Origin of the sequence: Sphingomonas sp. Leaf5 (genome assembly GCF_001421155.1) — a bacterium.
GTDB lineage: Bacteria > Pseudomonadota > Alphaproteobacteria > Sphingomonadales > Sphingomonadaceae > Sphingomonas.
This window is the reverse complement of sequence record NZ_LMJZ01000022.1, coordinates 109,837-165,245: the sequence shown is the minus strand read 5'-3', so window position 1 is coordinate 165,245 and position 55,409 is coordinate 109,837. Positions and strand designations below refer to the sequence as shown.

54 protein-coding genes and 1 pseudogene (2 of these 55 only partly in view) are annotated in these 55,409 nt (G+C 67.7%); 26 read left to right on the top strand and 29 right to left on the bottom strand.

Features of this window, described 5'->3' with window-relative positions:
• A protein-coding gene (gene ligD / locus ASE50_RS15325; RefSeq protein WP_056402424.1) for a DNA ligase D crosses the window boundary here: on the top strand, window positions 1-1,827 show its 3' portion. Its footprint begins 603 nt before the window's first position; only the last 1,827 of its 2,430 coding nucleotides appear in the window; the start codon falls outside the window, past its left edge; its stop codon occupies window positions 1,825-1,827.
• A gap of 99 nt (window positions 1,828-1,926) precedes the next feature.
• Here ligD and galE read toward each other — a convergent pair whose 3' ends face one another.
• Entirely contained in the window at window positions 1,927-2,928 is a 1,002-nt protein-coding gene (gene galE / locus ASE50_RS15320; protein ID WP_056402421.1) for a UDP-glucose 4-epimerase GalE, read from the bottom strand.
• A gap of 65 nt (window positions 2,929-2,993) precedes the next feature.
• Here galE and msrA point away from each other — a divergent pair, with 65 nt between their 5' ends.
• Together msrA and ASE50_RS15310 are read left to right on the top strand one after the other, a co-directional pair.
• Window positions 2,994-3,536 carry a peptide-methionine (S)-S-oxide reductase MsrA gene (gene msrA / locus ASE50_RS15315; protein WP_056402418.1) on the top strand — a complete coding sequence of 181 codons (543 nt, stop codon included), beginning with the start codon at window positions 2,994-2,996 and terminating at the stop codon, window positions 3,534-3,536.
• A 145-nt stretch (window positions 3,537-3,681) separates the two neighbouring features.
• Window positions 3,682-5,661, top strand: a complete 1,980-nt coding sequence (locus tag ASE50_RS15310) for a GAF domain-containing protein (protein WP_056402415.1) — start codon at window positions 3,682-3,684, stop codon at window positions 5,659-5,661.
• A gap of 139 nt (window positions 5,662-5,800) precedes the next feature.
• Here the strand turns inward: ASE50_RS15310 and ASE50_RS15305 are convergent, their stop codons facing one another.
• From ASE50_RS15305 to ASE50_RS19290, 3 genes are all read right to left on the bottom strand, one after another.
• A complete protein-coding gene (locus ASE50_RS15305) occupies window positions 5,801-6,052 on the bottom strand; it encodes a GlsB/YeaQ/YmgE family stress response membrane protein (RefSeq protein ID WP_055999105.1) in 252 nt (83 codons plus the stop codon).
• A gap of 110 nt (window positions 6,053-6,162) precedes the next feature.
• Window positions 6,163-6,465, bottom strand: coding sequence for a DUF1153 domain-containing protein (locus tag ASE50_RS15300; protein WP_055999108.1), 303 nt, complete (start codon window positions 6,463-6,465; stop codon window positions 6,163-6,165).
• A gap of 100 nt (window positions 6,466-6,565) precedes the next feature.
• Window positions 6,566-6,769 carry a hypothetical protein gene (locus ASE50_RS19290; RefSeq protein WP_200909560.1) on the bottom strand — a complete coding sequence of 68 codons (204 nt, stop codon included), beginning with the start codon at window positions 6,767-6,769 and terminating at the stop codon, window positions 6,566-6,568.
• Between the two features lie 178 nt (window positions 6,770-6,947).
• Between ASE50_RS19290 and mnmA the strand changes: the two genes are divergently transcribed.
• The 4 genes from mnmA (at window position 6,948) to nhaA (ending at window position 11,039) form a co-directional block, all read left to right on the top strand.
• Entirely contained in the window at window positions 6,948-8,042 is a 1,095-nt protein-coding gene (gene mnmA, locus ASE50_RS15290; protein ID WP_056402412.1) for a tRNA 2-thiouridine(34) synthase MnmA, read from the top strand.
• Between the two features lie 171 nt (window positions 8,043-8,213).
• Window positions 8,214-8,876, top strand: a complete 663-nt coding sequence (locus ASE50_RS15285) for a pyrimidine 5'-nucleotidase (protein WP_056402409.1) — start codon at window positions 8,214-8,216, stop codon at window positions 8,874-8,876.
• Window positions 8,873-9,691 (top strand): 2,3,4,5-tetrahydropyridine-2,6-dicarboxylate N-succinyltransferase, encoded by an 819-nt coding sequence (dapD, locus tag ASE50_RS15280; RefSeq protein ID WP_056402406.1) that lies wholly within the window; start codon window positions 8,873-8,875, stop codon window positions 9,689-9,691. The genes ASE50_RS15285 and dapD overlap by 4 nt, the downstream gene beginning before the upstream one ends.
• 157 nt (window positions 9,692-9,848) lie before the next feature.
• Window positions 9,849-11,039 (top strand): Na+/H+ antiporter NhaA, encoded by a 1,191-nt coding sequence (gene nhaA / locus ASE50_RS15275; protein WP_056402403.1) that lies wholly within the window; start codon window positions 9,849-9,851, stop codon window positions 11,037-11,039.
• Here nhaA and ASE50_RS15270 read toward each other — a convergent pair.
• Window positions 11,026-12,255 (bottom strand): dipeptidase, encoded by a 1,230-nt coding sequence (locus tag ASE50_RS15270; RefSeq protein ID WP_056402401.1) that lies wholly within the window; start codon window positions 12,253-12,255, stop codon window positions 11,026-11,028. The two genes, nhaA and ASE50_RS15270, sit on opposite strands and share 14 nt — an antisense overlap.
• Window positions 12,256-12,349: 94 nt before the next feature.
• Between ASE50_RS15270 and ASE50_RS15265 the strand changes: the two genes are divergently transcribed.
• Window positions 12,350-12,874, top strand: coding sequence for a hypothetical protein (locus ASE50_RS15265; RefSeq protein ID WP_056402398.1), 525 nt, complete (start codon window positions 12,350-12,352; stop codon window positions 12,872-12,874).
• A gap of 362 nt (window positions 12,875-13,236) precedes the next feature.
• On the opposite strand, the gene ASE50_RS15260 is transcribed toward ASE50_RS15265, so the two are convergent.
• The 4 genes from ASE50_RS15260 to ASE50_RS19540 all read right to left on the bottom strand — a co-directional run bounded on the left by ASE50_RS15260 (window position 13,237) and on the right by ASE50_RS19540 (window position 16,712).
• A complete protein-coding gene (locus tag ASE50_RS15260) occupies window positions 13,237-14,166 on the bottom strand; it encodes an electron transfer flavoprotein subunit alpha/FixB family protein (protein ID WP_056402395.1) in 930 nt (309 codons plus the stop codon).
• Complete coding sequence (locus tag ASE50_RS15255) at window positions 14,163-14,912, bottom strand: electron transfer flavoprotein subunit beta/FixA family protein (protein WP_056402390.1); 750 nt, start codon at window positions 14,910-14,912, stop codon at window positions 14,163-14,165. The genes ASE50_RS15260 and ASE50_RS15255 overlap by 4 nt, the downstream gene beginning before the upstream one ends.
• A gap of 307 nt (window positions 14,913-15,219) precedes the next feature.
• Window positions 15,220-16,419 (bottom strand): ADP-forming succinate--CoA ligase subunit beta, encoded by a 1,200-nt coding sequence (gene sucC, locus ASE50_RS15250; protein ID WP_055999141.1) that lies wholly within the window; start codon window positions 16,417-16,419, stop codon window positions 15,220-15,222.
• 122 nt (window positions 16,420-16,541) lie between these two features.
• Entirely contained in the window at window positions 16,542-16,712 is a 171-nt protein-coding gene (locus ASE50_RS19540; protein WP_235512384.1) for a hypothetical protein, read from the bottom strand.
• Between the two features lie 96 nt (window positions 16,713-16,808).
• Here ASE50_RS19540 and ASE50_RS15245 point away from each other — a divergent pair, with 96 nt between their 5' ends.
• The 3 genes from ASE50_RS15245 to ASE50_RS15235 are packed head-to-tail and all read left to right on the top strand — an operon-like array spanning window position 16,809 to window position 18,140.
• Entirely contained in the window at window positions 16,809-17,003 is a 195-nt protein-coding gene (locus ASE50_RS15245; RefSeq protein ID WP_056402387.1) for a hypothetical protein, read from the top strand.
• Window positions 17,000-17,389, top strand: a complete 390-nt coding sequence (locus ASE50_RS15240; RefSeq protein ID WP_056402384.1) for a hypothetical protein — start codon at window positions 17,000-17,002, stop codon at window positions 17,387-17,389. Before ASE50_RS15245 ends, ASE50_RS15240 begins: the two co-directional genes overlap by 4 nt.
• A gap of 4 nt (window positions 17,390-17,393) precedes the next feature.
• A complete protein-coding gene (locus ASE50_RS15235; protein WP_056402381.1) occupies window positions 17,394-18,140 on the top strand; it encodes a sulfite exporter TauE/SafE family protein in 747 nt (248 codons plus the stop codon).
• A gap of 149 nt (window positions 18,141-18,289) precedes the next feature.
• Here the strand turns inward: ASE50_RS15235 and ASE50_RS15230 are convergent, their stop codons facing one another.
• On the bottom strand, window positions 18,290-18,781 hold the full coding sequence (locus ASE50_RS15230) for a DUF6622 family protein (protein WP_056402378.1): 492 nt from the start codon (window positions 18,779-18,781) through the stop codon (window positions 18,290-18,292).
• An 84-nt stretch (window positions 18,782-18,865) separates the two neighbouring features.
• Window positions 18,866-19,801 (bottom strand): ribose-phosphate pyrophosphokinase, encoded by a 936-nt coding sequence (locus ASE50_RS15225; RefSeq protein WP_055999154.1) that lies wholly within the window; start codon window positions 19,799-19,801, stop codon window positions 18,866-18,868.
• A gap of 86 nt (window positions 19,802-19,887) precedes the next feature.
• Between ASE50_RS15225 and ASE50_RS15220 the strand changes: the two genes are divergently transcribed.
• The 8 genes and pseudogenes from ASE50_RS15220 to ribH form a co-directional block, all read left to right on the top strand.
• On the top strand, window positions 19,888-20,415 hold the full coding sequence (locus ASE50_RS15220) for a YcxB family protein (RefSeq protein ID WP_056402375.1): 528 nt from the start codon (window positions 19,888-19,890) through the stop codon (window positions 20,413-20,415).
• 40 nt (window positions 20,416-20,455) lie between these two features.
• Window positions 20,456-21,775 carry a glutamate--tRNA ligase gene (gene gltX / locus ASE50_RS15215; protein WP_056402372.1) on the top strand — a complete coding sequence of 440 codons (1,320 nt, stop codon included), beginning with the start codon at window positions 20,456-20,458 and terminating at the stop codon, window positions 21,773-21,775.
• A gap of 90 nt (window positions 21,776-21,865) precedes the next feature.
• Window positions 21,866-22,537, top strand: a complete 672-nt coding sequence (locus ASE50_RS15210; protein WP_056402368.1) for a TonB family protein — start codon at window positions 21,866-21,868, stop codon at window positions 22,535-22,537.
• 270 nt (window positions 22,538-22,807) lie between these two features.
• Window positions 22,808-23,155, top strand: coding sequence for a hypothetical protein (locus ASE50_RS15205; protein ID WP_055999162.1), 348 nt, complete (start codon window positions 22,808-22,810; stop codon window positions 23,153-23,155).
• A 26-nt stretch (window positions 23,156-23,181) separates the two neighbouring features.
• A complete protein-coding gene (gene ribD, locus ASE50_RS15200; protein WP_056402365.1) occupies window positions 23,182-24,135 on the top strand; it encodes a bifunctional diaminohydroxyphosphoribosylaminopyrimidine deaminase/5-amino-6-(5-phosphoribosylamino)uracil reductase RibD in 954 nt (317 codons plus the stop codon).
• A 146-nt stretch (window positions 24,136-24,281) separates the two neighbouring features.
• Complete coding sequence (locus ASE50_RS15195) at window positions 24,282-24,887, top strand: riboflavin synthase (protein WP_056402550.1); 606 nt, start codon at window positions 24,282-24,284, stop codon at window positions 24,885-24,887.
• Window positions 24,874-26,004, top strand: a complete 1,131-nt coding sequence (gene ribB, locus ASE50_RS15190; protein WP_056402361.1) for a 3,4-dihydroxy-2-butanone-4-phosphate synthase — start codon at window positions 24,874-24,876, stop codon at window positions 26,002-26,004. The genes ASE50_RS15195 and ribB overlap by 14 nt, the downstream gene beginning before the upstream one ends.
• A 1-nt stretch (window position 26,005) precedes the next feature.
• Window positions 26,006-26,389, top strand: a pseudogene (gene ribH / locus ASE50_RS18365) (6,7-dimethyl-8-ribityllumazine synthase); the annotation flags it as partial.
• 120 nt (window positions 26,390-26,509) lie between these two features.
• On the opposite strand, the gene ASE50_RS15180 reads toward ribH, so the two are convergent.
• The gene (locus tag ASE50_RS15180) at window positions 26,510-27,127 is read right to left on the bottom strand and encodes a YbhB/YbcL family Raf kinase inhibitor-like protein (protein ID WP_056402354.1); all 618 of its coding nucleotides are present in this window, start codon (window positions 27,125-27,127) and stop codon (window positions 26,510-26,512) included.
• A gap of 361 nt (window positions 27,128-27,488) precedes the next feature.
• On the opposite strand from ASE50_RS15180, the gene ASE50_RS15175 reads away from it, so the two are divergent.
• On the top strand, window positions 27,489-28,523 hold the full coding sequence (locus tag ASE50_RS15175) for a patatin-like phospholipase family protein (RefSeq protein WP_235512382.1): 1,035 nt from the start codon (window positions 27,489-27,491) through the stop codon (window positions 28,521-28,523).
• Here ASE50_RS15175 and ASE50_RS15170 read toward each other — a convergent pair whose 3' ends face one another.
• The 4 genes from ASE50_RS15170 to ASE50_RS15155 all read right to left on the bottom strand — a co-directional run bounded on the left by ASE50_RS15170 (window position 28,524) and on the right by ASE50_RS15155 (window position 32,456).
• The gene (locus tag ASE50_RS15170) at window positions 28,524-28,883 is read right to left on the bottom strand and encodes a Rieske (2Fe-2S) protein (RefSeq protein WP_056402346.1); all 360 of its coding nucleotides are present in this window, start codon (window positions 28,881-28,883) and stop codon (window positions 28,524-28,526) included.
• On the bottom strand, window positions 28,880-30,163 hold the full coding sequence (gene hmgA, locus ASE50_RS15165; RefSeq protein ID WP_056402547.1) for a homogentisate 1,2-dioxygenase: 1,284 nt from the start codon (window positions 30,161-30,163) through the stop codon (window positions 28,880-28,882). Before hmgA ends, ASE50_RS15170 begins: the two co-directional genes overlap by 4 nt.
• 276 nt (window positions 30,164-30,439) lie before the next feature.
• Window positions 30,440-31,498, bottom strand: a complete 1,059-nt coding sequence (gene hppD, locus ASE50_RS15160; RefSeq protein WP_056402343.1) for a 4-hydroxyphenylpyruvate dioxygenase — start codon at window positions 31,496-31,498, stop codon at window positions 30,440-30,442.
• 52 nt (window positions 31,499-31,550) lie between these two features.
• Complete coding sequence (locus ASE50_RS15155) at window positions 31,551-32,456, bottom strand: LysR family transcriptional regulator (protein WP_056402341.1); 906 nt, start codon at window positions 32,454-32,456, stop codon at window positions 31,551-31,553.
• A gap of 131 nt (window positions 32,457-32,587) precedes the next feature.
• Here ASE50_RS15155 and ASE50_RS15150 point away from each other — a divergent pair, with 131 nt between their 5' ends.
• The gene (locus ASE50_RS15150) at window positions 32,588-34,672 is read left to right on the top strand and encodes a malate synthase G (RefSeq protein ID WP_056402545.1); all 2,085 of its coding nucleotides are present in this window, start codon (window positions 32,588-32,590) and stop codon (window positions 34,670-34,672) included.
• A gap of 37 nt (window positions 34,673-34,709) precedes the next feature.
• On the opposite strand, the gene ASE50_RS19770 is transcribed toward ASE50_RS15150, so the two are convergent.
• The 5 genes from ASE50_RS19770 to ftsE form a co-directional block, all read right to left on the bottom strand.
• On the bottom strand, window positions 34,710-34,961 hold the full coding sequence (locus tag ASE50_RS19770) for a DUF6980 family protein (protein ID WP_056402340.1): 252 nt from the start codon (window positions 34,959-34,961) through the stop codon (window positions 34,710-34,712).
• A 103-nt stretch (window positions 34,962-35,064) separates the two neighbouring features.
• Window positions 35,065-35,775, bottom strand: coding sequence for a lysophospholipid acyltransferase family protein (locus ASE50_RS15140; protein ID WP_056402339.1), 711 nt, complete (start codon window positions 35,773-35,775; stop codon window positions 35,065-35,067).
• Window positions 35,772-36,311, bottom strand: a complete 540-nt coding sequence (locus tag ASE50_RS15135; protein ID WP_056402336.1) for a YdcF family protein — start codon at window positions 36,309-36,311, stop codon at window positions 35,772-35,774. The genes ASE50_RS15140 and ASE50_RS15135 overlap by 4 nt, the downstream gene beginning before the upstream one ends.
• The gene (locus ASE50_RS15130) at window positions 36,308-37,189 is read right to left on the bottom strand and encodes a cell division protein FtsX (protein ID WP_056402333.1); all 882 of its coding nucleotides are present in this window, start codon (window positions 37,187-37,189) and stop codon (window positions 36,308-36,310) included. Before ASE50_RS15130 ends, ASE50_RS15135 begins: the two co-directional genes overlap by 4 nt.
• Window positions 37,186-37,866 carry a cell division ATP-binding protein FtsE gene (ftsE, locus tag ASE50_RS15125; protein ID WP_056402331.1) on the bottom strand — a complete coding sequence of 227 codons (681 nt, stop codon included), beginning with the start codon at window positions 37,864-37,866 and terminating at the stop codon, window positions 37,186-37,188. The genes ASE50_RS15130 and ftsE overlap by 4 nt, the downstream gene beginning before the upstream one ends.
• 189 nt (window positions 37,867-38,055) lie before the next feature.
• On the opposite strand from ftsE, the gene ASE50_RS15120 reads away from it, so the two are divergent.
• The 3 genes from ASE50_RS15120 to ASE50_RS15110 all read left to right on the top strand — a co-directional run bounded on the left by ASE50_RS15120 (window position 38,056) and on the right by ASE50_RS15110 (window position 40,998).
• Window positions 38,056-38,895, top strand: a complete 840-nt coding sequence (locus ASE50_RS15120) for a zinc-ribbon domain-containing protein (protein WP_082439059.1) — start codon at window positions 38,056-38,058, stop codon at window positions 38,893-38,895.
• Window positions 38,896-38,995: 100 nt separating this feature from the next.
• Window positions 38,996-40,090 carry a histidinol-phosphate transaminase gene (gene hisC / locus ASE50_RS15115; RefSeq protein WP_056402324.1) on the top strand — a complete coding sequence of 365 codons (1,095 nt, stop codon included), beginning with the start codon at window positions 38,996-38,998 and terminating at the stop codon, window positions 40,088-40,090.
• Complete coding sequence (locus tag ASE50_RS15110; RefSeq protein ID WP_056402321.1) at window positions 40,090-40,998, top strand: prephenate/arogenate dehydrogenase family protein; 909 nt, start codon at window positions 40,090-40,092, stop codon at window positions 40,996-40,998. Before hisC ends, ASE50_RS15110 begins: the two co-directional genes overlap by 1 nt.
• Before the next feature lie 128 nt (window positions 40,999-41,126).
• Here ASE50_RS15110 and ASE50_RS15105 read toward each other — a convergent pair whose 3' ends face one another.
• From ASE50_RS15105 to ASE50_RS15075, 7 genes are all read right to left on the bottom strand, one after another.
• A complete protein-coding gene (locus ASE50_RS15105; RefSeq protein ID WP_056402318.1) occupies window positions 41,127-43,055 on the bottom strand; it encodes a CocE/NonD family hydrolase in 1,929 nt (642 codons plus the stop codon).
• A gap of 190 nt (window positions 43,056-43,245) precedes the next feature.
• On the bottom strand, window positions 43,246-45,210 hold the full coding sequence (ftsH, locus tag ASE50_RS15100) for an ATP-dependent zinc metalloprotease FtsH (RefSeq protein WP_056402315.1): 1,965 nt from the start codon (window positions 45,208-45,210) through the stop codon (window positions 43,246-43,248).
• 69 nt (window positions 45,211-45,279) lie between these two features.
• Complete coding sequence (tilS, locus tag ASE50_RS15095; RefSeq protein WP_056402312.1) at window positions 45,280-46,326, bottom strand: tRNA lysidine(34) synthetase TilS; 1,047 nt, start codon at window positions 46,324-46,326, stop codon at window positions 45,280-45,282.
• A 450-nt stretch (window positions 46,327-46,776) separates the two neighbouring features.
• A complete protein-coding gene (locus tag ASE50_RS15090) occupies window positions 46,777-47,742 on the bottom strand; it encodes a hypothetical protein (RefSeq protein ID WP_056402309.1) in 966 nt (321 codons plus the stop codon).
• Window positions 47,743-47,801: 59 nt separating this feature from the next.
• Window positions 47,802-48,614 (bottom strand): helix-turn-helix domain-containing protein, encoded by an 813-nt coding sequence (locus ASE50_RS15085; protein WP_056402305.1) that lies wholly within the window; start codon window positions 48,612-48,614, stop codon window positions 47,802-47,804.
• 275 nt (window positions 48,615-48,889) lie between these two features.
• Window positions 48,890-51,166: a phosphoenolpyruvate--protein phosphotransferase gene (ptsP, locus tag ASE50_RS15080; protein WP_056402301.1), complete on the bottom strand. Its 2,277-nt coding sequence runs from the start codon at window positions 51,164-51,166 to the stop codon at window positions 48,890-48,892.
• A gap of 127 nt (window positions 51,167-51,293) precedes the next feature.
• Window positions 51,294-51,854 (bottom strand): helix-turn-helix domain-containing protein, encoded by a 561-nt coding sequence (locus ASE50_RS15075; protein ID WP_056402299.1) that lies wholly within the window; start codon window positions 51,852-51,854, stop codon window positions 51,294-51,296.
• A gap of 94 nt (window positions 51,855-51,948) precedes the next feature.
• On the opposite strand from ASE50_RS15075, the gene ASE50_RS15070 reads away from it, so the two are divergent.
• Complete coding sequence (locus ASE50_RS15070) at window positions 51,949-52,401, top strand: DUF6456 domain-containing protein (protein ID WP_056402296.1); 453 nt, start codon at window positions 51,949-51,951, stop codon at window positions 52,399-52,401.
• A gap of 40 nt (window positions 52,402-52,441) precedes the next feature.
• Here ASE50_RS15070 and ASE50_RS15065 read toward each other — a convergent pair whose 3' ends face one another.
• Window positions 52,442-54,865, bottom strand: a complete 2,424-nt coding sequence (locus ASE50_RS15065) for a DUF2339 domain-containing protein (RefSeq protein WP_162236197.1) — start codon at window positions 54,863-54,865, stop codon at window positions 52,442-52,444.
• A 67-nt stretch (window positions 54,866-54,932) separates the two neighbouring features.
• Here ASE50_RS15065 and ASE50_RS15060 point away from each other — a divergent pair, with 67 nt between their 5' ends.
• On the top strand, window positions 54,933-55,409 hold the 5' portion of the coding sequence (locus tag ASE50_RS15060) for a glutathione S-transferase family protein (protein WP_056402290.1). Its footprint extends 183 nt past the window's final position; only the first 477 of its 660 coding nucleotides appear in the window; the start codon lies at window positions 54,933-54,935; its stop codon lies beyond the right edge, outside the window.

Sequence of the window (55,409 nt, the reverse complement as noted above, 5' to 3'; positions counted from 1 at the left end):
ACGAAGCCGACGAAACGGGGGAAGGGAAAGGTCGCGCGACCGGCCTTCGTCGATCCGCAACTGGCGAGCTTGGTCGATAGCGTGCCGGCGGGCAGCAACTGGCTGCACGAGGTCAAATATGACGGCTATCGCATCCTGATCGCGACCGGCGGCGACGGATCGCGCCTTTATACGCGGACCGGACTGGACTGGACGAGCAGGTTTCCGGACGTCGCCGAGGCTGTGCGGAGCCTGCCGCCGGGGCTGTTGCTGGATGGCGAGGTCGTGGCGCTCCGCGACGGCAAGCCCGATTTCTCGTCGTTGCAGGCGGCGATCAAGGACGGCGGCGATATGCGCTGTTTCCTGTTCGACCTGCTGGTGGATAGCGGAGGCGACCGGCGCGACGAACCGCTGGTGCGGCGCAAAGAGCGGTTGCAGGGGGTGCTGGCCGATGCCGATCCCCGGCTGGCCTATTCCGACCATGTCACCGGATCGGGCGAGCAACTGTTCGCGGCGATGTGCCGGGAGGGGTATGAAGGGATCGTGTCGAAACAAGCCGACGCCCCCTATCGCGGCACTCGGACCAGGGGATGGGTGAAGGTCAAATGCACCCACCGGCAGGAGTTCATACTGGTCGGCTGGGTGCCGAGCGAGGCACGCGGCCGGCCGTTCAAGTCGCTGTTGCTGGCGGTGCAGGGCGAGGATGGGTTGCGCTATGCCGGCCGGGTCGGAACCGGGTTCGATGCCGCGACGATGGCGCAACTGCGCGATGCGCTGGCACCGCTGGAGCGCAAGACGCCGCCGTTCGACCTGCCCGCCGCCGTCCGGCGGGGCGCGCGGTTCGTGACGCCGACCCTCGTCGCCGAGGTCGCCTTTGCCGAGTTCACTGCCGACGACATCGTCCGCCATGCCAGCTTTCTGGGCCTGCGCGGTGACAAGGCGGCCAAGGATGTGGTGCGCGAGACGCCGGCACCGGTCGAACGGGCATCGAAGGCGCGCATCACCAGCGCCGACCGGGTGATCTTTCCCGGCGACCGGCTGACCAAGGGCGATCTGGCCGCCTATGTCGAGGAGGTCGCGCCGCTGCTGCTGCCATGGGCGGCGAACCGGCCGATCAGTCTGGTGCGCTGTCCGCAGGGGCGCGCCAAGGCGTGTTTCTTCCAGAAACATGATGCCGGCAGCTTCGGCGATGCGGTCGACCGGGTCGAGATCGCCGAGAAGGATGGCGGGCGCGAACCCTATCTGTTCGTGCGCGACGCCGCCGGACTGCTGGCGTGCGTCCAGATGGGAACGATCGAGTTTCACGGCTGGGGCGCGGGAGTCGACGATGTCGAACGGCCCGACCGGATGGTGTTCGACCTCGATCCCGATGAGAGCCTCGATTTCGGCGATGTGAAGCGCGCCGCGCACGATCTGCACCGCCATCTCGCCGACCTCGGACTGGCAAGCTTCGCGATGCTGTCGGGAGGGAAGGGGGTGCATGTCGTCGTGCCGCTGACCCCCGATGCGCAGTGGCCAGCGGTCAAGGATTTTGCCGATCGCTTCGCCCGCGCGCTGGCGCAGGCCGAACCCGACCGCTTCGTGGCGACGATGGCGAAGGCGAAGCGGAAGGGCCGCATCTTCATCGACTGGCTGCGCAACCAGCGCGGCAGCACCGCCGTGCTCCCCTATTCGGCGCGGGCGCGGGCCGGCGCGCCGGTGGCGGCTCCGATCGCATGGCGCGAACTCGACGATATCGACAGCCCGGCGCACTGGACGATCCGCGACGCCGCAGCATTGCTCAAGCGCGCCGACAGCCGGCTGCTGGCCGGCTGGGGCGTCGCCGATCAGGTGTTGCCCGATCGGTAAGCTCTCGACGTCATCCCAGCGAAGGCTGGGATCTCCCGGTAACGGCGCGGGACAAGAACCGCATGAGGCCCCAGCCTGCGCTGGGGCGACGCGGTAGGGTCAGCCCGCCTGCCGCTCCGCCAGCGCGCGTTCCCATCCCAACGCGTCGCGGACGATCTGGTCGAGATCGGCATGTTGCGGCCGCCACGGCAGCGTCGACAGGATCGTGCTGTTGTCGGCGACCAGCGCGTCGGGATCGCCGGCGCGGCGACCTTCCAGCCGGCGGTCGATGGTCAGGTTGGTGACCCGGTCGACGGCGTCGAGCACTTCGAGCACCGAATAGCCGCGGCCATAGCCGGCGTTCATCGTGTGGTTGCTGGTCGGATCGGCCATCAGCAGGTCGAGCGCATGGACATGCGCGTCGGCCAGATCGCTGACATGGATATAGTCGCGCACGCCGGTGCCGTCGGGCGTGGCGAAATCGGTGCCATAGACGCCGACATGGGCACGCTTCCCGATCGCCGCCTCGACCGCGACCTTGATAAGGTGGGTGGCGCCGGCCGTCGACTGGCCCGAGCGACCCTTGGGATCGGCCCCGGCGACGTTAAAATAGCGCAGCGCAGCATAGTTGATCGGATGCGCGGCGGCGACGTCGGCCAGCATGATCTCGGTCATCAGCTTCGACATGCCGTACGGATTGATCGGCTGTTTCGGGCTGTCCTCGCGCACCGGCACGACCTCCGGGATGCCGTAGGTCGCGGCGGTTGAGGAGAAGATGAAGTGCTTCACCCCCTCCGCCACCGCGCTTTCGATCAGGCTGCGCGAGGCGGCGGTATTGTTGCGATAATATTTCAGCGGGTTCTCGACCGATTCGGGCACCACCACCGATCCGGCGAAGTGCAGGATCGCATGGACCTTGTGCTCGCGAAGCGCGGCGCGGACGGCATTGTCGTCGGCGATGTCGGCGACGACCAGCGCGGCACGCGAATCGACCGCCCAGTCGAAGCCGGTGACCAGATTGTCGACGACGACGACGTCATGCCCCGCATCGAGCAGCGCCAGCACCGCATGGCTGCCGATATATCCCGCCCCGCCCGTAACCAGAACCTTGCCATCGCTCATCTTGTCTGTCCCCGATTGTACCGCCGCAGCGCGCGCCTATCTCCCTGACAGAAGGAGATTACGCAATGGCTACCGAACAGGCGATATTCGCCGGCGGATGTTTTTGGTGCACCGAAGCGGTGTTTCGCGATGTGATCGGGGTCGAACAGGTCGAAAGCGGCTATATCGGCGGCACGACCGAACATCCGACCTACAAACAGGTCTGCGGCGGGAATACCGGCCATGCCGAGGCGATCCGGGTTACCTATGATCCGGCGGTGATCGGCTATGACGACATGCTCGACATCTTCTTTGCGACGCATGATCCGACGCAATTGAACCGGCAGGGCAACGACGTCGGCACCCAGTATCGCTCGGCGATCTTCCCGATGTCGCCCGAACAGGAAGCGGCGGCGCGCGCCGGGATCGAACGGGCGGGCGAAGGACGCGGCAGGATCGTGACCACGATCGAACCGCTGTCGACCTGGTATCCTGCCGAGGACTATCATCAGGAATATTGGGACGGCGAGGGGCAGCGTAATCCCTATTGCCTAGCGATCATTCCGCCCAAGCTGCAAAAGCTGCGCAAGAGCTTCGCGGCGCGGACGCGGAGCGCCGAAACCGCCTGATCCAGGCCGGACGCCACCGGAACCGATGGGATTTCGGTTGAGCGGCGGGAGCTGAATGGTGCAAGGGCCGTGCCAACCATGGTGCGGCCCTTGTGCTGTGTACGCAGAATTGCTATTCAGAACATGGCCTTGGGGGGCAGAGGACATGGGGGCGACGGATGACCCCGCGACGGCGGAACGGCTGGCGGCGATACGCGACTATCGCTTGATACAACCGACCGGCGATGCGGCGCAGGACGATCTGGTACGGCTGGCCGCACAGATATGTGCAGCGCCGGTGGCGCTCGTCACGATCATCGATACCGGTTGGCAATGGTTTTCGGCACGGGTCGGCACCGATGCGCCGGGCACGTCGCTCGACGACGCGATCTGCATCCATGCGCTGGATGCCGACGACATGCTGGTCATTCCCGACCTGTCGATCGACCCGCGGACGCGCGATAGCGGGATCGTTACGGCCGGCCCCAAAGTCCGCTTCTATGCCGGGGTCCCGTTGCGTCTGAACGGCGTGGCGACCGGTACGCTGTGCGTACTCGACGTCGTTCCCCGGCCGGACGGATTGAGCGACATCCAGCGCGAGATGATGCGCAGCCTGGCACGGCAGGTGGTGGCGATGCTGGAAATGCGGCGGTTGCTGGCCGAACGCGACGTTACGCTGGCGCGGATCGCCGATGCCGAAACCGCGCTGAGCGGCAACGAGCAACGCTGGCAGGGCCTGTTCCAGAATCTCGGCGACGGTTTTGCGCTGGGCAAGGCATTGCGGGACGACGATGGTCGCGTCGTCGACTGGCAGTTTTTCGACGCCAATCCATCCTGGTATGCGCTGTGGGGGATCGATCGCGCGACGATGCTGTCGAGGACCGGACGCATATTGGACGCGGCTGCTCCGGGAAGCTGGGCGGACGATCTGCACGGACTTCTGCACGACGGCACGCCGGTCGGGTTCGTCCATCATATCCCGACGCTGCGCCGCTGGTTTCGCGGACATTGTTTCCGCATCGACGGCGAACGGTTCGGTGCGATCCTGCAGGATATTACCGACGAGCGCGGTGCCGAAGGGCGACAGAGCGCCCTGATCGAACTCGGCGACGTGTTGCGCGACTGCCATGATGCCGCCGCCGTGGCGCAGGTGGCATCGGCGTTGGTCGGGAAGGCGATGAGCGTCGGTGGTGCCGGATTCGGCCGGATCGATGCGATGACGACACAGATCGACATCGGGCCGGACTGGACGACGGGCGACGGTCCCTCGCTCGCCGGGCAGCACGATCTCGTCGCGTTCGGAACGCTGCAGGACGAAATCGAACGGGGAGAGGCAGTGGTCGTGCGCGACGTACAGACCGATCCGCGCACGCTGCATCGGGCCGATGCCTTGCTGGCGATGTCGGTCGCCGCGTTCGTGATCGTCCCCGTGCGGCGGGACGGACGCATCGTTTCGGCCTTCGTGGTCCATGATCCGGCACCACGCCACTGGCGACCCGAGGAGATCGTGTTCCTGCGCAAGGTCGCCGACCGCGTCGAGGTCGGCATGGCGCAGGTCGAATCCGAAGTGCACCGGAACTTGTTGATCCAGGAACTGGCGCATCGATTGAAGAACACGCTGTCGATGGTGCAGGCGATCGCGTCGCAGACGTTGCGCGGGACGATCGCGCGCGAGCCGCTCGACGCGTTCGAGCAGCGCCTGCAGGCATTGGGCGTTGCCCATGACGTGCTGGTCGAACGCAACTGGGTCGGTGCCGATATGCATGCGACGGTACGGCAGGTGCTCGCCGTCTTCGGCTGCGACGACCGCATCTCCCTGTCGGGTCCCGACGTCGCGCTCGGCGCACGGGCGGCGCTGTCGCTGGCGCTGAGCCTCCACGAACTGGGCACGAACGCGGTCAAATATGGTGCGTTGTCGGCGGGCGAAGGGCGCGTCTTCGTCGACTGGATCGTGGAGGACGGCGTGCTGTGCTTTACCTGGCGCGAACGCGGCGGCCCTGCTGTCCGGGCGCCTACCCGCCGTGGTTTCGGGTCGAAATTATTGCGGCTGGGACTGACCGGCAACGGCGACAGCGATACCTGCTTCGAACCGGAAGGGGTCGTGGTGACGATGCGCGCCGCGGTATCGGCGCTGACCGGGGGCTGAAGGCTGCCGGTGCCGCAGAACCCGTTCTATGCGGTTGCAGCCAGTCCTGCTGCTACGAACAAAAGATACCCGGTCTTCGAAAACGAAAAAGGCCGCCCGGTGAGGGGCGGCCCATTCGTCTCGGTTCGAGAGCAGATGCTTACCGCACCGTCCCGCGACGCACGAGGTTCACGATCGCCAGAAGCACGACCGCACCGACCAGCGAATACAGGAAGCTGGTAACCGTAATGCCGTTGTTGATGTTGGCACCGGTCACGAAGCCGGCGATCACCGCGCCCACGATGCCGACGACGATGTTCAGGAAAATGCCCTGCTGCGCGTCCGTCCGCATGATGATGCTGGCCAGCCAGCCAACGACACCGCCCACGATCAGCCAGAGAATGATACCCATTTGACGTCCCTCCATTTGGTGCCTGCGACCCGATGCTGTGCGTACCGGGCGTACTGAGGGAAAGACTCTCAAGGGACTGGGTTGTTCCGCCTCCGTATTCAATGAATACCTTAATATTTGCGCTGCTGGCGTTCGTAGAGCGTTTTGTAATGCTGGATCCGGGTCACCCGCAGCCCCGGCATACCCGATCGGTCGACCGCGCGCTGCCATCCGGCGAACTCCTCCGCCGACAGATTGTATCGCATACAGACGTCGTCGACGGTGATCAGCCCGCCATTGACCGCCGCGACCACTTCCGCCTTGCGCCGGACGACCCACCGGGTCGTTTCGGCGGGCGGCAGCGTGTCGAGCGTGAGCGGTTCGCCGAGCGGACCGATCACCTTTGCCGGACGAATTTTCTGGTTCTCAATCATACTGGACCTCGAGCCGGGGTGGGAGACCCCTGAAACCTACTTTTTCGGTCATACTGAACACGGCTGAACACGAGCTAAAACGGCTAGGTAAACATGGTCTTCATTCGCGCGGCACCCATGCCGGATTGGCGATGGACCGTTGCTCCGCCACGATACGCGGGTCGAGCAGCGTCGCCGTCCAGCAGTTGAACGCGCCCTCGGTCGGGGTCAGCAGCGATACCGGCGCGCGTTTCCACGTCAGTTGCGTCTGCAACCGGGCCGTCGGCGTCGCCGCCTGCCGACCCGTTGCCGAAGCCAGCAACACGGCCAGCTCCGTCGGTAACGGTGTGACCGTGCTACCACGGTCGAAACGGGCGAAGCTCAGTTCCAATGCATCTTTCCCACATGGGTTTCGAACCCCGGTGCTACCCGACACACCTGAAGGTCCGGTAAATGACGTCCCGTTTTTGCAAGCCGGCCGCGAAAGGATTATCGGCGGCCCCATGAATACTGCTGATTTTCAACTCGAATCGCCGGTTGCCGCACGACGGATCGTCGTCGCCATGTCGGGCGGGGTCGACAGTTCGGTCGTGGCCGCGCTTGCCCATGCCACCGGCGCGGAGACGATCGGCGTCACGCTGCAACTCTACGACCATGGCGCGGCGGTCGGGCGGGCGGGGTCGTGCTGCGCCGGCCGCGACATTCGCGACGCGCGGGCGGTCTGCGACCGGCTGGGCATCGCCCATTATGTGTTCGATCACGAGACCAGTTTCCGCGAGACGGTGATCGACGATTTCGCCGATGCGTATCTGGCGGGACGGACGCCGATCCCGTGCGTGAAGTGCAATATGGGGCCGAAATTCACCGATCTGTTCGCGCTGGCGCGTGATCTGGGCGCGGATTGCCTCGCGACCGGCCATTATATCCGCCGGGCGATGGGCGCGGCGGGCGCGGAACTGCACCGCGCGGTCGATCCGGCGCGCGACCAGAGCTATTTCCTGTTCGCGACGACGCAGGACCAGCTCGATTTCCTGCGCTTTCCACTGGGCGGCATGCCCAAGGCGCGGGTACGTGAGATCGCCGCCGAACTGGGGCTGGGCGTCGCGGGCAAGCCCGACAGTCAGGATATCTGCTTCGTGCCCGATGGCGACTATGCCGGGCTGGTCCGCAAGCTGCGCCCCGAAGCGAACGAGGGCGGCGAGATCGTCGATCTGGGCGGACAGGTGCTGGGCCAGCATGGCGGGCTGGTCGGCTATACCGTCGGGCAGCGGCGTGGTCTGGAGATCGGCGGCCTTGCCGAGCCGCTCTATGTCGTGCGGCTGGAGCCGGAGACGAAGCGGTTGGTCGTCGGACCGCGCAGTGCGCTGGCGGTCGGTGCGGCGCGGCTGTCGGAGATCAACTGGATCGGCGGCGATCATGTCGGGCCGTTGACCGCCAAGGTGCGATCGATGGCGAAGCCGGTACCAGCGCGACTGGAGAGTGACCGGCTGGTGTTCGATGCGCCCGAATATGGCGTCGCGCCGGGGCAGGCGGCGGTGCTTTATGCCGGGGAACGAGTGCTGGGCGGCGGCTGGATCGAGACGACGGAGGCAGCGTAAGTCCTCTCCGGCACGGGGAGGGGACCATGCGCAGCATGGTGGAGGGGGCTGTCGGCATCCACGACGGTTGCGTTGCGCGGCCAACCCCCACCACCGCTGCGCGGCGGTCCCCCTCCCCGTACCGGGGAGGAACTTGCAGCATATCTCGCACCCGCCTACAGCCCGCGACCGATGCACCCCGCGCTCGCCCATGTCCGTGAATGGATCTTCGATCTCGACAACACGCTCTATCCGGCGTCGAGCAACCTGTTCGCCGAGGTCGAGGCGCGCATGGGGCAATATATCTGCGACCTGCTCGGCTGCGATGCGGCAGAAGCGCACCGGGTCCAGAAGATGCATTTTCACAATCATGGCACGTCGCTGTCGGGACTGATGGCCGAACAGGCGGTCGATCCGCACCATTTCCTCGATTTCGTCCACGACATCGACCTGTCGCCGCTGGTCCCCGATCCCGATCTGCCGCGGCTGCTGGCCGGATTGCCGGGGCGCAAGCTGGTGTTCACCAATGGCGATGCGCCATATGCGCAGCGGGTGCTCGACAAGCTCGGCCTGTCCGACAGCTTTGCCGGCATCCACGACATCCATGCCACCGCCTATCGCCCGAAACCGCATACCAGCGCGTATGACGGGCTGTGCGCAGCGTGGGAGATCGACCCCAAGGCCGCGCTGTTCGCCGAGGACATGGCCCGCAACCTCGTCCCCGCAAAGGAAGTGGGCATGACGACGGTCTGGGTCGACAACGGGTCCGAACAGGGGCTGCCCGTCGGCCGCGATCATATCGATTACATCACGCACGATATCGTCGCGTGGCTACGCTTCGTGGAGGAATCATGACCGACCTTGCTGCCCAGATCGATGCTGCATGGGAAAACCGTGCCGAGCTGACCGTCCATACGCAGGGCGAGGTTCGTGACGCCGTCGACGCCGCGCTGGCACTGCTCGATTCGGGCGAGGCACGCGTGGCCGAGCCGGTTGGCGATGGCTGGCAGGTCCATCAGTGGCTGAAAAAGGCGGTGCTGTTGTCGTTTCGTCTGAACGACAACCAGATCATGGACGGCCCCGGCGGCACCAACTGGTTCGACAAGGTGCCGAGCAAGTTCACCGGCTGGGGCGAACACAGGTTCCGCGACGCCGGGTTCCGCGCGGTGCCGGGCAGCATCGTCCGCCGCGGCGCGTTCGTCGGCAAGGGCGCGATCCTGATGCCGAGCTTCGTCAACATCGGCGCCTATGTCGGCGAAGGCACGATGGTCGATACCTGGGCGACCGTCGGCAGCTGTGCGCAGATCGGGAAGAACGTACATCTGTCGGGCGGTGCGGGCATCGGCGGCGTGCTGGAGCCGTTGCAGGCCGATCCGGTCATCATCGGCGACGGCGCCTTTATCGGCGCGCGGGCCGAAGTGGCTGAGGGCGTGCGCGTCGGCGAGGGTGCGGTGCTGTCGATGGGCGTGTATCTGGGCGCATCGACCAAGATCATCGACCGCGCGACCGGCGAAACCTTCCGCGGCGAAGTGCCGCCCTATGCGGTGGTGGTGCCGGGATCGATCGGTGGCGGCGACGGCAAGCCGGCGCTGTACTGCGCGGTCATCGTGAAGCGCGTCGATGCGCAAACGCGCAGCAAGACCAGCATCAACGACCTGCTGCGCGACTGACCGAAATTCCTCCCCGGCACGGGGAGGAGGACGAGCCGCGGGCTGGTGGAGGGGGATGTCCGCTTACGCAGCCGTTGCGTCGCGTGGCCAACCCCCTCCACCACCGCTTTGCGGCGGTCCCCCTCCCCGTGCCGGGGAGGATTTGGTACGGGGCACCATGACCCGCCCCCGCTCCATGCTTCGCACGTTCCTTCACGGTGAGGCATCGGGCGGGATCGCCCTGATGCTGGCGTCGGCGCTGGCACTGGTGCTCGCCAACCTGCCTGGCACCGCCACCGCCTATTTTCATCTGCTGCACCTGACCACCGGGCCGGTGCTGAGCGCCCGACATGGCCCTATGACGCTGCATCTGTGGGTCAATGATGCGGCGATGGCGCTGTTCTTCCTGCTGGTCGGTCTGGAGATCAAGCGCGAACTGGTCGACGGGCGACTGGCGACATGGGAGCAGCGCCGCCTGCCGGTGATCGCGGCGATCGCGGGCATGGCCGCGCCGGCGATCCTGTACCTCCTGGTCGCGCGATCGACGCCCGGCATCGCGCGCGGATGGGCGATCCCGGCGGCGACCGACATCGCCTTCGCCGTCGGCGTGATGGCGTTGCTGGGAAAGCGCGTGCCGGCGGCGCTGAAGCTGTTCCTGACCACGCTGGCGATCGTCGACGATATGGGCGCGGTCGCGATCATCGCGCTGGGCTATACCAGCGATCTCGATCTGACGGCGCTGGGCGGTGCGGCGCTGGTGCTGGCGATGCTCATCGCGCTGAACCGGGCAGGCGTGGTGCGGCTGGCCCCGTATCTGATCCTGGCCGTGCCTTTATGGTATCTCGTGTTCCTGTCCGGCATCCATGCGACCGTTGCCGGGGTGCTGGCTGCGATGACCATTCCGGTCAAACCGACACCGGGCGCGCCGGAGGCGATCGATTCACCGCTCCACCGGCTCGAACATGCCATTCACCCATGGGTCGCGTTCGCGGTCGTGCCGGTGTTCGGCTTCGTCAATGCCGGGGTCGCGGTGACGGGCGTGCCATTGTCGATCCTGTGGGCGCCCCTGCCGCTGGCGGTCGCGGTCGGGCTGTTCGTCGGCAAGCAGGTCGGCGTGCTCGGCGCGATCTGGCTGGCGGTGCGCAGCGGACTGTCGTGCCGGCCGGGCGATGCCAATTGGGTGCAGCTATGGGGCGTTGCGGCGCTGGCCGGGATCGGCTTTACCATGAGCCTGTTCATCGGCGGCCTCGCCTTTGCCGGCGATGCGGCGGCGATCGATCAGGTCAAGATCGGGGTGCTGGCCGGATCGCTGTTGTCGGCCCTGCTCGGTGCCGCGCTGCTGCGGTTCGCGCCGGTCAGGGGTAGATAGCGTCGACCGGCTTCTGACCGGCCATCGCCTTCGCCACGGCCTCTGCCTGGCCTAGCACGCGCAGGACATTGCCCTGCGCCAGCGCCCTCAGGTCAATGTCGGACCAGCCGCGCCGTGCCAGTTCGGCGAACAAGCGCGGATAGCCGTCGACGCCGCCCATGCCCTCCGGTCCGGTGCCCGAAATGCCGTCATAATCGCCGCCGATGCCGACATGGGCGCGGCCGGCGATCTTCGCGATATGGTCGACATGGTCGGCCATCGTCGCGGCGGTGACGCGCGGGGCAGGGTTGGCGGCCTCCCATGCCCTGACCGCCGCCGGCGTCTCCTTGCCGTAGCGATTGCCCGGCAGGCCCTGTGCCTTAGCAAAGGCACCGCGCCGATTGTCCCAGTCGTTCCACGCGCTCGACAGGAAGGCGGGATAGGCGTTGACCATCACCACGCCGCCGTTGCGGCCGATCGCCGCCAGCAGCGGATCGGGAATGTTGCGCGGCCGGTCGGCGATCGCGCGGGCATTGGAATGCGAGGCGATGACCGGTGCCTTCGTCGCCGCCAGCGCCGCCGCCATCGTCGCATCGGACACATGCGCAACGTCGATCAGCATCCCGAGGCGGTTCATCTCCGCCACCACCTGCCGTCCGAACGGGGTGAGGCCGTTTGCCTGCGGGGCATCGGTCGAGCTGTCGGCCCAGCCGACGCTCTTGCCATGGGTCAGCGTCATGTAGCGGACGCCGAGATTATAGAATTGTCGTAGAACCGACAGCCGGCCGTCGATCTGGTGCCCACCCTCGACGCCGATCAGCGAGGCGACGCGACCGCTTTTCGCAATCCGCGCCATGTCGGCGGCGTCGCGGGCCAGCGCCATGCGCGTCGGATTGGCGGCGATCATGCGGCGGACGATGTCGATCTGTTCGATCGTCATTTCGACCGCCTGCGGACCGGTGGTCGTCGCCGGAATCCATACCGACCAGAATTGTCCGCCGACATGCCCCCTGGCGAGGCGTGGCAGGTCGGTCTGGAGCGGTGGTTCAATGCGGCTGGTATCGGCGGTCAGATCGACAGCCTCGGCCGCTGCGTGATGCCCGTCGCGAATTTCCCAGGGCAGGTCGTTATGCCCGTCGATGATCGGCGTGCGCGCCAGCACGCGTTCGGCACGCCCGATGTCGGCGGCGGTCGGCGCAGGAGCCTGCGCGGCGAGCAGGAGCAGGGGAAGCAGCATCGGGGGGCAAGCTACCGCGTCGCGCAGGCGCGCGACAAGTGCTACAGCAGCGCCAGGTCATAGGCTGCGTGCATGGCCGAAGGGAGATGCGCCGATGGTTCCCCTGTTGCTGTTGCTTGCCGGACAGACCGCGACCCCCGCCGTCCCGATCGACGCGCCGCCAGAGCGAATTTCGATCCTCGTCGATCCGTGTGCGTCGGCGCGGCGCAATTCGCAGGACGACGAAATCCTCGTCTGCGGCAAGGGGGTGCAGACGCCGCGGCTTCCGCTGCCATCCGAACGCACGCCGCCCGACCGGCCGCTGCCGTCCAATCCCTATGCCGACGGGCGCGGGGCGATGGCGGCGACGTCCAGTCCGTGTGCGACGCTGTCGGAAGGATGTACGACCGGGGTCGATATTTTTGGCGGGGGCACCTTCCTCATCCGCGCGGTCGGCAAGCTGATCGATCCGAACAGTTGCTGCGAAGAACCCGGCGAGGCGACGAGTTTCGGTAAGCTGATCGGCGATGTCGTGCGCGGCGTGAAGGGCAGGCCGTCTAAGAAGGAGCGGGCCAAGCGGATCGCGATCCCGCTCGATCCGGCGGTGCCGTTGCCGTTGCCGGTGGCGGCAGCGAAGTAAGGGGTTGATGGTGCGATCGGGCTGTAATTCCTCCCCGGCACGGGGAGGGGGACCAACGTAGCTGGTGGAGGGGGCGGGCGCGGAACGCTTCCGTCCCGTTGGCGGACAGCCCCCTCCGCCATGCTATGCATGGTCCCCCTCCCCGTGCCTGGAGGATCGGGGGCTCGTTCGTTGCAGGGGCCATCGGTTCCACGACGACCTCTGGGCGCAGTGCTCGACTGGACGGGTTTGCTCGACAAAGGGCCGACGCGGGAGTGAATCCCGCGTCGTCGGTCGTTGCGATGGCGACGCCGGCCGGCCGTCGCTTTGTGCGCTTGGGGCTTTGCCCCTTGCGCACCGTTCAGCAGCTTGCGCTGCTTCGCTCAAAGCTTGGCAGTCAGCTCCGGCACCAGCGTGAAAAGATCCCCGACCAGCCCGACATCGGCGACCTGAAAGATCGGTGCGTCCTCGTCCTTGTTGATCGCGACGATGACCTTCGAATCCTTCATCCCCGCCAGATGCTGGATCGCGCCCGAAATGCCGACCGCGATATAGACTTCCGGCGCGACGATCTTGCCGGTCTGGCCGACCTGATAGTCGTTGGGCGCATAGCCGGCATCGACCGCCGCACGCGATGCGCCGACGGCGGCGTTGAGCTTGTCGGCGAGCGGATCGATCAGCGCATGGAATTGCTCTTCCGATCCCAGCGCGCGACCGCCGGAGACGATGATCTTGGCGCTGGTCAGTTCGGGTCGTTCCGACGCGGCGATTTCCGCACCGACGAATTTGGACACGCCCTTGTCACCGGTCGAGGTAACCGCCTCGACGATGGCCGATCCGCCGGTCGCTTCCGCCTTGTCGAACGCCGTGCCGCGTACCGTCAGCACCAGCTTGGGATCGCTGGTCTTCACCGTCGCGATCGCGTTGCCGGCGTAGATCGGGCGGGTGAAGCTGTCCGGCCCCTCGACCGACAGGATTTCGCTGATCTGCATCACGTCGAGCAGCGCGGCGACACGCGGCGCGATGTTCTTGCCCGTCGTCGTCGCGGTCGCGACGAACGCGTCGTGGCTGCCCATCAGGTCGACGACCAGCGGTGCGACATTCTCGGCAAGGTTGTGGGCAAAGGCGGCGTCGTCGGCGACCAGCACCCGTGCGACGCCGGCGATCTGCGCAGCGGCCTGTGCGACGGCATCGACGCCTTGCCCTGCGACCAGTGCCTCGACCTCGCCCAGCCTGGCGGCGGCAGTGACGGCGGCATAGGTCGCGTCCTTGACCACCTGTCCGTCATGTTCGACCCAAACCAGCGTCTTCATGCGACCACTCCCAGCGTCTTCAACTTGCCGACCAGTTCGTCGACATCGGCGACCTTGACCCCGGCCTGCCGCTTCGACGGTTCCTCGACCTTCACCGTCGTCAGCCGCGGCGTCACGTCCACGCCAATATCCGCCGCCGTCTTGGCCGCAAGCGGCTTCGACTTGGCCTTCACGATGTTGGGCAGCGACGCATAGCGCGGCTCGTTCAGGCGCAGGTCGGTGGTGACGATCGCCGGCAGGTTGAGCGCGACCGTCTCCAGCCCGCCATCGACCTCGCGCGTGACGTTGACCGTCTCGCCCGACACCTCAACCTTGCTGGCGAAGGTGCCCTGCGGGTAGCCGGTCAGCGCCGCCAGCATCTGGCCGGTCTGGTTGTTGTCGTCGTCGATCGCCTGCTTGCCGAGGATCACCAGGCCGGGCTGTTCCTCGTCCACGATCGCCTTCAGCAGCTTGGCAACGCCCAGCGGCTCGACCTTCGCGTCGGTGACGACATGGATCGCACGGTCGGCGCCCATCGCCAACGCGGTGCGCAGCGTGTCCTTCGCCTTTTCCTCGCCGATCGAGACGACGACGATCTCGGTCGCCACGCCCTTTTCCTTGCACCGGATCGCTTCCTCGACCGCGATCTCGTCGAACGGGTTCATGCTCATCTTGACGTTGGCGAGGTCGACCCCGCTCCCGTCGGCTTTCACACGGGGCTTCACATTGTAATCAAGCACACGCTTGACCGGTACCAGCACCTTCATGGGCACTCCCTCTCAAAACGTCTTGCGCGGTGGCATCGCGCGTTTCTGTGGCGGTTTTGCGTGGGTTTCGCAAGTCCGGTATGGAAACGCCGGGACGCCGTAGCGGCAGGCGGCGACCCTAGACCGAATCACCTTGCCTCCCCAACGAAAAAGGGCCCGGACGTTTCCGCCCGGACCCCATTTCCGCCGGGTCTAGCGCTTACAGCAGCCGGACCAGAGCCATCACGACCAAGGCACCGGCCGCTGCTCCCTTGGCAAACGACCATGCCAGTCGCGTGCCGCCGGGTGCGCGCCGGACCGCCATGGATCAGGCGGCCTTCTGCACTTCCGCGACGATCTTCTTGGCGGCATCGCCCAGATCGTTGGCCGGAACGATCGCCAGACCGCTGTTCGCCAGAATGTCCTTGCCGGCCTGCACGTTGGTGCCTTCCAGGCGGACGACCAGTGGCACCGACAGGTTCACTTCCTTCGCGGCGGCGACGATGCCCTCCGCGATGATGTCGCACTTCATGATCCCGCCAAAGATGTTGACGAGGATGCCCTTCACCGCCGGATCGGCGAGAATGATCTTGAACGCGGCGGTGACCTTTTCCTTGTTCGCGCCGCCGCCGACGTCGAGGAAGTTGGCCGGGAACATGCCGTTCAGCTTGATGATGTCCATCGTCGCCATCGCGAGGCCGGCACCGTTGACCATGCAGCCGATATCGCCGTCGAGCTTGATGTAGGCGAGGTCGTACTTCGACGCCTCCAGCTCCATCGCGTCTTCTTCGGTGGTGTCGCGCAGTTCCATCAGGTCCTTGTGACGGAACATGGCGTTGCCGTCGAAGGCGACTTTGGCATCGAGCACGACCAGCTGGCCTTCCTCGGTGACGGCGAGCGGGTTGATTTCGATCTGCTCGGCATCGGTGCCGAGGAACGCGTCGTACAGCTTCGACGCGACGCTGGCGGCCTGCTTGGCGAGGTCGCCCTTCAGTTCGAGCGCGGCGGCGATGGCGCGGCCATGGTGCGGCATGAAGCCGGTCGCGGAATCGATGTCGATCGAATGGATCTTCTCGGGCGTGTCATGGGCGACCGCTTCGATATCCATGCCGCCTTCGGTGCTGGCGACCATCGACACGCGGCCGGTGGCGCGGTTGACGAGCAGCGCGAGGTAGAATTCCTTGGCGATGTTCGCGCCGTCGGTCACGTACAGTCGGTTGACCTGCTTGCCCGCGTCGCCGGTCTGGATCGTGACCAGCGTGTTGCCGAGCATGTCGGTCGCGTGCGCGCGTACTTCGTCGAGGTTCCAGGCGAGGCGGACGCCGCCCTTGGCATCCGGGCCGAGTTCGACGAACTTGCCCTTGCCGCGGCCACCGGCGTGGATCTGCGACTTGACGACATAGAGCGGCCCGGGGAGCTTGCCGGCGGCTTCGACGGCTTCGTCGACGGTCATCGCCGAGAAGCCGGCGGGCACGGGCACGCCGAACTTCGCGAGCAGTTCCTTGGCCTGATATTCGTGAATGTTCATGGATTCGCCTTCCGCCTCTCGGGTGGGTGTCTGGTAAGTTGGCAAAGTTGCCACGCCTAAAGCACATGCCGACCGCCGAATCCAGTGGTAAACTGGCTTAATGCAACTGCGTCGCAGGTGCTTTACTGCAGGCCGGTCGCGCAGAGCGCCGCCGAACTGCCGGTTACCGCAAGGATTTTGGGATCGCCGAGCGCCCGCAGCCGCCGCAGAAACGCCGGCAGGTCGTTGGCATCGCGCGCGGCGGGCAGGTCGGACAGCCGCAACAATCGGGCGAGGCTGAGCCGGTCGACCATGTCCCGCCCCCTGCAACCCGCTGCGCAACCGCGCCTAGGGCACGGCGCAGCCGGCGAGTGCGAGGGTCAGGAGGAACGGGACGGGAAGGCGTCGCAATGTCATCGCCGAGCCGCTATAGCCGCTGGATGCACTGGGCAATCGCCATCCCGATCGTCGTCGCGCCCATGGCCGTCATGGCCGTCATGGCGGGGTTCGCGGCACGGGTCGCCTGTCCCGCGGATCGCCCACCGATGCGTCGGCGGGTCCGCGTGGCGACCGCGCCGTTCTGCGAGCGGGGCGACCACCGATGACGCCGGAAGGCTGGCAGGCCCGGGCGCTGTCATGGGCGCTGGCGATCTTTGCCACGCTGGCGATGGTCGGCGCGGTCGCGACCATGTCGACCGATGGCGGAACGTCGCGTCCCGGCGCGGAAGTTGACACCGGCGACGTGCAGCGGGTCGATCCGCGCACCGGCGTGCCGATGCCGCCGCTGCCGCCGGCCCCGTTCACCACCGGCGCGCCGCGGGTCGAAACGCCGCAGAGCATCGCGATCGCCCGGCAGGCCGATGCCACCCGCGCCGTTGCGCGCTGGCTGGAGGTGCTGACCTATGCGGTGCTGGCGCTGGTCGCGGTGATGGCGGTCGGAGTGCTGGCGCTGTTCCGCATCGCGCAGAAGCTGGGCGAGCGGCGCGACTGACCGCATGATCGACGATCCGTTCTTCTATGCGCTGGCGGTGCCGGCGGTGCTGATGCTGGGGCTGGCCAAGGGCGGCTTTTCGGGGATGGGGGCATTGTCGCTGCCGATGCTGGCACTGGCGGTCGATCCGGTGCGCGCGGCGGCAATCCTGTTGCCGATCCTGATTGTGCAGGACGTCGTCGGCATCTGGGCGTTCCGGCGGACGATCGACTGGCAGGTGATCGCATGGATGCTGCCGGGCGCGGGGATCGGCATCCTGCTGGGCTATGGCTTTGCGAGCGCGGTGCAACCTTCGGCGGTGCTGGCGGTGGTCGGGGGGATTTCGATCGCGTTCGGGCTGTGGCGGCTATGGACCGAACGCAACGGGATGCCGGTCGCGCGGCAGTCGCCGGGCTGGGTCGGCACGACGTTCGGCGTGGCATCGGGGTTCACCAGCCAGATCGCCCATGCCGGGCAGCCGCCGTTCCAGCTATGGGTGTTGCCGCGTCAGCTTCCCCGCGACGTGCTGGTGGGCACGACCGCGCTGTTCTTCGGCGCGGTCAATTGGCTGAAGGTGCCGGCCTATCTGGCGCTGGGGCAGTTCACGGCGGCGAATCTGGCGACGTCGGCGGTGCTGTTGCCGGTGGCGATCGCGGCGACCATTGCCGGGGTGTGGCTGGTGCGGCGGGTGTCGGCGAAGCGGTTCTATACCGCGATTTATGTGCTGATGATCGCGGTGGGGGTGAAGTTGGTATGGGATGGGGTGATGTGACCGCCCAGAGGCTGTTTGAAAACTCGCGGTAGAGCGAGTTTTGCCGGCGGTGCCAGCCCGCTCCCCCATCCCACCACCCAGGTCATTATACCTGCATGGGTGGTGGGGTGGGGGAGCGGGCCGGCACCGCAAAAATGCGCACAGCGCATTCAGGCGGGCAGGGTCGAAACCGTGCGCCAACGCGTGACGCCCACCAGCAGCCGTGCCATCACCGCCGCCCCCGCCGCGATGCCGATGGCAGTGGCCAGCACCGCCTGCGCCGGAACGACCGCCGCCCATGCGCCGCAGGCGAAGCGGACGACGAATACGCCGAGATAGAGGATCAGCGGCAACGGCGAACCCGGCTGGCGGACCCGCCCGCCCGGCAACCGCTGCCCGCGTGGATCGGGCAGGAACGCGCCGCTTGCCGTCCCCAGCGCAGCACCGCCCGCCCAGGCCGCCAATGCAGGCAGGATCCCGACCTGATGGGCGAAGGCCGCGACCCCCATCACGCTCCACAACAGGAAGGCGATGGACGGAAGCAGCGCGACCGCGACCGGCACCTCGCGCGTCCGCAACCGCCGCACGCCGAGGAACACGAGTCCCGCCAGCAGGGCATATACCCATGTCGGTGCCCCGGTTGCGATCTGACTGGGATGCATGACGTGGTTCCTTCCCCCAAAGGATGATGCCGCCATGCTAGAGCATCACGACCGGTTGACAAGGCGCGCCGGGAGCGAAACGCCTCAGTCGAACAGGCTCGATACCGACGATTCGTCCGCGATGCGCCGGATCGCTTCGGCGAGCAGCGGGGCGATGGTGAGGTGGCGGATCTTCTTGCCCTGCGCGATCACGTCGTGGTTGCCGATCGAATCGGTGATGACCAGTTCCTCAAGCGCCGACGCCTCGACCCGCGCGACCGCACCGCCCGACAGGACGCCGTGCGTGCAATAGGCGACGACGCCGACCGCACCCGCCTGTTTGAGGGCGGCGGCGGCGTTGCACAGCGTGCCGGCCGAATCGACGATATCGTCGATCAGGACGCAGAAGCGGCCCTCGACATCGCCGATGATGTTCATGACCTCCGATTCGCCGGCCCGCTCGCGACGCTTGTCGACAATGGCGAGCGGCGCGTTGTGCAGGCGCTTGGCAAGGCTGCGCGCGCGGACCACGCCGCCGACGTCGGGCGACACGACCATCAGGTTATGCTCGCCGAAGCGGGTCTTGATATCCTCCGACATGACCGGCGCGGCATAGAGATTGTCGGTCGGAATATCGAAGAAGCCCTGAATCTGTCCGGCGTGCAGATCGACGCACAGCACGCGGTCGGCGCCGGCTTCGGTAATGATGTTGGCGACCAGTTTCGCCGAGATCGGGGTGCGGGGGCCGGGCTTCCGGTCCTGCCGCGCATAGCCGAAGTAGGGCAGGACGGCGGTGATGCGACGCGCCGACGCGCGTTTCAGCGCGTCGATCATGATGAGCATTTCCATCAGGTTGTCGTTGACCGGATAGCTGGTCGACTGGACGACGAACACGTCCTCGCCGCGGACATTCTCCAGCACCTCGACGAAGATTTCCTCGTCGGCGAAGCGGCGCACGCTGGCCGTGGTCAGCGGAATCTCCAGATAGTCCGCGATCGCGGTCGACAGGGGAAGGTTGGAATTGCCCGCCAGCAGCTTCATGGGTGCGCCCGTATCGATGAAAAGATGGGTGCGCCATAGAGGGCGCGGACGAATTGTGAAAGCCATGTGACGCGAAGGAATGAGCGATGGTCGAAGTGACGTTCACGCCGGTGGCCGAGGATTATGTCGCGGTACAGAAGGCGATGTTCGCGCGACAGTTGCGATCACGCCGGTTCTTCGGGCGGACAGCGCTGTTGCTAGGCGTCGTGGTGCTGGGCATATTCCTTCTGCTGCTGACGACGGGGGATCCGCCGTTGGTGGCGCTGGTGATCGCCGTCGGAGGCGCTGCGAGCGGTGCGGTCGGACTGGCGGCATGTATCGGCGTCAATCGCCTGCTGCTGCCGCGCCGGTCGCGACGGCTGTTCGTGCAGCAAAAAACGCTACATCACGAGCATCGCACGATATTCGATGCGACCGGGTTCCGCCAGCAGAGCGTCCGGGCGGATATCGCGCTGCCATGGGGCGAGTTGCTCCATTGGCATCTCGGGCGCGAGGTGTTGCTGCTCTATGGCAACGACCTGCTCGCCTATTTCATCCCGCGGCGTGCGTTCGATGCGGGCCAGTTGGCGCAGGTGGAGGCGATACTGACCGATGCAGGGCTGCCGCGCCGCTGATGCGGTTGCCGCGGCCACGCCCGCTCCCTAAACGGCGGGCATGACCGTGACCCGTTTCGCTCCCAGCCCGACCGGCTTTCTGCATATCGGCAATCTGCGCACCGCGCTCCACAACTGGATGTTCGCGAAGCAGCGGGGCGGGCGGTTCCTGCTGCGGATCGACGACACCGATGGCGCGCGCAGCGAGGAGCGGTTCGTCGAGGCGATCCGGCGCGATCTGGCGTGGCTGGGGCTGGTGCCCGATGGCGAGGAACGGCAGTCGGCGCGGTTCGACCGGTATGAGGCGGTGTTCGCCGGGATGGTCGCGACCGGGCGGATCTATCCCGCCTATGAAACGCCCGAAGAGCTGGATTTGCGGCGCAAGATCCTTGCCGGGCGGGGGCTGCCGCCGGTCTATGATCGCGCCGCGCTGAAACTGACCGACGCGGATCGGGCGCGGCTGGAGGATGAGGGGCGGCGACCGCACTGGCGGTTCCGGCTGGAAGCCGAGCCGATCGCGTGGGACGACATGGTGCGGGGGCCGCAGACGTTCGACGGGGCGCTGCTGTCCGATCCGGTGGTGCGGCGGGCCGACGGGTCGTGGCTGTATCTGTTGCCGTCGGTGATCGACGATGCCGATATGGGCGTGACCCATGTCGTGCGTGGCGAGGATCATGTCTCCAATACGGCCACGCAAATGCAGATGTTCTCCGCGATGGGGGCAGTGCCGCCGGCGTTTGCCCATGAGGCGTTGCTGGTCGGGAACGAGGGTAAGCTGTCGAAGCGGCTGGGGTCGCTGGGCGTCGAGCATTTCCGGGAGCAGGGTATCGAGCCGGAGGCGGTGGTGGCGCTGCTCGCACGGCTGGGGACCAGCGACCCGGTCGAGGCGGTGGTCGATCCGGCCCCGCTGATCGCGGCGTTCGATTTCGGCCGGTTCGGGCGCGCGCCGGCGCGGTTCGACGAGGGCGAACTGGCGCAGGTGAATGCGCGGATCGTGCATCAGCTGCCGTTCGAACGGGTCGAGGACGCGCTGCCCGAGGGAATGGAGGCGGCGGCATGGGACGCGGTGCGCGGCAATATCGCGCGGGTCGACGAGGCGGGCGATTGGTGGCGGGTGGTCACCGGGCCGGTCGACACGGTGCCGGTCGCGCCGGAGGATCGCGCGTTTCTGGACCGGGCGGCCGAGGTCGCGGCGGGGCTGGAGTGGACCGATCCATGGGGCCAGCTGACCGCCGCGCTGAAGGCCGAGACCGGGCGCAAAGGCAAGGCGTTGTTCCTGCCGCTGCGCCGCGCGCTGACGGGCATGGACCATGGGCCGGACATGGCGACGCTGCTGCCGCTGATCGGGCGGGCGCGCGCGGTCGACCGGCTGCGCGACTGACGCGCACGTCAGCTTTACACGCCCGACGATAGGGTATCTCATCGCACGGCCGACTGGACGGCAGGAGATACGAATCGAAGGGACGGTGGCATGGCATATCAGGGACAACGTGGCCTGAGCCCGGTGGGTTTGGGGATAGCGATTGCGATCAATGGCGGCCTGCTGGCGCTGGCGATGATGACGGCGACGAAGAGCGTGCGGTTCGTCGATCCGGTGATCGAGGCGGTCAACATCCCGATCGAGGTGCCGCCGCCGCCTATCCCCGACGAGGTCAAGCCGGTCGAGCGCGCCGTTGCCGATCCTGCCCCCGCGCCGTTGCCCGTCGTGCCGCCCGCGCCCTATCCGGTGACCGGCCCGACGATCGAGAGTACCGAGGTCATTCCGCCGGCACCGCCGACGCCGCTATCGCTGCCGACGCCGCCAGGCGGGGTCGGCACGGGCGGGCCGGTGACGGTCGCCACGCCGCTGCCGGTGCTGGTGTCGGCCAGCGTCGATCCGCGCTATCGCGCCGATTTCCAGCCCGATTATCCCGCGTTCGAACGCAATATCGGCCGTGACGGCGTGGTCGTCGTCCGTGTGCTGGTTGGCAGCAACGGGCGGGTGAGCGCGATCGAACCGGTGCGCGCGACCAGCGACGCGTTCTTCGAAGCCACGAAGAAGCGCGCGCTGTCGAAATGGCGCTTCCGTCCCGCGACCCGCGACGGGGTGGCGGTCGAAAGCTGGCGCGAGATGACGGTGCGCTTCACGATGCAGGATAGTTGAGGCGGGCTTCTCCCCATGCGTGCGCCGAATGGGGAGAAGGCGGATGATTCACGCGAAGGCGCGGAGACGCGAAGGGGTTGCGCTTGCTGGTCCGTCATCCGCGCCAGCGGCCTTGATCGACCCTGCAACTGGTGAAACGGTCTTCCGTTCGCACAGACATCGCGCGGAACGCGACCCCTTCGCGTCTCCGCGCCTTCGCGTGAGTCCATCCTTCTTTCATGGCCGTCCGGGGCTGGTGATTGTCCGCCCCTGCGCCTATCTTCCGGGGCGATGAAATTGCGCCATCTCTTTTCGCCGGTTCATGCCGTGCGGGACTTTGTCGGCTTTGCGCGGATGCGTGAGAAGCACGAATGGTGGTTCCTGCTGGCATCGATCTGCATCGTGCTGTTGATCGGATGGGGGTTCGTTCACGATTCCTATTTCGAACGCGTGTACCGGCCGAACATCATCTATGTCGAAAGCTGGCCAGCGAACCGCACCGATGCGGAGATCATCGCGCAGCAGAAGATCGACCAGGCCAAGCAGGACGCGGCGAACGCCGAGTTCGAGCGCGAACGCGCCAAGCGGCAGGCCGAGTGGAAGAAGATCGACGACAAGCTCAAAAGCTGGGGCATCTGACCGACCCGGTCGAGGATGCGCGCTGGATGGGCGCGGCGCTGACGCTGTCGGCGCGGACGCGGGGCAGCACCGCGCCCAATCCCAATGTCGGTTGCATCGTCGTGGCGGACGGCCGGGTGGTCGGGCGCGGCTGGACGCAGGCGGGCGGGCGGCCGCATGCCGAGGCGGTGGCGGTGGCACAGGCGGGCGACGCTGCGCGGGGCGCGACCGCCTATGTTACGCTGGAGCCGTGCGCGCATGAATCGGTGCGCGGGCCGGCTTGTTCGGACCTGTTAGTCGAATACGGCGTGGCGCGGGTTGTGATCGGCCTGCGCGATCCCGATCCGCGGACCGACGGGCAGGGGATCGCGCGGTTGCAGGCGGCGGGGATCGCGGTCGTCAGCGGCGTTTGTGCCGGGGGTGCGGCGCGGGCGATGGCGGGGTTCCTGACCCGGCGCGCGCTGGGGCGACCGTTCGTTACGCTGAAGCTGGCGCTGTCGCTGGACGGCGCAGTGTCGCGGGCCGATGGGCAGAGCCAGTGGATCACGGGACCGGCGGCGCGCGCGCACGGCCATCTGGAACGCAGCCGCCACGAAGCGATTCTGGTCGGGCGGGGCACCGCCGAGATCGACCGGCCGAAGCTGGACGTGCGCCTGCCGGGGCTGAGCGGGCGCAGTCCGCAGCGGGTGGTGCTGTCGGCCGATTGCGAGGCGATGGACGGGTTCACGATGCTGCCGGGGGTCGAGGCGCTGTCCGACCTGTCGGGCGATCATGTGCTGGTCGAAGGTGGCGCGGCGACGGCGGCGGCGTTCCTGCGCGCCGATGTCGTCGACCGGCTGCTGCTGTACCGTGCCCCGATTCTGATCGGCCATGGCCGGACGCTGCCCGATATCGCCCTGACCGATCTGGCGGCGGCGCATGGCCGCTGGCGACTGCACGACGCCCGGATGCTTGGCAGCGACCGGCTGGAGGTCTACGAGCGCGTCAGGATCGAGCGATAGGCTGGCCCGATCGTCATGCCCGCGCAGGCGGGGACCCATAGCCGCTGACGTTTCGGCACATTCCCGGTCGATAGCGTATATGGATCCCCGCCTGCGCGGGGATGGCGAAGGCGATGTGTCGATCGATCCGCGAGAAGGAGCGAAGCGTGTTCACCGGAATAGTCAGCGACGTAGGGCGCATCGAATCGATCGACGGGCCGGGCGACCTGCGCGTCCGCATCGGTTGCGCCTATGACACCGCCACCATCGATATGGGCGCGTCGATCGCGTGTTCGGGCGTGTGCCTGACCGTGGTCGAAAAGGGGCCGGGCTGGTTCGCGGTCGACGTGTCGGGCGAGACGGTGTCGCGCACCGCCGACCAATGGATCGCGGGACGCCCGCTGAACCTCGAACGCGCGCTGAAGCTGGGCGACGAACTGGGCGGGCATATCGTTACCGGCCATGTCGACGGCGTCGGCACGGTCGTCGACCGGAGCGCCGACAAGGATTCGACGCGGGTGACTTTCGCGATCGATCGCGCGCTCAGCCCGTTCGTCGCGACCAAGGGATCGGTGACGATCGACGGCGTTTCGCTGACCGTCAACGACGTGGCCGACGACGCGACCGGCACCCGCTTCACCGTCAACCTGATCCCCCATACCCAGTCGGTCACGACGCTCGGGGACCTCGCCGAAGGGCAGTCGGTCAATATCGAGATCGACGTGCTCGCCCGTTATCTGATGCGAATGGAACAAGTCCGTGGCCAACGCTGAACTGGCGGGTCTCCGCCACGCTTTCCTGTCCTCCCCCGAAGAGATCATCGACGAAGCCCGTAACGGGCGGATGTTCATCCTGGTCGATGACGAGGATCGCGAGAATGAGGGCGATCTGGTCATCCCGGCGCAGATGGCGACGCCCGATGCGGTCAATTTCATGGCGCGGCACGGGCGCGGGCTGATCTGCCTCGCGATGACCAAGTCGCGGGTCGAGCAACTCGGCCTCGACCTGATGGCGCGCAACAACGGCACGCGGCACGAAACCGCCTTCACCGTCTCGATCGAGGCGCGCGAGGGGGTGACGACCGGCATTTCGGCCGCCGACCGCGCACGGACGATCGCCGTCGCGATCGATGCGTCGAAGGAAGCGTCGGAGATCGTGACGCCGGGCCATGTGTTCCCGCTGGTCGCACGCGAGGGCGGGGTGCTGGTACGCGCCGGCCATACCGAGGCGGCGGTCGACGTGTCGCGCTTGGCCGGCCTCAACCCCTCGGGCGTGATCTGCGAGATCATGAACGAGGACGGGACGATGGCGCGGATGGACGACCTGATCGGCTTCGCGCAGCTGCACGGCCTGAAGATCGGGACGATCCGCGACCTGATCGCGTACCGTCGCCGCCACGACCATCTGGTCGAAAAGCGCGCGGACACGGTGTTCGAAAGCGAATGGGGCGGCGAATGGCGCGCCATGACCTTCTGGAACAAGGCGACCGGCAGCGAGCAGGTCGCGCTGGTCAAGGGGCTGATCGACCCGAGCAAGCCGACGCTGGTGCGGATGCACGCGCTGTCGCCGTTCGCCGACCTGTTCGGTGAAGGCGGCGAGCGCGGCGGGCTGCTGCGCCAGTCGATGCGGATCATCGGTGAAGAGGGTGCGGGCGTCGTCGTCGTCATCAACCGCCCGCGGCCCGACGGGCTGACGCTGGCGATCCATGCCCGCAGCGGCGCGCCGGTGCCCGACATGGAGGAACTGCGCGACTATGGCGTCGGCGCGATGATCCTGAACGAGCTGGGCGTCGAGGACATGGTGGTGCTGACCAACACCCATCACACGCTGGTGGGCCTCGACGGCTATGGGCTGAAAATCGTCGGCGAACGGCCGATCACGGAGAATTGATATGGCGAAGATACTGATCGTCGAGGCGCGGTTTTACGACCATCTGAACGACCTGCTCTTGGAAGGTGCGCGGGCGGCGATCGAGGCGGCGGGGCACGAACACGAGACGGTGACCGTGCCCGGTGCGCTGGAAGTACCCGGTGCGATCGCGATCGCCGATGCGGCGGAAGTCTATGACGCGTTCGTCGCGCTGGGCGTCATCATCCGCGGCGAAACCTATCATTTCGAAATCGTGTCGAACGAGAGCGCGCGCGGGATCATGAACCTGAGCCTCGAAGGCGTGCCGGTCGGCAACGGCATCCTGACCGTCGAGAACGAGGCGCAGGCGCTGACGCGGGCGAAGCGCGACGAAAAGGACAAGGGCGGCGAGGCGGCCAAGGCGGCGCGGCACGGGGAGGGGGACCGCCGCGTAGCGGTGGTGGAGGGGTATCCACTGGCGCTCCGTTTGCGGACGCCCCCCTCCAACAGCCTGCGGCTGGTCCCCCTCCCCGTGCCGGGAAGGATTTTAGGCCGGCACTACGCCTCCGACCGGACCTATTTCCGCCGGTTCGCCGCGCGAATAGACACCGGTGAGGACGCCGGCGGCGAGGACGCGGCCGGCCATCGCTTCCATCACCGCGCTGCGGCCCGGATTGGGGTCGAGCTGCGGCGCGTCCTTCAGCGCGAACAGCTGGAAGGCGTAGCGATGTTCGCCGTGCCCGGTCGGGGGATCGGGCGGCAGCCAGCCTTCGCGTAGATAGCTGTTGCGACCGACATCGCCGTGCGCGGCATCGCCGTCACCATCGGGGCGGATCGCACCTTCGGCGACCTGTCCGTCGGCAGCGGGTATGCCCCACAGGATCGCGTGGACCAGCGGCTGGGTCGAGGGGGCGTCGGGGTCCTCGACGATCAGCGCCAGCGACGTCGCTTCCGGAGGAACGCCGCGCCAGTGCAGCGGCGGTGAGACGCCTTCGCCATCGGCGGTGAAGCGTTCGGGCAGCCGCTGTCCGTCGGCAAAGGCGAGGCTGGCGAGGTCGAGGCTGGCGAAGCTGCCCAGCGCCGGATCGACGATCGTCAGCTTCGACGCGCCCGCGCGGACATTGTGCAGCAAGGCGCCCAGCCACCCCGGAACATGTTCGAGCATGATGGTCCTTTCGTCGCAATGGTCCGCCGATAACCGGCGAGACCGGCGGCAAGGTCCGCGGGGCCGGTAGAAATCCTGTCGCGAAGGTTTCCGTGTCCGTGGTGTCAGACCGCTGCGAACGTCGCAGGCCTGGCCGGAAACGCGCCGTACCCCCGCGCCGGCGAGGGGCGGCACCAAGGATAACAACGGCTTGCGCTCAGGACCCCGGCCCCCCGCCTGCACGGGCGTACGGCAGGGGGCGGGAATCGGTACGGTCGCCTGTGTCGGGGTGAGACGGGCCATGGCCGGCAATGACGGGCCGATCGGATACGAATGGGCATTATTGCGTTGCAGCATGGAATCGATTTATCCGGAGACCGCCATGACCGCACCCGCCCAATCGCCGCGTCTGGCGCTCGCGTTGCAAGGGGGTGGCGCGCATGGTGCCTATGGCTGGGGGGTGCTCGACCGGCTGCTCGAAGAAGACTGGCCGATCGTCGCGGTAAGCGGCGCGTCGGCCGGGGCGCTGAACGGTGCGGCGCTAGTCACCGGCTATGCCAGCGGCGGGCGGCAGGGGGCGAAGGACGCGCTGGTGCGGTTGTGGGACAGCGTTTCGCGCAACTCGCCGTTGCAGGCGTTCGATACCGATTTCTGGATGATGCCGGCGTTCGAACCGTTCCTCCGCCGGTCGCTGGAATTCAGTAAACTGTTCAGCCGCTATATCGCGCCGCTGTCGCCGGGATTGCGGGACATGCGGGCGCTGCGGCGGGTAGTCGGCGACAGCCTCGACCTGTCGCTGCTGACGTCGCCCGACGCGATCCCGTTGTCGATCGCCGCGACGCGGGTTGCGACCGGGGCGGCGCGGCTGTTCCGGAATGACGAGATCACGCTCGATGCACTGATGGCGTCGGCCTGCCTGCCCGATCTGTTCGGGCCGGTGATGATCGACGGCGAACCCTATTGGGATGGCGGCTTTTCGGCCAATCCGGCGCTGGAGCCACTGATCTTCAACGGGCATGGCCAGACCGACATGCTGATCGTGCAGATCACGCCGTTCGCCACCCACGAGACGCCCGACACGCTGGTCGAGGTGATGGGCCGGATGAGCGATATCGGGTTCAACGCCTGCCTGTTGCGCGACCTGAAGGCGTTGACCGAGGTGCAGACGATCGCGCGGCGCGCGCCGCCGATCGACGATACTTTCACGGCACTGGCGCAGACCAACCTGCACCTGATGGAGGCCGCGTCGGCACTGTCCGAGCGGGGACCGACCGGCAAGAGCGATACGCGCCGGTCGCAGCTGGAGGCGTTGCGCGAACTAGGCCGGGCGACGGCGGATGCGTGGCTGGCCACGCATGGCGCGCAGCTGGGGCAGGGATCGACGCTGACCGAATTGCCCGAGGCGGTGGCGGCGTAATCAGGCGGTGACGATCGCGCCGTCGGCGAGCGTCACCGGCCATGGCGTCAACGACTGGCCGGGGCAGGGGCCGCCGAGGCACCTGCCATCGTCGATCGCGAACAGCGCGGCGTGCCAGCTACAGGTGATCGCGCTGCCGTCGGGCGTCAGATAGGCGTCGAGCGTCCGGGCGAGGGGCAGGCCCATATGCGGGCAGCGGTCGACATAGCCGACCACCGTTTCGCCGCGCCGAACGACGAAGCCGTGGAAGCGCCCGGCGCGCAGTTGCAGCACGTAATTGCGCGCGCGGCCGTCGGCGATGTCGGTCAAGGCCCCAAGCGTCACCCCGGCCGGGGTGGCGAAGACGCGGGTGTCGCTCATTCGGGCAGGCGTGCCTTGGCGAAACCGGTCCAGACATCGTCATAGTCGAGTTGCATGGTCGGCGATGCCATCGCCCAGCGGCTCGGCTTCATGACGTGGCGGGTTTCGAACATGAACGCCATGGTGTCGGCGATTCTGTGCGGGCGAAGCTCGGCGGCGACGGCCTTGTCATAGCTGGCCTGATCGGGGCCGTGGCCGTTCATCTGGTTGTGCAGCGACGCGCCGCCGGGGGCGAAGCCGCCCTCCTTCGCATCATAGGCACCGGTGATGAGCCCCATGAACTCGCTCATGACGTTGCGGTGGAACCAGGGCGGGCGGAACGTATCTTCGGCGACCATCCAGCGCGGTGGAAAGATCACGAAGTCGCAATTGGCGGTGCCGGGGGTGTCGCTGGGCGCGGTCAGCACGGTGAAGATCGACGGATCGGGATGGTCGAAACTGACGGTGTTGATCGTGTTGAAGCGGGTCAGGTCATAGCGGCACGGCGCGAGATTGCCGTGCCACGCGACCACGTCGAACGGGCTGTGGTCGAGCGTGGTGGTCCACAGGCCGCCCTGAAACTTCTGGATGACGTCGCACGGGGTGTCGCGATCCTCATACCATGCCGATGGCGTCTCGAAATCGCGCGGGTTGGCGAGGCCGTTGGCACCGATCGGTCCCAGATCGGGCAGGCGGAACAGGCTGCCGTAATTCTCGCAGACATAGCCGCGCGCGGCACCATCGGGCAGCGACACGCGGAAGCGGACGCCGCGCGGGATTAGCACGATCTGGAGCGGGGCGAGATCGATGCGGCCGAGTTCGGTGTCGATCGCCAGCCGTCCCTGCTGCGGCACGATCAGCAATTCGCCGTCGGCCGAGAAGAAGGCGCGCGCCATGTCCTTCGTCGCGGCGTAGAGATGGATGCCGATGCCACTCTGCGCAGCGACGTCGCCGGTCGCGCCATAGGTGACGAGGCCGTCGACCCAGTCGGTCGGTTCGGCGGGCAGCGGAAGCGGGTCCCAGCGCAGGCGGTTGGGGCTGGGCGGCGGACCGGCGATCGGCGCGGTCTCAAGGGTCGGGGCGCCGGTGTACGGCACGAACGCGCCGTGATTAGCGGTCGGGCGCAGGCGATAGAGCCATGACCGCCGGTTCTCGCTGCGCGGCGCGGTGAAGGCGGTGCCGGAGAGTTGTTCGGCGTACAGGCCGAACGGGACATGCTGCGGGCTGTTGCGGCCGATCGGCAGCGCGCCGGCGACGGCTTCGGTGGCGATATGGTTGGCGAAACCGGGGTGGTAGGTCATGGTCACCTTTTGTCTCCTCCCCGGTACGGGGAGGGGGACCGTTCGCGTCGCGAACGGTGGAGGGGGCGGGCCTCGGGCGATGCGCTGGTGGATGCCCCCCTCCACCAGCTTCGCTGGTCCCCCTCCCCGCGGGCGGGGAGGAGTTTGATCGTTGCGTCGCCCGCCGGGCCGTCAGTCGCGGCGAAGCCGCGTCTTGTGGCCCGGCTCCGTCGCGCTGGCCGGTCGACGGCAGCGCGTGCGCGCTGCACCGCGACCGAAGCGTCGCTTCGGTCTGGGTCAGGCGTCGACCGTGATGACGCCGCGCCGGATCTGATCCAGTTCGATGCTCTCGTACAACGCCTGAAAATTGCCGTTGCCGAAGCCTTCATTGCCCTTGCGCTGGATGATTTCGAAGAAGATCGGGCCGAACATCGGTTCGGTGAAGATCTGCAACAGCAACCCTTCCTCGCCGACATTGCCGTCGATCAGGATGCGGTTGCGGCGCAGGCGTTCGAGGTCCTCGCCGTGGCCGGGCACACGCTTGTCGACCAGTTCGTAATAGGTCTCGATCGTGTCCTGCAACTTCACACCGCGCGCGCGCAGCTTTTCGACGGTGTCGAAAATGTCGTCGGTGGTGAAGGCAAGATGCTGGATGCCTTCGCCATTATAGTCGCGGATGAATTCCTCGATCTGGCTTTTGTCATCTTGGCTTTCGTTCAGCGGAATGCGGATCGCCTTGTCCGGGGCGATCATCGCCTGGCTGAACAGGCCGGTCGCCTTGCCCTTGATGTCGAAATATTTCTGTTCTTCGAACCCGAAGATCTGGTTGTAGAAGGTCGACCAGGTTCGCATCTGCCCGCGCTTCACATTGTGGGTCAGATGGTCAAGCAGGTCGAGACCGACATTGTTGGCGGCCTCCGCCTCGGCAGCGCCGGGAATCGCGTCCCAGTCGTCGTACAGCGATCCGGCCGCGCCGTGCCGGTCGACCAGATACAGCATCGATCCGCCGATGCCCTGCAACGCATAGCCTTCGCCGAGCACGCCTAGCGCCGGATCGGCGGGCGTCGCACCGCGCGCGACGGCGGCTTCGAACGCGGCTTTCGCATCGGCGACGCGGAACGCCATCCCCGATGCCGACGGTCCATGCTGCGCAGCAAAGTCCGCAGCATGGCCGTTCGGAATACGGTTGAGCAGTAGGTTGATCCGGCCCTGCTTGTAGCGCACGACGTCGCGGCTGCGATGCTTCGATGCGGCGACGAAGCCGAATTGTTCGAGCTGGGCGGCCATGCGGTCGAGATCGGGGGCAGTGAATTCGCAGAATTCGAAACCGTCGAGACCCATCGGGTTGACGTCCATATGCTCCACGGCGGCATCCTCCTAATTCGTATCAATTGATACGAAACTGATCCTAACCGACCGATGTGTCAAGCGGCTCCCATGGTGGCGGCGACAGGCGATCGGCGAGGAAATCGATAAAGGCGCTGACCGCCGGGCGCGGCTGGGCAGCGTGCAGCGCGTGGATGGCAAGGTCATGGGCCCCCTCCCATTCGGGCAGGACGCGGACCAGCCGACCATCGGCCAGCGCCTTGCCGACATCCCATAGCGATCGCAGCGCGATACCGACCCCGGCCAGTGCCAGTTCACGGACGATCTCACTCGAATCGGTGCGAACGTGCGACACACCCTCGACCACGGCGCGCCGGGCGGGTCGCAGCAGCGTCCACGGCAATTGCCCCTCCGCCGCGAGCAGGCGGTGGCCGGCCAGCGCGGCGGGGCTGGTCGGCACGCCGTGCGCGGCCAGATAGGCGGGACTGGCGCACACCACCCGCCGGTTGCCCGCCAACCGCCGCGCGACATAGCCGGCAGGCGGGTCGGCGGTGATGCGGATCGCACAGTCGATCCGGCCGGCGGCCAGATCGACATAGCCGTCCGACAACGTCAGTTCGAGGGCGACCGCCGGATAGAGACGCAGGAAGTCGCCGAGATGGGGCGCGATGTGCAGCCGTGCGAACGAGGTCGGTGCGGCGATGCGGAGCGGGCCGGCAGGAGCGGAAGCGGCACCGGTCACCCGCGCCTCCGCTGCGGCAAGCGCGGCGAGAATCTGCGTCAGGTCGGCATGGAGTTGCGTACCGACCGGGGTCGGGTGCAGCCGCCGGGTCGTTCGCTCGATCAATCGCACCCCGAGCCGCGCCTCCAGCCGGGCCAGCCGTTTCGAGACCATCGCCGGCGATGTGCCGCTGGCCCGTGCGGTCGCGGCGATGCTGCCGCTGTCGAGGATCGCGACGAAGAGCGCATGGTCGGGGTCGAGCGTCATTCGTTCCTCCATGGAATGACTGTCCTGCGATTATGATCGCTACCGATGCGAAAAGCGAGGTGGTAGCACTTCGTCGCACAACAACCGTCCTTCCGGGATTTGCCGGTACGACGTGCGGGGAGGATGCCGTGCTGCAAGCCTATGTCGATCGCGCCGGACTATCGGTCGCCGCCGAACTGGCCGAGTTCATCGAAGCACGGGCGTTGCCCGGCACCGGTATCCCGGCCGACTCCTTCTGGGCAGGGTCGGCGGCGATCCTTGCGCGCTTCGCCCCCGAAAATCGCGCGCTGCTCGCCCGGCGCGATGCGTTGCAGGCGCAGCTCGATGCATGGTTCGTCGATCGCGCGGGCCAAGCGATCGATCCGGCCGAACAGGCGGCGTTCCTGCGTTCGATCGGCTATCTGGTCGACGAGCCTGCGCCGTTCGAGGTCGACCCGACCGGCGTCGACGCGGAGATCGCGACGCTGGCCGGACCGCAGCTGGTCGTGCCGATCCTGAATGCGCGGTTCCTGCTGAACGCCGCCAATGCGCGCTGGGGCAGCCTCTACGACGCGCTGTACGGCACCGATGCGATCCCCGGTACGCCGGAACCGGGCGGCTATGACGCGGCGCGCGGGCAGGCGGTGATCGACCGTGCGAAGGCGTTTCTGGACGAAACGGTGCCGCTGGCCGGGGCGAGCTGGCGCGACTGGACCGGCGACGCGCCGCGACTGGCCGACCCCGTGCAACTGGTCGGTCGGGCGGGCGACAACCTGCTGCTGCGCCATCATGGGCTGCACATCGAACTGGTCATCGATCGCGACCATGCGATCGGGCGCACCGATCCGGCGGGGCTGGCCGATATCCTGCTCGAATCGGCGCTGACCACGATATGCGATCTGGAGGATTCGGTCGCGGCGGTCGATGCCGAGGACAAGGTTGCCGCCTATGCCAATTGGCTGGGGCTGATGCGCGGCGATCTGTCGGCCAGCTTTGCCAAAAGCGGACGGACGGTCACCCGCACCCTCGCCGCCGATCGCCGCTATGTCAGGATGGATGGCGGCGAACTTACCCTGCCGGGACGGTCGCTGCTGTTCGTGCGCAATGTCGGGCATTTGATGACGACGCCCGCGCTGCTGCTGGCCGATGGCGGCGAGGCACCCGAAGGCATCGTCGATGCGATCGTCACCAGCCTGATCGCGCTGCACGACCTGAACGGTGCGCGCTCCAATAGCCGGGCCGGATCGATCTATATCGTCAAACCCAAGCAGCACGGGCCGGAAGAGGTCGCGTTCACCGACCGGTTGTTCGACGCGGTCGAGGACCTGCTGACGCTGCCACGCCATACGATCAAGGTCGGGGTGATGGACGAGGAACGGCGCACCTCCGCCAATCTGGCGGCGTGCATCCATGCCGTTCGCCACCGGATCGTGTTCATCAATACCGGTTTCCTCGACCGCACCGGCGACGAACTGCACAGCGCGATGCATGCCGGGCCGATGATCCCGAAGGGCGAGATGAAGGGGGCCGACTGGATCGCGGCCTATGAGGATCGCAACGTCCGGACCGGGCTTGCCTGCGGCCTTGGCGGGCGGGCGCAGATCGGCAAGGGGATGTGGGCCGCGCCCGACCGGATGGCCGATATGCTGTACCAGAAGATCGCGCATCCGATGAGCGGGGCCAGCACCGCATGGGTACCGTCGCCGACCGCCGCGACGCTGCACGTGCTGCACTATCATGCGGTCGATGTTGCGCAGCGACAGGCGGCACGGGCGGCCGAACCGGTCGTACCGCTGACGCGGTTGCTGACCTTGCCGCTCGCGGTGGGGCGGAACTGGGATGCGGACGAGGTTGCGCGGGAGCTCGACAATAATGCGCAGGGCATCCTCGGCTATGTCGTGCGCTGGATCGATCAGGGGATTGGCTGTTCGAAAGTGCCCGATATCCACGACGTCGGATTGATGGAGGACCGCGCGACGCTGCGCATTTCATCGCAGCATATCGCCAACTGGCTGTTGCACGGGGTGTGTTCGGCGGCGGACGTCGATGCGGCGTTCGACCGGATGGCGGTCAAGGTCGACGCGCAGAATGCCGGCGATCCGGCCTATCGGCCGCTGGCGGGCGGCGTCGCGCTGGCGGCGGCGCGGGCGCTGGTGTTCGAGGGACTGGCGCAGCCCAATGGTTATACCGAGCCGTTGCTGCATGCGTATCGGAAGGTGGCGAAGGCGGCGGCGTGATCGCAATCGGTAGCGCCGGCGTTGCTGTGTATTTGCCTTAGCGGTCGGGTAATTCCGTGGTTCGCCAGGCATCGCTGCGAAAGTGCTCGGGCACTTCGTCCCCCCACGGATCGATCCCGCGCGCTTCCAACTGATCGAACCACCGGTCCCGTTGCGAGGGTGGCAGCTGCATTCCGCACCACGGGCAGTAGAACAGGGCTTGTCGTGCCTCCCCCGCTCGCACCCAATATTCGTCGAAGCGCGGATCATATTTGACGGATCCCCAGTCATTCTGCCCGTGCTGGTCCATATGGCCGAGACCATGGACAACATTCTGTGGCGGGTGGCGACCGTCCCCGTTCATTGCACTGTCCAGCACAGATTTCCGAGCGAAAGGGGCATAGCTGGGGCGATCATATCACCGCCACACCGCCCGCCGCCGGCTCCAGCGCATTGATCGCGGCATGGACCCGCGCCTCGATCTCTTCGCGCGGGAGGCCGGGGGGGATCGGATCGAGGAAGCGGATGGTGATGATGCCCGGGCGGTTGGGGCCGGGGCGTCGCATGCAGTGGCCGCTGTCGAGTGCGACCGGGACTACGGCCATGTTCAGCGCCTTGTACAGGCCGGCGAAGCCCGAGCGGAGCGGGGGGGCTTCGCCGACGGGGACCCGCGTGCCTTCGGGGAAGATCAGGACCGAACGGTTCTGCTTCCGCGCGACGGCGGCTTCCTTCAGCATCTGGCGGAGTGCCTTCGACGACGCATCGCGGTCGACGCCGATCGCGCCATAGGCACGCGCGGTGCGGCCCCAGAAGGGCATGTCGATCAGCTCGCGCTTCATGACGATCAGCGGGCCGTCGATCCGCTGCGCCATCTCCAGCGTTTCGAACATCGCCTGATGCTTGACCGCGAACAGATAGGTGCCGGGCGGGCGCGCCCCCTCCACCCGGACGCGCACGCCCAATATCCAGCGGGCGAGGAAGCGGTGGGTGGCGATCCAGACATGGGCGTGGACGTGCATCGCGCGCTGCCCGAACCATGCCGAGACCGGCGCGCTCAGCACGATCGGCCCCGAAGCGGCGTAGAACAGGATGCGGAACACCCAGGTGCGGATCCACGCGATCACAGATCGATTCCCAGCCGCATCACCACGCCCCGCACCAGATATTTGTTATATTCGCCGAACAGCAGCGCGAAGCCCGGATGGCCGGTGACCGGATCGCGCACGATCTCGACGGAATTGCCCAGCGCATGGCGCAGCTCCATCGTCGCGCGCGCCATATGCCAGTTCGACGTCACCAGCCGGATCGAGCGATAGCGGTTGCGGCGGACCCACTCGGCGGTCTCGTCGGCATTGGAGCGGGTGTCGACCGCTTCCTTGCCCAGATCGACGCAGCAGCGGAACAGCGCGCGCGGCGCATCGATCGCCGCGGCCAGTTCGCGCGGGCGGACATCGGGGTCGACGCCGGTGATGAGCATCCGCGGCGCCTGACCCGCCGCCAGCACCGCCAGCCCGCGTTCGATCCGGCCCGACCCGCCGGTCGGCACGACGACGCCATCGGTCCGCTGTTGCAGCGCGCCGGGCTGCGGCAGGGTCACCGCGAACAGCGCGAAGCCGAGCGCATAGAGCAGCAGCGCGACCGAGAAGAGCCGGCCCATCACAACACCCGCGCCAGCCGCCGCAGTACCGCGATCCGCGCGGCGAACATGGCGAGCAGGGTGAAGGCGACGGGCAGGACGGCGATGACCAGCCAGTCGAGCGGCCGCAGCGAAACGCCGTCGGCCAGCTGCGAATCGAGCGTCGCCATCCGTTGTCCCAGCAACGCCACCAGCAGCCCGCCGGCCAGCGCGCCGATCAGCCCGCCGGTCAGCGTGTCCTGCCCGATGCGCCGCTGGAACAGGCGCGCGATCTGAAGGTCGGTCGAACCCAGCATGTGCAGAATGTCGATCGTTCCGCGATGGGTATCAAGTCCCGCACGGGCCACCAGCAGGACGACCGCCGCCGTGGCGCTCGCCATCACCATCACCAGCCCGAGCGCGGTCCAGCCGAGCGCCGCGACGAAAGCGCGCACCGGGGCCAGCCACGTCGCATGGCGATCGACGCGGATGCCGTCGCCAACCGCCTTCGCCAGCGCGTCGACCCGGGCGACGGTGGCATCGTCGCCGCTGCGCAGATCGACATCGACCATCGCCGGCATCGGCAGGTCGGCGTCCAGCCCCGCCTCGCCCAGCCAGGGTTCGAGCAGTTCGGCGAGGCGGGCACGGTCAACCTCGTTCGCGCGGGCGACGTCGGCGGAACGGCGCAACCGGCCGAGCAGCGCGGCGGTGACCGCGTCGCGGCGGGCGGCGTCGCCCTCGATCACCTGGACCGTCAGCCGTGCCGCCAGTTGCCGGTCGAGCGCGCGCCCGGCCCCTCGCGTCGACAGGCCGAGCGCGGCGCTGAGCGTCGTCAGGAAGATCATGATCGCCATGATCCACACCATCGCCCGCCGCCCCTGTCGGTCGTCGAGCAGCGGTTGCACGGCCGCGCGCCCGATCATGCCGCGTCCGTGGAGGCGAGCAGCCGTCCGGCGTCCAGCTGCATCACCAGCGCATCGGGGACGCGGTGGAGCAGGTGATGGTCGTGGGTCGCCATGACGACGGTGGTGCCGAGGCGATTGAGCGAGGCGAACAGCTTGAGCAAGCGTTCGGCCATGATCGGATCGACGTTGCCGGTCGGTTCGTCGGCGATAAGGATTTCCGGTCGGGTGATGACGGCACGGGCGATGGCGACCCGCTGTTGCTCCCCGCCCGACAGCGTCGGCGGGCGGGCATCGGCACGATCGGTCAGCCCGACCCATGCCAGCATCTCGGCAACCGGCCCGGCCAGTTCGTCCTCGGGCATGCCGGCGACGCGCAAGGGGAGTGCGATATTGTCGCGGGCGGAGAGATGCGGGACCAGCCGGAAATCCTGAAACACCACCCCGATCCGCCGCCGGAACCCCGGCAGCCGTTCGCGCGGCGACAGCACCATATCCTCGCCGAACAGCCGGATGACGCCGCGGCTGGGCCGCTGCGCCAGATAGATCAGGCGCAACAACGAGGTCTTGCCCGCGCCCGATGCGCCGAGCAGGAAGTGGAACGTACCCTCGCTAAGCGTGAAGCTGAGGTCGCTCAGCGTTTCCGGCCCGTGACCATAGCGAAGGCCGACATTCTCGAACTGAACGATACTGGCCACGTGCGCCCTTGGATTCCGCCGGTCGACCCTGCCAATCGCACATGGGGGCGTTTGTCTCAAGCCGGGCAACATCGCGCCTTGCCCGGATGGCGTCGGGGACGTAGATTCAACGCTTGATTTCAAGGCGCGCCCGGTTCGCCCCGCATCAGCGGTGGCGCGGCGCGGCTCATGCAGGGGGCAGGGGACGCGATGATCCTCGAATGTACGCAATGCCATATGCGCTATCTGGTCGCCGATTCGGCGATCGGACCCGCGGGGCGCACGGTTCGTTGCGCGGGATGCCGGCATAGCTGGTTCCAACCGCCGGCTATGGTCGATCTGGGCCATGGCCCGCGTGAGACGCCGCCGCCGGCCGAGCCGGTGCGCGTGCCGCAGCCGGTGGTCGCCGATGCCGTGCCCGATATGCCGCGCGCCGCCCCGGTCGGCGACTATGCTCCGGCGGCACCGGTCTTCGCCGAATCCGCCTATGCCGCCGATGTGGCGCGGCCGTTGCGGGCGCGCACCGCCGAACCGGCACGGCGCTATATCGACCCCGATGCCGAACGCGCCGAGCGGGGCGAGACGGTCAGCGCCTTTGCCCACCAGCCGCCGTTCGTACCGCGCCGCAATCCCGCGCGCCGTCGCACCGCGATCGCGGTAGCCGCCGGCGTCGCGATGCTCGCCGCGACGGGGGCGATCCTGTACACCGGCACGCCGGGCATCGCCGAGCAACTGGGCCTGCCGATCGCGCCCAACGCCGATGCGGCGCTGAAATTCGCGATCAACACCCCCGAACGGCGGCTGTTGTCGAGTGGCAACGAATTGTTCGCGGTCTCGGGCAAGATCATCAACGAAACCGGCAGCCGCCAGCGGATTCCCGATATTCGCGCGGTGCTGAAGGACGATCAGGATCGCAGCGTCTATAGCTGGACGATCAAGCCGCAGACGCGGGCGATCGGACCGAGCGGCAGCCTGAGTTTCAACAGCGCGGCGCTGGACGTTCCGGCCAATGCGAAGGAACTCGAACTGAGCTTCGCGTCGGGACTGTAGGCAGCGAGGCGAGCGGCGGGGTCGCGGTGAGTAGGCAAGACCGCCCGCCCCCCATGACCGATGCCTTGCGTTCGGCGGCGGCATTTGCCAGTGCCGCACCATGAACGCGCCTGCTCCCAAGCCCTGGATCCTCGACATCGCTCCCTATGTCCCCGGCCGGTCGAAGACCGACGACGGGCGGCAGGTGGCGAAACTGTCGTCGAACGAAAACCCGCTGGGCACCTCGCCCCATGCCCGCGCGGCCTTTGCCACCGCCGACCGCAGTCTCGAACGCTATCCCGATGCCGGGGCGGCCGATCTGCGCGCGGCGATCGGGCAGGCGCACGGCCTGGACCCGGCCCGGATCATCTATGGCACCGGGTCGGACGAGGTGCTGCATCTGGCGGCCGGGGCCTATGCGGGTCAGGGCGACGAGGTGATCTTCGTCCGCTACGGCTTTGCGGTCTATGAGATCGCGGCGCGGCGGGTCGGTGCGACGCCGGTGATCGCACCCGACAGGGACCATGCGACCGATGTCGACGCGATCCTCGCCTGCGTGACCGATCGGACCCGCGTGGTGTTCGTGGCCAATCCCAACAACCCGACCGGCACCTTTTCCCCCCGGTCGGAAATCGCCCGGCTGCATGCGGGCCTGCCGCCGCACGTGCTGCTGGTCCTCGATCAGGCCTATGCCGAATATCTCGACGCGGCCGAGGACGATCATGGGCTGGAACTGGCGAGGACGCAGCCGAACGTGCTGGTCACGCGGACTTTCTCGAAGATCCACGGCCTTGCCGCCGAACGGATCGGCTGGGGCTATGGTTCGGCGGAGGCGATCGATGCGATGCATCGCATCCGCGCGCCGTTCAACGTGACCACCGCCGGGCAGCAGGCGGCGATCGCCGCGATCCGCGACAAGGGGTTCGTCGAGGCGAGCCGCGAACATAATCGCCAGTGGCGGACATGGTTCGAGGGCGAGATCGCGGCGATGGGCAATGCGGGGCTGCGCGCGGTGCCGTCCAAGGCCAATTTCGTGCTGGTGCTGTTCGACGGGCCGGTGGGTGCGGGCGATGCGTATCAGGCGCTGATGGACCGGGGCTTCATCGTCCGCTGGCTGCCCGGACAGGGGCTGGCCAATGGCCTGCGCATCTCGATCGGGACCGAGGCGGAGGTGCGCGGGGTCGCCGCCGCGCTGCGCGAGATCGTGGGCGGCTGATGCTGCCGTTCTCCCGCGTCGCCATCATCGGGCTGGGGCTGATCGGATCGTCGATCGCGCGGGCGGTGCGCGCGGAGATGCCGACGGTGCGGCTGACCGGGCATGATGCCTCGGCGGAAGCGCGCGAGCAGGTGCGGGCGCTGGGGATCGTCGACGACTGCACCGATCATGCCGGGGCGGCGGTGATCGATGCCGATCTGGTCATCCTGTGCGTGCCGGTGGGTGCAATCGGTGCGGTCGCCGCCGAGATCGCCGACGACCTGCCGGCAGGCGCGATCGTCAGCGATGTCGGATCGAGCAAGGCGGGGGTCGCCGCCGCCTTTGCCGAGGTCTTGCCGGGCGTGACGGTCGTCCCGGCGCATCCGGTGGCGGGAACCGAGCGCAGCGGGCCGGACGCGGGCTTCGCGACGCTGTTCCGGGGGCGGTGGTGCATCCTGACCCCGGCGGCCGATGCCGATCCGATGGCGGTCGAGCGGGTCGCCGAGTTCTGGCGGCGGCTAGGTGCAGAGATCGACACGATGGACGCGGCGCATCACGACCTGGTGCTGGCGGTGACCAGCCATTTGCCGCACCTGATCGCCTATACCATCGTCGGTACCGCGTCCGACCTCGAAACGGTGACGCAGAGCGAGGTCATCAAATATTCGGCCGGGGGGTTCCGCGACTTCACCCGCATCGCCGCGTCGGACCCGACGATGTGGCGCGACGTGTTCCTTGCCAACAAGGACGCGGTGCTGGCGATGCTCCAGCGTTTTTCGGAGGACCTGTCGGCGCTGCAACGAGCGATCCGGTGGGACAAGGGCGACGAGCTGTTCGACCTGTTCACCCGGACCCGCGCGATCCGCCGGTCGATCGTCGAGCAGGGGCAGGACGACGCCCGCGAGGATTTCGGGCGCGATCACGGGTAGGGTTCCGACACCCATACCGACAACGTCACCCCAGCGAAGGCTGGGGTCTCACGCGGTTCCTGCTATATGCTATCACCGAGAGACCCCAGCCTGCGCTGGGGTGACGTGTATGGTTCGGGCGACTGACTTTACTTCGCCGGCACCACCGGCAGCCACACCGCGCTTGGGCTGGCACCACCCCGTTCGATCGTGACCGTCGCCTTCTTGTACGCGTCCTTGGGGGCGGTGAAAATGTTCGGGACATAGGTTTGCGGGTTGCGATCGTAGAGCGGGAACAGCGACGATTGCACCTGTACCATGATGCGGTGGCCCGGCTGGAACACATGGTTCACCGTCGGCAGGCGGAAGCGATAGCGTTGCGTCCTGTTCGCCGGGATCGCCGACGGTTTGGCCATGTCGTTGCGATAGCGGCCGCGGAAAATATCGAGGCTGATCGGTAGCTGATACCCGCCCATTGCCGGTTCGCCCGGCACGACGTCGGGATAGACGTCGATGACCTTCACCACGAAATCGCCGTCGGTGCCGGTCGTTTTGGCGAAGATGTCGGCGATCGGCGCGCCCGACACCTTGACCGGTTGGGTCAGGACCGGGGTCTGGTAGGTCATGATGTCGGTGCGGCCATCGGCATGGCGCTGGTCGCTGACCAGCCACGCCTTCCACCGGCCATCGTCGAAATTGACCGGGCGCGACAGGTGCGGAACCGGCTTGGCGGGGTCGGAGACATAGCTATCGCCGCCGGGCTTGGCAGGTGCGAAGCCGAGATCACCGTCGCCGCCCAGATAGATCGGCTTGAGCGGCGCGGCGCAGCCCTTCTCGCAGGCGAGCGGCCAGTCGGGCAGCTCGTCCCAGTGGTTCTCACCGGTATTGTAGATCAGCGCCTGTGGCGGGGTGAAGGCGGGGCGGCCGTCGCGCAGATACTGATCGAAGAACGGGAAGAGATATTTTTCGCGCCATTGCAGCGCGGTATCGCCGTTGAACTTCAGATCGCCCAGCGTCGAGCCGTCGTAATTGGCGCCGCTGTGCCGCCATGGGCCCATCACCAGAAAATTGTTGCCGCCCTTACCCTTGGCCTTCAGCGCCTCCCATGCGGTGATCGCGCCGTACATGTCCTCCTGATCCCATAGCCCCTGTTCCCACATGGTCGGCACGTTGGAGGGGTTGGCGGCGAGCAGCTTGTCGAGCGCCTGCCCCTGCCAATAGGCGTCGTAGGACGGGTGCGCGACGAAACGCTGCCAGAAGGGGAGCTGGGCATAGCCAGACGCCTTGGCCCAGTCGTTCGCCGAGCCGACGTTCCGGAACTGGTCGTAATCGTCATAGGTCGTGGACGGCGGGGCGGCACCGGCACCCTTGTAGCCGGTCTGGCTGCCGATCCAGCCGATATTGGCGAGGCGGAACGCGCCGTAATGGAACCAGTCGTCGCCCATCCAGCCGTCGATCATCGGGCTTTCGGGCGCGGTGACCTTGAGCGCGGGATGGGGGGCGAGCAGTGCCATGACGACGGTGAAGCCTTCGTAGGACGAACCGAGCATGCCGACGCGGCCGTTGCTTTCGGGCAGGTTCGCCTTGTTCACCAGCCAGTCGATCGTGTCATAGGCATCGGTGACGTGATCGACATCGGTCGGGTTGAGCGGGCCGCGGACCGGGCGGGTGACGACATATTCGCCCTCCGACCCGTATTTGCCGCGAATGTCCTGGAACACACGGATATAGCCGGCGCGGGTAAAGACCTCGTCGCCCTGCGGCAGCGTCGCGACATAGCTGGTGCTGTCGGCGCGGGCAACGCGGCCCGACGCGTTATAGGGGGTGCGGGTCAGGAGGATCGGCGCGTTCGCCGCACCCTTCGGGATCATGATGACCGTGTGCAGCTTCACCCCGTCGCGCATCGGGACCATCACTTCGCGCTTCACATAGTCATATTTGTCGGTCGGCGGCACGAAGTTCGCCGGGATGTCGCCCTTGGCCGGCCAGATGTCGGGGCCGGGGGCGGCGGTCTGCGCCGCGAGCGACGACGCGCCAAGGGCAAGGGTGCAGGCAAGGAGAAGCGGGCGGATACGCATGGGAACGAGGACTCCTGACCGTGTCGCCGGGCGGCGATGCGATGATGTCACATCGTTCGGCGGACCGTCGGGGAAGTCAACATCCCGATCGGCATATCCGCGCCAAAGGTCACAAAGGTCACACTCGCACGCCGTTCGTGCGACGCGGTGCATCCGGTGGCGGAGCGAAGGCTCCACCACCGGACCGAGGTTATGCGCCCTGCGGCGTTGGCGATCCGAAGGGGCCGCGGGGGCGGCGGGTCTTTGGGATCGAGGTGCCACCGGCGGCCAGCGGGGTGGACGGCGTGCCTTCGTCGCGGCCGATATCCTCGCCCGCGATCAGGCGCTTGATCTCGTCGCCCGACAGGGTTTCGAATTCGAGTAGCGCGCCGGCCAGCAGGTGCAACTGATCGACATGGTCGGTCAGCAGCTTGCGGGCGCGGTCCAGACCGCCTTCGACGATACGCTTGATCTCGCTGTCGATCAGTTCGGCGGTCTTGTTCGACATCCGCGCCGGGGCCGACGACGAATAGCCGAGGAAGCTTTCGCCCTGCGGTTCGCCATATTCGACCGGACCCACCGCATCGGACATGCCCCAGCGGGTGACCATGTCACGGGCGAGCGACGTCGCCTGCTGAATGTCGCCCGACGCGCCCGACGACACCTTGTCATAGCCGAAGATGATTTCCTCGGCGATGCGGCCACCCATCGCGACCGACAGGTTCGCGTACATCTTGTCACGATGATAGCTGTACGAATCGCGTTCCGGCAGGCGCATCACCATGCCCAGCGCACGACCGCGTGGGATGATCGTCGCCTTGTGGATCGGGTCCGACGCCGGTTCGTGGAGCGAGACGATGGCATGGCCGGCCTCGTGATAGGCGGTCATCCGCTTTTCGTCGTCGGTCATGACCATCGAGCGCCGTTCGGCACCCATCATGACCTTGTCCTTCGCTTCCTCGAACTCCTGGTTCGCGACGAGGCGCTTGCCCTTGCGCGCCGCGGTCAGCGCCGCTTCGTTGACGAGGTTGGCGAGGTCGGCACCCGAGAAGCCCGGCGTACCGCGCGCGATGACGCGCGGATCGACGTCGGGGGCCAGCGGCACCTTCTTCATATGGACCTGCAGGATCTTGATCCGGCCCTCGATATCGGGGCGGGGGACGACGACCTGACGATCGAAGCGGCCCGGCCGCAGCAGCGCGGGATCGAGCACGTCGGGACGGTTGGTCGCGGCGACGATGATGATGCCTTCGTTCGCCTCGAACCCGTCCATTTCGACCAGCAGCTGGTTCAGCGTCTGCTCGCGTTCGTCATTGCCGTTGCCGAGACCTGCGCCGCGATGACGGCCGACCGCGTCGATTTCGTCGATGAAGACGATGCACGGGGCCGATTTCTTGGCCTGTTCGAACATATCGCGGACGCGGCTGGCACCGACGCCGACGAACATCTCGACGAAGTCCGAACCCGAAATGGTGAAGAACGGCACGCCGGCCTCCCCCGCGATGGCGCGGGCGAGCAGCGTCTTGCCGGTGCCGGGCGAGCCGACCAGCAATGCGCCCTTCGGAATCTTGCCGCCCAACCGCGCGAACTTGGTCGGGTCCTTGAGGAAGTCGACGATTTCGGTCAGCTCGGCGCGCGCTTCGTCGATGCCGGCGACATCGTCGAAGGTGACCTTGCCTTCCTTCTGCGTCAGCATCCGGGCGCGCGATTTGCCGAAGCCCATCGCGCCGCCACCGCCGCCGCCCTTCTGCATCTGGCGCAGGACGAAGAAGGCGATGCCGAGGAACAGCAGGAACGGCAGCGACTGGTACAACATGACCAGCCAAATATTCGGCCCTTCGTCGGGGCGCGCGTTCATGACGACGTTCTTCGCGCGCAGCCGTTCGATCAGGTTGGGATCGTTCAGCGCGTTGGTGCGGAACTTGTCGTCATTGGTATAGGTGCCGGTGATGGTGGTCGTCGCGATGTTGACGTCGCGGACCGACCCTTCGTCGACCTTGTTCAGGAAGGTCGAATACGGGATCACTTGCCCCTGATTCTGCGTCGAGGGACCGTTGAACAACTGGACGAAGATCGCCAGCGATACGAGGATGCCGACCCAGATCAACAGGCTCTTCATCCACGGATTGCCGCCGCCATTGTTGTCGGGGCCGTTCTGCTTGTCGTTGTCGTTCATGCGGACGTGTTACCTCTCAGTAACCACAAGATAGGCCAGCGAAGGTTAATGACAATGGAACAACGTCGATCAGACTGAACGACGCGGCGGAGCGGGAGAAAACCGCCAGATTTGCCGCTTCGGCACGACCATAATGCCGGCCTGGGTCGCCGGTTTCCCCGACTCGAGCGCGTCGAGCAGCGATTCGATATTGGCGGCGTCGGACCAGCGGCCTTCGGTGACGGCGTGAGTCGCGCGGACGTCGCCGATCGCGCGGCGGGCGAGGCGACGGCGAAGCTCGCGCGGCAGCTCGGTGACGTCGATCCGGGTCGCTGCGTCGTCGGCCGTGCGCCGGGTGCGCCAGAGCCAGTCGACGGTGTCGGTCAGCGCCGTATCGACGTCGCGACAATGCGCGGCGGCGGCGGCGAGCGCGAGCGGGTCGATCTGGCCGGTGGCGAGCAGCGCGCGGGCATGGGTACGGTCGTGGCGCGGGTCGGTGTTCGACGGGTCGTCGATGAAGGGCAGGTCGGCGGCGAGGGTGCGTAGTTCGGCTCGACGCCAGTTCAGAAGGGGGCGGATGACGGGGAGGGCCGGTGCCTCGCCATCGGGCCGTAGCCCGGCCTTTGCCGGGGGTCGGGCCGGGTCGGCGGCCCATCGATCGGCACGAAAGTCCCAGCGGGGGCGGATGCCGGCGAGACCGGCGGGGCCGGAACCGCGCGCGGCGCGCATCAGGAAGGTTTCGGCCTGATCGTCGGCATGGTGCGCGGTGGCGAGCGCGCCGGCCTTTGCCGCGAGCGCCCAGCCGGCGAGGAGAGCGTAGCGGAGGTGGCGGGCCTGTGCCTGGATACTGGCCCCGGCCGGGGGGTGGTCGGGGCACAGGGTGGCGTGGGGAATGCCGTGGGTTGCGCACCATGTGGCGACCATTGCGGCTTCCTGCGCGGCGGCGGGGCGCAGGCGGTGGTCGACGGTGGCGGCGATGACCGCGTTCGGGAAGGCGGCGGTAGCGAGGGCCAGCATCGCCATCGAGTCCGGGCCGCCGGAGACGGCGACCGCGAGCGGGGCGGCCGGCGTTGGGGCGGGGGCGAGCGCGGTAAGGTCGGTGGTGAAGCGGGTGATGGCTTCGGGCGGGAGGGTCATTGAGGCTTGGTGTGCAGTGGTTTCACATTGACCTGCTTCCCCCCATCCGTTTGCTTCGAGCGGAGGTTCGAGCTTGTCGAGAACTGTAGTCGAGAAGGCTGTGGCCCAAACGAACGGGTTCTCGACGAGGTTCGGGTCGAATTGTCCCCCGGACAATTCTGGACCATGCGGGGCATGGTCCACCCGAGCCTCTTCTCGACTTCGCTCGAAGCTGCTCGAACTGAACGGGTTGGGTGGGGGGGAGGTCATCCCGGTAATGGATAGGCGCGTAGTCCGGCCGGGTCGCCCGGGCGCAACACCCCGCCATTCATCCTGCGTAGTTGTCGAGCCTGTCGAAACAAGGTGGTGAAGGACCTGCACCAGTGCTTCGATACGGGCCTTCGACAAGCTCAGTCCCTACTCAGCACGAACGGACGAGACGATAGGCCAAGCTCTCTTGCCGTGCCTGCGTCACACACACTTGTTCGCGGTCCGGCCCTTCACAATGTCAGCCTTCATCGTTGCCGACATCTTGTCGCCATAGACATCGGTCAGCTCGCCATAGACATCGCAAGCTTCCTTCGTCTTCTTCAGCTTGGTGAGGGCATCGGCCAGATAGAACAGGCTGTCGGGGGCGCGTTCGCCGTCGGGGGCGTTTTTGTAGTTTTCGTAGAACTCGCGGCTGGCGAGGCTGGGCTTGCCGTCGTCGAGATAGGCGCGGCCGATCAGGTTCTGGGCGAAGCTGGCGCGGCGGTGTTTGGGATATTGCTGGACGACCGGACGGAGCGCGGCGATCGCTTCGGGATAGAGTTTCGCGTTCCACAGGCGATAGCCATAGGTATAGCCATCCTCGGCCGCGTCGCCGGTCGCGGGCTTCTCGATCGCGTTCACGCGGGCGGCGCGGGCCGGGTCGGCGGCGGGCGTGGCGGCAGGCGTGCCGAGCGTGCCGCCGCCATTGCCCGGACCGCGCGTGGGGGCCGGCGGCGTGTCGGTGTCGGTGCTGGTGTCGCCCGCTGCGGCGACCGCGCCGGGGGTGGCGGGGGGCAGTGCGCCGGCCTCGGCAGTCTTCAGCCGGGCATCGGTCGCGGCCTTGTAGGCGGCGAAGGATTCCTCGAGCTGGCGCTGCTTGTACTGCACCTGTTCGAGCTGGCCGGTCAGCGACTGTTGCTGCGATTCGAGCGCGTCGATCCGCGCGGTCAGCGTGGCGAGCGGGCCGCTCGACGGGGAACCGGGAATGTCGGTCGGCTGGGTCGGCGCGGTGATCTGCGGCTCGACCTGATTGGGGGCGCCGCCGGGGAACACCTTGCGCTGCACGGCGCGCATCTCGCGCTCGAGCTTGTTGACGCGGCCGTCGAGCGCACCCTGATCCTGGGCGGCGGTGGGCAGGGCGAGGAGCAGGCCGAGCGCGGCGAGCGGCAGGCCGAGGAGAGGTCGCATGGAAAGGCCCTTCGAGGCGGAACGGGAAAGACGGTGGCGCATGTCGCCAGTCGCCACGCTTAACCCGCCGTGGGGGTCGGGGTGGGCGTGGTGCGATTGCGGATCGCGTCGGCGCTGATGCCGACGGTGACCGCGCGTTCGGCGGTGCCGAGCGGCGGCACGTTCGATCCGTTGAGCGTGACGGTCAGCAGATCGGGGCGGCCGGTACGGATCTGCGGGTTTTTGGCGGTCGCGGGCACGTCGTAACGCTCGTTCGCGGCCATTTCCTTGTTCACCAGCGTGCCCGAATCGTCGAAAATCCGGACCCAGACCGGGCCAGTGGCGGTGAGCGTCACCTGTCCGCCGCTGGCCGGGGCGGCGACGGGGACGCTGGCACCGCCGGGGGCCGCGGTCGGGGTGGCTTCGGGCAACATGCCGAGATCGCCGGCGACGGTTGCGGCGGGGGTTGCCGGTTCGTCCTGCCGGAACAGCGACGTGCCGAAGAACACACCGGCGACCAGCAACAGCACGATGGCGATCGCGGCGGCGGCGGCGACCAGCCCGCCCGACGGGCCACGGCGCACGTCGATCGGCTCAAGGTCCTGCAGCGGTTCGGGACGTTGATAATTGGTGGCGAGTTCGGCGCGCAGCGCGCGGGCGACATCGGTCTCGTCGATGTTCACCGCGCGGGCATAGGCGCGGCCGAACCCCATCGCATAGGTGCTGGACGGGAGCGCCTGAAACTTGCCGTCCTCGACCGCTTCGAGGTGGCGGAGCGGAATGCGGGTGCGCTGCGCGATGTCGGACAGGGTCAGGCCCTGCGCCTCGCGTGCGGAGCGCAGCATCATGCCCGCCGTGCGTGGCGTGCCCGTGGTGCCGTCGCCGTCCATCATCACTACCCTTCTTACCCGCTGCTGCCAGCCCCCGGTCGCGGAGGGGTTTCGGCCAGCAGGCTGCGCCTGTCAACGCCGGAGCGGGGAGTTGTCGGGGAATTGGGGCGGGGATCGTATGTCATGCGGGTGGGGGCAGTTGGCGGAGGGGGTTCGCCGCGCGATGCAGCCATGCCGTATGCGGACGCCCCCCTCCACCATGCTGCGCATGGTCCCCCTCCCCGCGAGCGGGGAGGATTTGTTGGCGCATGACTCCTCCCCGCAGGCGGGGAGAAGTTTCAGGAGAGTTCCACGCCGTTCGTCCTGGCCCATTCTTCGAGGGCGGGGCGGAGGGTGCGGGTGGGGATGGCGAGCAGGCGGTCGATCTCGGCCATCGCCGCTTGCCGGTCGAGTGAGCGGATCATCGCCTTGACCGGGCCGACCGCCGCCGGGGTGATCGACAGGCGGTCGATGCCGAGCGCGATCAGCGCCATCGCTTCGAGGGGACGCCCGCCCATTTCGCCGCACACCGCGACCGGCTTGCCCGCTTCATGGGCGGCTTTCGTAACGCGGCGCAGGAAGCGCAGGATCGCCGGCGACAGCCAGTCGTAGCGCATGGCGAGGCGCGGGTCGGCGCGGTCGGCGGCGAACAGGAATTGCGTGAGGTCGTTGGTGCCGATCGACAGGAAGTCCAGCTGCGGCCACAGGAAATCGAGCACGTCGGCGAGCGCCGGCACCTCCAGCATCGCGCCGTACCGGATGTCGGTCGGCAGCGACTTGCCGCGCCCGCGCAGCCATTCGCGCTGCGCCTCGAACAGGGTGCGGGCTTCCTCGAATTCCCAAGGTTCGGACACCATAGGGAACATGACGTTCAGGGTTCGGCCCGAGGCGGCCTCGATCAGGGCGCGGGCCTGCGCCTTCATCAACCCTTCGCGACCGAGCGCGAGGCGGAGCGCGCGCCAGCCCATTGCGGGATTTTCCTCGTCATGCCCCTCGGCATGGTCGAGATAGGGCAGTGCCTTGTCGCCGCCGATATCGACGGTGCGGAACACCACCGGGCGGTCGCCGGCGACGTCCAGCACGTCGCGATAGAGCCGCTGCTGGCGCTCGCGCTGCGGCAGGGTGGCGGAGACGAGGAACTGGAATTCGGTACGGAACAGGCCGATGCCGTCGGCCCCGGTCAGGTCGAGCGCGGCGACGTCGTCGCGCAGGCCCGCATTGACCATCATCGTGATGCGATGGCCGTCGCGCGTGACGGGCGGTTCGCCCTTCATCGCGGCGAAGGTGGCGCGGCGTTTCTGGGTCAGCGCCAGCTTCGCCTCGAACGCTTCCTCCATCGCCGGGGTCGGGCGGATGACCAGCAGATCCTCGACCGAATTGAGCAACAGCCGGTCGCCCTCCGCGATCAGGCGGCGGACGTCGCGGACGCGGCCCAATACCGGCACGCCCATCGCACGGGCGACGATGACGACGTGCGCGGTCAGCGACCCTTCCTCCAGCACGACCCCTTTCAGCCGGCGGCGGTCATATTCGAGCAACTCGGCGGGGCCGAGGTTGCGCGCGATCAGAACGGTGTCCTGTCGCAGGCCCATTTGCGCGGCGGTGCCAAGCTGGCCCGACACGATGCGCAGCAACCGGTTGGACAGGTCCTCCAGATCGTGCATCCGGTCGGCGAGCAACGGATCCTTGATCTCGCGCATCCGCATCCGGGTGCGCTGCTGCACGCGCTCGATCGCGGCCTCGGCGGTCAGGCCGCTGTCGATCGCCTCGTTGATGCGGCGTGCCCAGCCCTCGTCATAGGCGAACATCTTGTAGGTCGCGAGGACCTCGTCATGTTCGCCGCCGACACCGAATTCGGCCTGGTTCGACATGCGTTCGATCTGGTCGCGCATCTTGTCGAACGCGGCATAGACGCGGTGGCGCTCCGCCTCGGTATCCTCGGCCACGGTATGTTCGATGACGATGCGCGGCTGGTGAAAGACGGCGACGCCCGCGCCCATCCCCTCGACCAGCTTGAAGCCGGGCACCCGCACCGCGCCGGTCGCCTGCGGCCGGATCGACGCACCGGCGGTCGCGTCGATCAGGTCGGCATTGGCGATCAGTTCGGACAGCACCATCGCGACGGTCTGCAGCGCCTCGATCTCGATATCGGCATAGCGGCGCGGGTCGGCATGCTGCACGGTCAGCACGCCGACGGCGCGTTCGCGGCGGATGACCGGCACGCCGGCAAAGCTGTGATATTTGTCCTCCCCCGTTTCCGGGCGATAGGCGAAGTCGGGATGGCTCGCCGCCTCGGCGAGGTTCAGCGTTTCGACATTGGCGACGATGGTGCCGACCAGCCCTTCGCCCGGCGCGAATTTGGTGACGTGAACCGCCTCCTGCGCGAGGCCGACCGTGGCGAAGAGTTCGAGCAGCCCCTCGCGCAGCAGGTAGATCGAGCAGACCTCGCTATCGAGCGCCTCGGCGATGATGCGGACGACCGAATTGAGCTTGGCCTGCGCCGGACTTCGCGACGCCATCACGTCGTGAAGGTTCGTCAGGATTTCGCGGGCGGAGGCAGTGGCCGATAGGGGCATGGCGCAGGGCTAACACGGGAAGGAGGGGGCGTCACGACGCTTTAGGTCGGGGGCGGGGCAATCGGATCTTTCTCATTCGGATCAAGAATGTCGTTTCTCCCCTCCCTTGTCGGGGAGGGGAGAGGCGTCACAGATTGCGGACCAGCCGTTCGGCGACCGCGAGCCACGGGGCGATCAGCGCGACGGGGCTGGCACCGAGCCGGGTCGGGAGCAGCGACACCGCGTCGCCATCGAACGCGAGCAGCCGGCCGTACACGAAGCGGCCGGCGGGGCCGGGGGCGAGGACGTCGCGGTGGAGCGCGGCGAGGTAGTCGGCGGGCGCGAGGCGGCGGCACCAGACGAGGTCGCCCGCGCGATAGTCGCCGGTCGCGCTCTGCACGATCACGGTGACGAGATCGGGTTCGATGCGCGGCGGGGTGACGCTCATCGCCCGGCGCGGTGCGGCGGCACCCGATGCGTCGAGCAGCGCGGCGACCGGCAGGTCGGGCCGTTCGGGCAGGCGGACCAGATCGGCGGCATCGACCGCCAGCGCCCCGGCGATGCGGTTCAGCCAGCCGACCGACACGGTCCGCGTACCGGTTTCGAGGCGGCCGATGGTCTGCGCGGTGGTGGGCGGCACGCACCGGATCGCGACCTCCTCCAGCGTCAGCCCGCGGGCGCGGCGCACCTCGCGGATGGCGGTAATCATCAATGGCCCTTTCGCAAACCCATCTGGTACAATCGCTTTCCTACAAGCGTGACCCCATGGCAAGCCCGCCGGACTCGGTGATGGGAGACAGGGAATGCGCGAACTGGTGGAACGGCGGCTGGAGGCCGGGCGGATCCGCGATGTGGCGGGCGGGCGGCGGGTGACGGTCAACCTGCGCGAATCGCCGCTCGACTGGCTCAAAGCGCGGTCGCTGGTCGATGGACGGCAGTTCGAGGCGGGGGAGCGGCTGCGCGGCGATTTCGAACGGGCGTCGCTGGGGCCGCAGGTGACGATGCGCTGGGACGGCGCGCCACGCGGCAGCAACGGCGCGCCGGTCGACCCGTCGGGCAGGCAGGTCGCGGCGAGAGCCCGGTTCGATGCGGCGATCACGGCTGTCGGGCCGGGGCTGTCGGACATTCTGTGGCGGACGGTGTGCGCGAACGAGGGTCTGCCGGCGGCGGAGAAGGCGCTGGGCTGGCCGGCGCGCGCCGGGCGGCTGGTGCTTACGCTGGCGCTCGATCGGCTGGCGGCGCATTACCGGTTTTGAGGAAGACGGCCCCGGCCCGCTCCCCCACCCCACCACCCAGTCAGGATACTTGCGTGGGTGGTGGGGTGGGGGAGCGGGCCGGGGCCGCAACCAGAAACTTCCGATACGCCCAGCCGATCGCGATCAGCGCCGCGCCCAGCCCCATGAACGACAGGATGCGCAGCACGCCCGCCAGCGCGGCGGCATCGATCAGGAAGACCTTCAGCGTGGTGAGGGTCAGCAGCGCGAGGCCGAAGCGGCGCAGGTCGGCACTGCCCACCGACAGACCGCGCCACAGCCACACGATCGCGAGGCCGAGCATCGCTGCCGAATAGCCCCAGTTTTCGGGCGTCGACACCGGACCGGTCAGCAGCGTGCCATGCGCCAACTGGCGAATGGTGGCGAGTGTCGCGGCAAGGGTGAGCAGCGCCGCGATCAGGCTGCGGCGGGGAAAATCGCGTAGCCGCCAGACCAGCGCGGCGGCGAAGCCGAGGTGGAGCGTGGCGGCGTTGAGCAGCGGGAGCGGGCCGACCGCCTGCGGAATCCAGATCGGATTGAGGCCGAGCAGGTCGTACCAGGCAAGGCGCGCGAGGCCGAGCGCGAGGAAGGCGGTGGCGAGCCTGCGATGCCGTTGCCACAGCAAGGCACCGATCAGCAGCGCGAGGTCGGTCAGCAGGACGCGCTCGATGAACCCGTTGGCTTCGAAGGCGGGCAGGGTGGCGATGGCGAAGGGTTGTTTGAGCAGGACATAGCTGCCGAGGACGGTCAGCGCGATCTCGACCGGCACGATGACCCGGCGGAACGAGGCGAACAGCGCCGGCGCGCGCCATGCCGCCGCAAGGATGGCGATGCCGGGCAGAAGAAGGAGCGTGGCGGCATCGGCGGCGCTTGGCAGATAGGCGTAGGGAAAGACGTCGAAGCCGAGCGACTTGCCGAGCGCCACGCCGATCTGCGCGATCGGTTCGGCGGCGGCGAGGATCAGCAACAGCCATGGCAGCGCGGCCAGCCGTCCGATCGCGGCGGAATCGAGGCGCAGCGCGGCGAGCAGCACCCCGCCCGCCGCCAGCGGCGCGAGCGCGAGCCATGGCGCGGGCAGATAGGTGGCGAACACGATGCCGACCGCCAGCGCGACCGTGGCAACACCCCCGACCAGTCCAACGTCGCCCGCCCCGCTGCGGTCGCGGTGCCGCCATGCGAGCGCCGCCCCGGCCAGTGCCAGCAGCAACCATGGCAGCGGGCGCGCGATCCATGGCGTGCAGAGCTGTGTCGCCAGCAGCGGGCCGACGCTGCCGATCAGCGCGACCCATGCCCAGCCGGCGCTGCGCCGCGACAACCCGGCACCGGCCCCCACGAAGATCAGCATGGCGATCGGCACCATCGATTCGGTCGCGTTGCCGTCGTCCTGCACCATCCCGGCGGCGGTTAGCAGGGTGACGAGGATCGCGGCGGCGATCGCGGCGGGCAGCAGCGCGCTGTCACGCCATGCAAGGAACAGCGCCGCCGCCGACAGCGTCAGGTAGAAGCCCCATGCCAGCGCCGAGAAATCTAGCATCGGCGCGATCGCCAGCATCTGGACCAGTGCGGCGAGGAGCGGCGCGGCGCGCAGCCAGCGGCGCTCGATCGTGGCGCGCGGGGCGGCGAGGCTGCCGCCGATCGCGAGAGCGACGAGGAACGCGCCGATGCCGGCCAGCCGGTCGGGCGGGACCAGCGCGATCAGCAACCCCGCCCAGCCGAACGCGGCGACCAGCGCGCTCATCGCCAGCCACGCCCAGCCGCGTACGATGGCGAGGCTGAGCAGGGCGGCGACGAACAGGCCTAGATAGACCAGCAGCCCGCCGATGCCCGCCGCGTCATAGCCGGCGACCAGCGGTGCCGCGAACCCGCCGACCAGCGCCATCACTGCGGTCGGCGGGCCGTGACGCAGCGCGAGGAACAGGCCGAGTGCGGTGATCGCCAGCATCATCGCGAACCCGGCGAGCGGGTCGACCAGATGATAGAGCGCGGCGGCGAGATAGAGTGTGGCATAGGCCGAGGCGATGCCGGCCCCGGCCAGCACCTGGGCGATGCGCGGGTCGTCGTGGGTGGCCGGCAGGCGGCGGGCCGCTTCGCTGCCGATCAGCAGCGCCAGCGCAAAGGCGGCGGCGAACGCGGTGCGGATCGCCGGGGTCAGCCACCCCGCCTCGATCGACAGCCGCACGAGGAAGATACCGCCGACGACCAGCGCTAGCCCGCCGATCCATACCGGCAGGCGGCTGCCGACCAGCGTTTCGAAATCGATGCTCGGTATGGTCGGTAGGCTTGGACGGCGCAGCGTCGCACGGGGTGGGGCTATGCGGGGGCGGGGCACCTCGGGTGCCGCCGCTTCGGGCAGGGCGATCGGCGGCGTTGGGGCGGCCAGTCGTGCCTCCAGCGCCACGACGCGCTGCTGCAACCGGGCCAGCGCGACCGACAGGGCGATCACCGCGAGGAGGAGGACTATCGTCACCACCACCGGTTGTGGCACAGGCCGGGGGCCAGTGTCGCCCCCCTTCGGGGCCAATGGAGACGCACCCATGAAGATATACGGATCGACCATCTCGCCCTTCGTGCGCAAGGCGGTGGTCTTTGCGGAGGAAAAGGGGCTGGAAGTCGAGCTGGTCCCGACCGCGCCAGGCGATACTGCGCCAACGTTCCGCGCGATCAGCCCGTTCGGACAGATCCCGGCGATGGTCGACGGCGACTACTCCCTGTCCGATTCGAGCGCGATCATCGCCTATCTGGAGGCGGAACATCCCGAACCGGCGCTGATCCCGGCCGATGCGCGGCTGCGCGGGCGGACGATCTGGTTCGACGAGCTGGCGGATACGGTGATCTTCGCCACGGGCAGGACGATGTTGTTTAATCGGGTGGTCGGGCCGTTGCTGCGCGGGATGCCGGGCGATGCGGCGGCGGCGGACCGGGCCGAGCGCGATCAGTGGCCGCCGATCCTCGCCTATCTGGAACAGGCGGTGACGGGGCGCGACTTTCTGGTCGGGGACGGTTTCACGCTG

Excerpts from the sequence above, each read along its gene's own strand:
- hisC (WP_056402324.1), top strand. The coding sequence starts at position 38,996 with ATGAACGCGCCTGCTCCCAAGCCCTGGATCCTCGACATCGCTCCCTAT.
- msrA (WP_056402418.1), top strand. The coding sequence starts at position 2,994 with ATGGCTACCGAACAGGCGATATTCGCCGGCGGATGTTTTTGGTGCACC.
- ASE50_RS15130 (WP_056402333.1), bottom strand. The coding sequence starts at position 37,189 with ATGATCGGGCGCGCGGCCGTGCAACCGCTGCTCGACGACCGACAGGGG.
- ASE50_RS15245 (WP_056402387.1), top strand. The coding sequence starts at position 16,809 with ATGTCATCGCCGAGCCGCTATAGCCGCTGGATGCACTGGGCAATCGCC.
- ASE50_RS15180 (WP_056402354.1), bottom strand. The coding sequence starts at position 27,127 with ATGCTCGAACATGTTCCGGGGTGGCTGGGCGCCTTGCTGCACAATGTC.
- ASE50_RS15205 (WP_055999162.1), top strand. The coding sequence starts at position 22,808 with ATGAAATTGCGCCATCTCTTTTCGCCGGTTCATGCCGTGCGGGACTTT.
- ASE50_RS15255 (WP_056402390.1), bottom strand. The coding sequence starts at position 14,912 with ATGAAGGTGCTGGTACCGGTCAAGCGTGTGCTTGATTACAATGTGAAG.
- ASE50_RS15110 (WP_056402321.1), top strand. The coding sequence starts at position 40,090 with ATGCTGCCGTTCTCCCGCGTCGCCATCATCGGGCTGGGGCTGATCGGA.
- ASE50_RS15265 (WP_056402398.1), top strand. The coding sequence starts at position 12,350 with ATGGTTCCCCTGTTGCTGTTGCTTGCCGGACAGACCGCGACCCCCGCC.
- ASE50_RS15225 (WP_055999154.1), bottom strand. The coding sequence starts at position 19,801 with ATGAAGCTGCTGGCGGGCAATTCCAACCTTCCCCTGTCGACCGCGATC.
- ASE50_RS15300 (WP_055999108.1), bottom strand. The coding sequence starts at position 6,465 with ATGATTGAGAACCAGAAAATTCGTCCGGCAAAGGTGATCGGTCCGCTC.
- ASE50_RS15090 (WP_056402309.1), bottom strand. The coding sequence starts at position 47,742 with ATGCGACCTCTCCTCGGCCTGCCGCTCGCCGCGCTCGGCCTGCTCCTC.
- nhaA (WP_056402403.1), top strand. The coding sequence starts at position 9,849 with ATGACCCGCCCCCGCTCCATGCTTCGCACGTTCCTTCACGGTGAGGCA.
- ASE50_RS15105 (WP_056402318.1), bottom strand. The coding sequence starts at position 43,055 with ATGCGTATCCGCCCGCTTCTCCTTGCCTGCACCCTTGCCCTTGGCGCG.
- ASE50_RS19770 (WP_056402340.1), bottom strand. The coding sequence starts at position 34,961 with ATGGACCAGCACGGGCAGAATGACTGGGGATCCGTCAAATATGATCCG.
- ribD (WP_056402365.1), top strand. The coding sequence starts at position 23,182 with ATGGGCGCGGCGCTGACGCTGTCGGCGCGGACGCGGGGCAGCACCGCG.
- ASE50_RS15085 (WP_056402305.1), bottom strand. The coding sequence starts at position 48,614 with ATGATGGACGGCGACGGCACCACGGGCACGCCACGCACGGCGGGCATG.
- ASE50_RS15070 (WP_056402296.1), top strand. The coding sequence starts at position 51,949 with ATGCGCGAACTGGTGGAACGGCGGCTGGAGGCCGGGCGGATCCGCGAT.
- ASE50_RS15310 (WP_056402415.1), top strand. The coding sequence starts at position 3,682 with ATGGGGGCGACGGATGACCCCGCGACGGCGGAACGGCTGGCGGCGATA.
- ASE50_RS15170 (WP_056402346.1), bottom strand. The coding sequence starts at position 28,883 with ATGAGCGACACCCGCGTCTTCGCCACCCCGGCCGGGGTGACGCTTGGG.
- ASE50_RS15120 (WP_082439059.1), top strand. The coding sequence starts at position 38,056 with ATGATCCTCGAATGTACGCAATGCCATATGCGCTATCTGGTCGCCGAT.
- ptsP (WP_056402301.1), bottom strand. The coding sequence starts at position 51,166 with ATGCCCCTATCGGCCACTGCCTCCGCCCGCGAAATCCTGACGAACCTT.
- ASE50_RS15240 (WP_056402384.1), top strand. The coding sequence starts at position 17,000 with ATGACGCCGGAAGGCTGGCAGGCCCGGGCGCTGTCATGGGCGCTGGCG.
- ASE50_RS15260 (WP_056402395.1), bottom strand. The coding sequence starts at position 14,166 with ATGAAGACGCTGGTTTGGGTCGAACATGACGGACAGGTGGTCAAGGAC.
- ASE50_RS15235 (WP_056402381.1), top strand. The coding sequence starts at position 17,394 with ATGATCGACGATCCGTTCTTCTATGCGCTGGCGGTGCCGGCGGTGCTG.
- galE (WP_056402421.1), bottom strand. The coding sequence starts at position 2,928 with ATGAGCGATGGCAAGGTTCTGGTTACGGGCGGGGCGGGATATATCGGC.
- ASE50_RS15175 (WP_235512382.1), top strand. The coding sequence starts at position 27,489 with ATGACCGCACCCGCCCAATCGCCGCGTCTGGCGCTCGCGTTGCAAGGG.
- ASE50_RS19540 (WP_235512384.1), bottom strand. The coding sequence starts at position 16,712 with ATGGTCGACCGGCTCAGCCTCGCCCGATTGTTGCGGCTGTCCGACCTG.
- dapD (WP_056402406.1), top strand. The coding sequence starts at position 8,873 with ATGACCGACCTTGCTGCCCAGATCGATGCTGCATGGGAAAACCGTGCC.
- hmgA (WP_056402547.1), bottom strand. The coding sequence starts at position 30,163 with ATGACCTACCACCCCGGTTTCGCCAACCATATCGCCACCGAAGCCGTC.
- hppD (WP_056402343.1), bottom strand. The coding sequence starts at position 31,498 with ATGGACGTCAACCCGATGGGTCTCGACGGTTTCGAATTCTGCGAATTC.
- tilS (WP_056402312.1), bottom strand. The coding sequence starts at position 46,326 with ATGACCCTCCCGCCCGAAGCCATCACCCGCTTCACCACCGACCTTACC.
- gltX (WP_056402372.1), top strand. The coding sequence starts at position 20,456 with ATGACCGTGACCCGTTTCGCTCCCAGCCCGACCGGCTTTCTGCATATC.
- sucC (WP_055999141.1), bottom strand. The coding sequence starts at position 16,419 with ATGAACATTCACGAATATCAGGCCAAGGAACTGCTCGCGAAGTTCGGC.
- ASE50_RS15075 (WP_056402299.1), bottom strand. The coding sequence starts at position 51,854 with ATGATTACCGCCATCCGCGAGGTGCGCCGCGCCCGCGGGCTGACGCTG.
- ASE50_RS15220 (WP_056402375.1), top strand. The coding sequence starts at position 19,888 with ATGGTCGAAGTGACGTTCACGCCGGTGGCCGAGGATTATGTCGCGGTA.
- ASE50_RS15270 (WP_056402401.1), bottom strand. The coding sequence starts at position 12,255 with ATGCTGCTTCCCCTGCTCCTGCTCGCCGCGCAGGCTCCTGCGCCGACC.
- mnmA (WP_056402412.1), top strand. The coding sequence starts at position 6,948 with ATGAATACTGCTGATTTTCAACTCGAATCGCCGGTTGCCGCACGACGG.
- ftsH (WP_056402315.1), bottom strand. The coding sequence starts at position 45,210 with ATGAACGACAACGACAAGCAGAACGGCCCCGACAACAATGGCGGCGGC.
- ASE50_RS15230 (WP_056402378.1), bottom strand. The coding sequence starts at position 18,781 with ATGCATCCCAGTCAGATCGCAACCGGGGCACCGACATGGGTATATGCC.
- ASE50_RS15285 (WP_056402409.1), top strand. The coding sequence starts at position 8,214 with ATGCACCCCGCGCTCGCCCATGTCCGTGAATGGATCTTCGATCTCGAC.
- ASE50_RS15210 (WP_056402368.1), top strand. The coding sequence starts at position 21,866 with ATGGCATATCAGGGACAACGTGGCCTGAGCCCGGTGGGTTTGGGGATA.
- ASE50_RS15155 (WP_056402341.1), bottom strand. The coding sequence starts at position 32,456 with ATGACGCTCGACCCCGACCATGCGCTCTTCGTCGCGATCCTCGACAGC.
- ASE50_RS15305 (WP_055999105.1), bottom strand. The coding sequence starts at position 6,052 with ATGGGTATCATTCTCTGGCTGATCGTGGGCGGTGTCGTTGGCTGGCTG.